Annotated in this window: 52 protein-coding genes, 1 other RNA gene and 1 riboswitch (1 of these 54 only partly in view); of the genes, 27 read left to right on the top strand and 26 right to left on the bottom strand. The window is 74.7% G+C overall.

The window, feature by feature from the left end; genetic code table 11:
- Window positions 1-1,794, bottom strand: partial view of an AfsR/SARP family transcriptional regulator gene (locus tag ACZ407_RS31935; protein ID WP_468134470.1) — the 5' portion only. Its footprint begins 1,515 nt before the window's first position; the window shows 1,794 of its 3,309 coding nt (coding positions 1-1,794); it begins with the start codon at window positions 1,792-1,794; its stop codon lies beyond the left edge, outside the window.
- Between the two features lie 56 nt (window positions 1,795-1,850).
- On the opposite strand from ACZ407_RS31935, the gene ACZ407_RS31930 reads away from it, so the two are divergent.
- Window positions 1,851-2,663, top strand: coding sequence for a site-2 protease family protein (locus tag ACZ407_RS31930; protein ID WP_468134468.1), 813 nt, complete (start codon window positions 1,851-1,853; stop codon window positions 2,661-2,663).
- On the opposite strand, the gene ACZ407_RS31925 is transcribed toward ACZ407_RS31930, so the two are convergent.
- The gene (locus ACZ407_RS31925) at window positions 2,650-2,847 is read right to left on the bottom strand and encodes a hypothetical protein (protein WP_468134466.1); all 198 of its coding nucleotides are present in this window, start codon (window positions 2,845-2,847) and stop codon (window positions 2,650-2,652) included. The two genes, ACZ407_RS31930 and ACZ407_RS31925, sit on opposite strands and share 14 nt — an antisense overlap.
- Window positions 2,848-2,986: 139 nt before the next feature.
- The gene (npdG, locus tag ACZ407_RS31920; RefSeq protein WP_468134464.1) at window positions 2,987-3,715 is read right to left on the bottom strand and encodes an NADPH-dependent F420 reductase; all 729 of its coding nucleotides are present in this window, start codon (window positions 3,713-3,715) and stop codon (window positions 2,987-2,989) included.
- A 96-nt stretch (window positions 3,716-3,811) separates the two neighbouring features.
- On the opposite strand from npdG, the gene ACZ407_RS31915 reads away from it, so the two are divergent.
- Window positions 3,812-4,414: a hypothetical protein gene (locus tag ACZ407_RS31915; protein WP_468134462.1), complete on the top strand. Its 603-nt coding sequence runs from the start codon at window positions 3,812-3,814 to the stop codon at window positions 4,412-4,414.
- 49 nt (window positions 4,415-4,463) lie between these two features.
- Here the strand turns inward: ACZ407_RS31915 and ACZ407_RS31910 are convergent, their stop codons facing one another.
- On the bottom strand, window positions 4,464-4,703 hold the full coding sequence (locus ACZ407_RS31910; protein WP_468134460.1) for a hypothetical protein: 240 nt from the start codon (window positions 4,701-4,703) through the stop codon (window positions 4,464-4,466).
- Between the two features lie 79 nt (window positions 4,704-4,782).
- Between ACZ407_RS31910 and map the strand changes: the two genes are divergently transcribed.
- Window positions 4,783-5,640, top strand: coding sequence for a type I methionyl aminopeptidase (gene map, locus ACZ407_RS31905; RefSeq protein WP_468134458.1), 858 nt, complete (start codon window positions 4,783-4,785; stop codon window positions 5,638-5,640).
- 209 nt (window positions 5,641-5,849) lie between these two features.
- On the top strand, window positions 5,850-6,500 hold the full coding sequence (locus tag ACZ407_RS31900; RefSeq protein ID WP_468134456.1) for a biliverdin-producing heme oxygenase: 651 nt from the start codon (window positions 5,850-5,852) through the stop codon (window positions 6,498-6,500).
- 53 nt (window positions 6,501-6,553) lie between these two features.
- Here ACZ407_RS31900 and ACZ407_RS31895 read toward each other — a convergent pair whose 3' ends face one another.
- Entirely contained in the window at window positions 6,554-7,270 is a 717-nt protein-coding gene (locus ACZ407_RS31895) for a PhzF family phenazine biosynthesis protein (RefSeq protein WP_468134454.1), read from the bottom strand.
- Window positions 7,271-7,550: 280 nt separating this feature from the next.
- Between ACZ407_RS31895 and efeO the strand changes: the two genes are divergently transcribed.
- From efeO to ACZ407_RS31875, 4 genes are read left to right on the top strand one after another with little or no spacing between them, the layout of a single operon-like run.
- Window positions 7,551-8,696 carry an iron uptake system protein EfeO gene (gene efeO, locus ACZ407_RS31890; RefSeq protein WP_468134452.1) on the top strand — a complete coding sequence of 382 codons (1,146 nt, stop codon included), beginning with the start codon at window positions 7,551-7,553 and terminating at the stop codon, window positions 8,694-8,696.
- 47 nt (window positions 8,697-8,743) lie between these two features.
- Window positions 8,744-10,057, top strand: a complete 1,314-nt coding sequence (gene efeB / locus ACZ407_RS31885; RefSeq protein WP_468134450.1) for an iron uptake transporter deferrochelatase/peroxidase subunit — start codon at window positions 8,744-8,746, stop codon at window positions 10,055-10,057.
- Window positions 10,058-10,078: 21 nt separating this feature from the next.
- Window positions 10,079-11,035, top strand: a complete 957-nt coding sequence (gene efeU / locus ACZ407_RS31880; protein WP_468134448.1) for an iron uptake transporter permease EfeU — start codon at window positions 10,079-10,081, stop codon at window positions 11,033-11,035.
- On the top strand, window positions 10,941-11,912 hold the full coding sequence (locus ACZ407_RS31875; RefSeq protein ID WP_468134521.1) for an SCO2278 family lipoprotein: 972 nt from the start codon (window positions 10,941-10,943) through the stop codon (window positions 11,910-11,912). Before efeU ends, ACZ407_RS31875 begins: the two co-directional genes overlap by 95 nt.
- A 25-nt stretch (window positions 11,913-11,937) precedes the next feature.
- Here the strand turns inward: ACZ407_RS31875 and ACZ407_RS31870 are convergent, their stop codons facing one another.
- From ACZ407_RS31870 to ACZ407_RS31860, 3 genes are all read right to left on the bottom strand, one after another.
- On the bottom strand, window positions 11,938-12,519 hold the full coding sequence (locus ACZ407_RS31870) for a GNAT family N-acetyltransferase (protein ID WP_468134446.1): 582 nt from the start codon (window positions 12,517-12,519) through the stop codon (window positions 11,938-11,940).
- Window positions 12,520-12,551: 32 nt separating this feature from the next.
- Window positions 12,552-13,412, bottom strand: a complete 861-nt coding sequence (locus tag ACZ407_RS31865) for a PhzF family phenazine biosynthesis protein (protein WP_468134444.1) — start codon at window positions 13,410-13,412, stop codon at window positions 12,552-12,554.
- A gap of 441 nt (window positions 13,413-13,853) precedes the next feature.
- The gene (locus ACZ407_RS31860; protein WP_468134442.1) at window positions 13,854-14,612 is read right to left on the bottom strand and encodes an SDR family oxidoreductase; all 759 of its coding nucleotides are present in this window, start codon (window positions 14,610-14,612) and stop codon (window positions 13,854-13,856) included.
- A 126-nt stretch (window positions 14,613-14,738) separates the two neighbouring features.
- Here ACZ407_RS31860 and ACZ407_RS31855 point away from each other — a divergent pair, with 126 nt between their 5' ends.
- Window positions 14,739-15,743: a small ribosomal subunit Rsm22 family protein gene (locus tag ACZ407_RS31855; RefSeq protein ID WP_468134440.1), complete on the top strand. Its 1,005-nt coding sequence runs from the start codon at window positions 14,739-14,741 to the stop codon at window positions 15,741-15,743.
- A 141-nt stretch (window positions 15,744-15,884) separates the two neighbouring features.
- On the opposite strand, the gene ddaH is transcribed toward ACZ407_RS31855, so the two are convergent.
- Window positions 15,885-16,700 carry a dimethylargininase gene (gene ddaH, locus ACZ407_RS31850; protein WP_468134438.1) on the bottom strand — a complete coding sequence of 272 codons (816 nt, stop codon included), beginning with the start codon at window positions 16,698-16,700 and terminating at the stop codon, window positions 15,885-15,887.
- Between the two features lie 156 nt (window positions 16,701-16,856).
- Here ddaH and ACZ407_RS31845 point away from each other — a divergent pair, with 156 nt between their 5' ends.
- Both ACZ407_RS31845 and ACZ407_RS31840 read left to right on the top strand, forming a co-directional pair.
- The gene (locus tag ACZ407_RS31845) at window positions 16,857-17,516 is read left to right on the top strand and encodes a TetR/AcrR family transcriptional regulator (protein ID WP_468134436.1); all 660 of its coding nucleotides are present in this window, start codon (window positions 16,857-16,859) and stop codon (window positions 17,514-17,516) included.
- Window positions 17,517-17,632: 116 nt separating this feature from the next.
- The gene (locus tag ACZ407_RS31840; protein ID WP_468134434.1) at window positions 17,633-18,382 is read left to right on the top strand and encodes a bifunctional DNA primase/polymerase; all 750 of its coding nucleotides are present in this window, start codon (window positions 17,633-17,635) and stop codon (window positions 18,380-18,382) included.
- Between the two features lie 56 nt (window positions 18,383-18,438).
- Here the strand turns inward: ACZ407_RS31840 and yaaA are convergent, their stop codons facing one another.
- The gene (gene yaaA / locus ACZ407_RS31835; RefSeq protein WP_468134432.1) at window positions 18,439-19,239 is read right to left on the bottom strand and encodes a peroxide stress protein YaaA; all 801 of its coding nucleotides are present in this window, start codon (window positions 19,237-19,239) and stop codon (window positions 18,439-18,441) included.
- Window positions 19,240-19,365: 126 nt separating this feature from the next.
- Here yaaA and ACZ407_RS31830 point away from each other — a divergent pair, with 126 nt between their 5' ends.
- The 3 genes from ACZ407_RS31830 (at window position 19,366) to rnpB (ending at window position 22,664) form a co-directional block, all read left to right on the top strand.
- Window positions 19,366-20,808, top strand: coding sequence for an RNB domain-containing ribonuclease (locus tag ACZ407_RS31830; protein WP_468134430.1), 1,443 nt, complete (start codon window positions 19,366-19,368; stop codon window positions 20,806-20,808).
- A gap of 147 nt (window positions 20,809-20,955) precedes the next feature.
- Entirely contained in the window at window positions 20,956-22,209 is a 1,254-nt protein-coding gene (locus ACZ407_RS31825; protein WP_468134428.1) for a serine hydrolase domain-containing protein, read from the top strand.
- Window positions 22,210-22,260: 51 nt separating this feature from the next.
- Window positions 22,261-22,664: RNase P RNA component class A (gene rnpB, locus ACZ407_RS31820), an RNA gene on the top strand.
- A 33-nt stretch (window positions 22,665-22,697) separates the two neighbouring features.
- Here rnpB and ACZ407_RS31815 read toward each other — a convergent pair.
- The 4 genes from ACZ407_RS31815 to ACZ407_RS31800 form a co-directional block, all read right to left on the bottom strand.
- Entirely contained in the window at window positions 22,698-23,243 is a 546-nt protein-coding gene (locus ACZ407_RS31815; RefSeq protein ID WP_468134426.1) for a hypothetical protein, read from the bottom strand.
- Window positions 23,244-23,417: 174 nt separating this feature from the next.
- A complete protein-coding gene (locus ACZ407_RS31810) occupies window positions 23,418-24,773 on the bottom strand; it encodes a bifunctional RNase H/acid phosphatase (protein WP_468134424.1) in 1,356 nt (451 codons plus the stop codon).
- Window positions 24,773-25,516, bottom strand: a complete 744-nt coding sequence (locus tag ACZ407_RS31805; RefSeq protein ID WP_468134519.1) for a zinc ribbon domain-containing protein — start codon at window positions 25,514-25,516, stop codon at window positions 24,773-24,775. The genes ACZ407_RS31810 and ACZ407_RS31805 overlap by 1 nt, the downstream gene beginning before the upstream one ends.
- Window positions 25,513-26,382, bottom strand: a complete 870-nt coding sequence (locus ACZ407_RS31800; RefSeq protein WP_468134422.1) for a Nif3-like dinuclear metal center hexameric protein — start codon at window positions 26,380-26,382, stop codon at window positions 25,513-25,515. The genes ACZ407_RS31805 and ACZ407_RS31800 overlap by 4 nt, the downstream gene beginning before the upstream one ends.
- Before the next feature lie 185 nt (window positions 26,383-26,567).
- On the opposite strand from ACZ407_RS31800, the gene ACZ407_RS31795 reads away from it, so the two are divergent.
- Window positions 26,568-27,659 (top strand): TolB-like translocation protein, encoded by a 1,092-nt coding sequence (locus ACZ407_RS31795; RefSeq protein WP_468134420.1) that lies wholly within the window; start codon window positions 26,568-26,570, stop codon window positions 27,657-27,659.
- Window positions 27,660-28,260: 601 nt separating this feature from the next.
- On the opposite strand, the gene ACZ407_RS31790 is transcribed toward ACZ407_RS31795, so the two are convergent.
- From ACZ407_RS31790 to ACZ407_RS31780, 3 genes are all read right to left on the bottom strand, one after another.
- Complete coding sequence (locus tag ACZ407_RS31790) at window positions 28,261-29,202, bottom strand: 3-oxoacyl-ACP reductase (protein ID WP_468134418.1); 942 nt, start codon at window positions 29,200-29,202, stop codon at window positions 28,261-28,263.
- A gap of 80 nt (window positions 29,203-29,282) precedes the next feature.
- Entirely contained in the window at window positions 29,283-30,359 is a 1,077-nt protein-coding gene (locus tag ACZ407_RS31785; protein WP_468134416.1) for a Zn-dependent alcohol dehydrogenase, read from the bottom strand.
- Between the two features lie 33 nt (window positions 30,360-30,392).
- Window positions 30,393-31,247, bottom strand: a complete 855-nt coding sequence (locus tag ACZ407_RS31780) for a MaoC/PaaZ C-terminal domain-containing protein (protein ID WP_468134414.1) — start codon at window positions 31,245-31,247, stop codon at window positions 30,393-30,395.
- Between the two features lie 250 nt (window positions 31,248-31,497).
- On the opposite strand from ACZ407_RS31780, the gene ACZ407_RS31775 reads away from it, so the two are divergent.
- Window positions 31,498-31,908, top strand: coding sequence for a response regulator (locus ACZ407_RS31775; RefSeq protein ID WP_468134412.1), 411 nt, complete (start codon window positions 31,498-31,500; stop codon window positions 31,906-31,908).
- 130 nt (window positions 31,909-32,038) lie between these two features.
- Here ACZ407_RS31775 and ACZ407_RS31770 read toward each other — a convergent pair whose 3' ends face one another.
- Both ACZ407_RS31770 and ACZ407_RS31765 read right to left on the bottom strand, forming a co-directional pair.
- Window positions 32,039-33,229 (bottom strand): lipid-transfer protein, encoded by a 1,191-nt coding sequence (locus tag ACZ407_RS31770; protein WP_468134410.1) that lies wholly within the window; start codon window positions 33,227-33,229, stop codon window positions 32,039-32,041.
- A gap of 12 nt (window positions 33,230-33,241) precedes the next feature.
- Window positions 33,242-35,407, bottom strand: a complete 2,166-nt coding sequence (locus ACZ407_RS31765; RefSeq protein ID WP_468134408.1) for an acyl-CoA dehydrogenase family protein — start codon at window positions 35,405-35,407, stop codon at window positions 33,242-33,244.
- A gap of 323 nt (window positions 35,408-35,730) precedes the next feature.
- On the opposite strand from ACZ407_RS31765, the gene ACZ407_RS31760 reads away from it, so the two are divergent.
- From ACZ407_RS31760 to ACZ407_RS31745, 4 genes are all read left to right on the top strand, one after another.
- Window positions 35,731-36,369: a class I SAM-dependent methyltransferase gene (locus ACZ407_RS31760; protein ID WP_468134407.1), complete on the top strand. Its 639-nt coding sequence runs from the start codon at window positions 35,731-35,733 to the stop codon at window positions 36,367-36,369.
- A 173-nt stretch (window positions 36,370-36,542) separates the two neighbouring features.
- Window positions 36,543-37,562, top strand: a complete 1,020-nt coding sequence (locus tag ACZ407_RS31755) for an N-acetylmuramoyl-L-alanine amidase (protein ID WP_468134406.1) — start codon at window positions 36,543-36,545, stop codon at window positions 37,560-37,562.
- A gap of 137 nt (window positions 37,563-37,699) precedes the next feature.
- Complete coding sequence (locus ACZ407_RS31750) at window positions 37,700-38,563, top strand: hypothetical protein (RefSeq protein WP_468134404.1); 864 nt, start codon at window positions 37,700-37,702, stop codon at window positions 38,561-38,563.
- A gap of 154 nt (window positions 38,564-38,717) precedes the next feature.
- A complete protein-coding gene (locus ACZ407_RS31745; protein WP_468134402.1) occupies window positions 38,718-39,728 on the top strand; it encodes an LLM class F420-dependent oxidoreductase in 1,011 nt (336 codons plus the stop codon).
- Between the two features lie 193 nt (window positions 39,729-39,921).
- Here ACZ407_RS31745 and ACZ407_RS31740 read toward each other — a convergent pair whose 3' ends face one another.
- The 4 genes from ACZ407_RS31740 to ACZ407_RS31725 form a co-directional block, all read right to left on the bottom strand.
- Window positions 39,922-40,413: a hypothetical protein gene (locus tag ACZ407_RS31740; protein ID WP_468134517.1), complete on the bottom strand. Its 492-nt coding sequence runs from the start codon at window positions 40,411-40,413 to the stop codon at window positions 39,922-39,924.
- Between the two features lie 327 nt (window positions 40,414-40,740).
- The gene (locus tag ACZ407_RS31735; protein WP_468134400.1) at window positions 40,741-41,835 is read right to left on the bottom strand and encodes a prenyltransferase/squalene oxidase repeat-containing protein; all 1,095 of its coding nucleotides are present in this window, start codon (window positions 41,833-41,835) and stop codon (window positions 40,741-40,743) included.
- Window positions 41,832-42,566, bottom strand: coding sequence for a class I SAM-dependent methyltransferase (locus tag ACZ407_RS31730; protein WP_468134398.1), 735 nt, complete (start codon window positions 42,564-42,566; stop codon window positions 41,832-41,834). The genes ACZ407_RS31735 and ACZ407_RS31730 overlap by 4 nt, the downstream gene beginning before the upstream one ends.
- 69 nt (window positions 42,567-42,635) lie before the next feature.
- On the bottom strand, window positions 42,636-43,976 hold the full coding sequence (locus tag ACZ407_RS31725) for a glycosyltransferase family 4 protein (protein WP_468134396.1): 1,341 nt from the start codon (window positions 43,974-43,976) through the stop codon (window positions 42,636-42,638).
- Window positions 43,977-44,182: 206 nt separating this feature from the next.
- Here ACZ407_RS31725 and ACZ407_RS31720 point away from each other — a divergent pair, with 206 nt between their 5' ends.
- Window positions 44,183-44,815: a TetR family transcriptional regulator gene (locus ACZ407_RS31720; RefSeq protein ID WP_468134394.1), complete on the top strand. Its 633-nt coding sequence runs from the start codon at window positions 44,183-44,185 to the stop codon at window positions 44,813-44,815.
- On the opposite strand, the gene ACZ407_RS31715 is transcribed toward ACZ407_RS31720, so the two are convergent.
- The 3 genes from ACZ407_RS31715 to ACZ407_RS31705 form a co-directional block, all read right to left on the bottom strand.
- Window positions 44,812-45,435, bottom strand: a complete 624-nt coding sequence (locus ACZ407_RS31715) for a hypothetical protein (protein ID WP_468134392.1) — start codon at window positions 45,433-45,435, stop codon at window positions 44,812-44,814. The genes ACZ407_RS31720 and ACZ407_RS31715 overlap by 4 nt on opposite strands.
- A gap of 135 nt (window positions 45,436-45,570) precedes the next feature.
- Window positions 45,571-45,804 (bottom strand): ferredoxin, encoded by a 234-nt coding sequence (locus ACZ407_RS31710; protein WP_468134390.1) that lies wholly within the window; start codon window positions 45,802-45,804, stop codon window positions 45,571-45,573.
- On the bottom strand, window positions 45,804-47,273 hold the full coding sequence (locus tag ACZ407_RS31705; protein WP_468134388.1) for an aldehyde dehydrogenase: 1,470 nt from the start codon (window positions 47,271-47,273) through the stop codon (window positions 45,804-45,806). Before ACZ407_RS31705 ends, ACZ407_RS31710 begins: the two co-directional genes overlap by 1 nt.
- Before the next feature lie 431 nt (window positions 47,274-47,704).
- On the opposite strand from ACZ407_RS31705, the gene ACZ407_RS31700 reads away from it, so the two are divergent.
- From ACZ407_RS31700 to ACZ407_RS31675, 6 genes are all read left to right on the top strand, one after another.
- The gene (locus ACZ407_RS31700) at window positions 47,705-48,754 is read left to right on the top strand and encodes an MBL fold metallo-hydrolase (protein ID WP_468134515.1); all 1,050 of its coding nucleotides are present in this window, start codon (window positions 47,705-47,707) and stop codon (window positions 48,752-48,754) included.
- 103 nt (window positions 48,755-48,857) lie between these two features.
- A riboswitch (cobalamin riboswitch) is annotated at window positions 48,858-48,928 on the top strand.
- 132 nt (window positions 48,929-49,060) lie between these two features.
- The gene (locus ACZ407_RS31695) at window positions 49,061-50,326 is read left to right on the top strand and encodes a prenyltransferase/squalene oxidase repeat-containing protein (RefSeq protein ID WP_468134386.1); all 1,266 of its coding nucleotides are present in this window, start codon (window positions 49,061-49,063) and stop codon (window positions 50,324-50,326) included.
- Complete coding sequence (locus tag ACZ407_RS31690; protein ID WP_468134384.1) at window positions 50,323-50,988, top strand: SCO2322 family protein; 666 nt, start codon at window positions 50,323-50,325, stop codon at window positions 50,986-50,988. The genes ACZ407_RS31695 and ACZ407_RS31690 overlap by 4 nt, the downstream gene beginning before the upstream one ends.
- A 92-nt stretch (window positions 50,989-51,080) precedes the next feature.
- A complete protein-coding gene (locus ACZ407_RS31685) occupies window positions 51,081-52,430 on the top strand; it encodes an energy-coupling factor transporter transmembrane component T (RefSeq protein WP_468134382.1) in 1,350 nt (449 codons plus the stop codon).
- Entirely contained in the window at window positions 52,427-54,454 is a 2,028-nt protein-coding gene (locus ACZ407_RS31680; RefSeq protein ID WP_468134380.1) for an ABC transporter ATP-binding protein, read from the top strand. Before ACZ407_RS31685 ends, ACZ407_RS31680 begins: the two co-directional genes overlap by 4 nt.
- Window positions 54,451-55,368 carry an ECF transporter S component gene (locus tag ACZ407_RS31675; RefSeq protein ID WP_468134378.1) on the top strand — a complete coding sequence of 306 codons (918 nt, stop codon included), beginning with the start codon at window positions 54,451-54,453 and terminating at the stop codon, window positions 55,366-55,368. Before ACZ407_RS31680 ends, ACZ407_RS31675 begins: the two co-directional genes overlap by 4 nt.
- The last annotated feature ends 234 nt before the right edge of the window (window positions 55,369-55,602 follow it).

Raw genomic sequence — 55,602 nt, 5'->3', positions numbered from 1 at the left:
GGCGTACTCGGCGACGGTCTCCAGCAGCCGGTAGCGCATGTCCCCCTCGGGCCCGGCGGCGGCCACGACCAGGGACTTGTCCACGAGCGAGCCGAGGGCCTCGGCCACGTCGAGCGGTTCGAGCAGGTCCCCGTCGGCGCAGACGGTCTCGGCGGCGGCCAGGTCGCAGCCGCCCGTGAACACCGACAGGCGGCGCAGCACGGCCCGTTCGGGCTGCTCCAGCAGCTCCCAGGACCAGTCGACTACGGCGCGCAGGGTCTGCTGGCGGGGCAGCACGGTGCGGCTGCCGCTGGTGAGCAGCCGGAACCGGTCGTCGAGCCGGTCGGCGATCTGCCGGGGGCTGAGAAGCCGCAGCCGGGCCGCGGCGAGTTCGATCGCGAGGGGCAGCCCGTCGAGGCGGCGGCAGATCTCGGCGGCGGCCCCGGGGTCCTCCTGCGGGTCGAACCCGGGCCGGGCGGCGGCCCCGCGCTCGGCGAGCAGCCGCAGGGCCATGGGGGCGGGCAGCGGCTCGACGGGGCGGAGCCTCTCCCCGGGCACGCCGAGCGGTTCCCGGCTGGTCGCGAGGATCCGCACGCCCGGGCAGCGGGCGAGGAGGTCCTCGGCGAGCCGGGCGGCGGCCAGCACGACGTGCTCGCAGTTGTCGAGCAGGAGCAGCATGCGGCGCCGGGCGCAGTACTCGGCGAGGCGCTGCACGGCGTCCTCTTCGGAGCGGTCGTTGAGGACGCGCAGCTCCTCGGAGACCGCGCCGCGCCGGGAGCTCTCGCGGGCGCCGAGGGCGGAGAGCACGGCCTCGGCCACGTCCTCGGGGTCCTCGACCGGGGCGAGTTCGGCGAGCCAGACCCCGTCGGGCCAGTGGCCGGCCGCGGCGGCGGCCTCGGCGGCCTCCTGGGACAGCCGGGTCTTGCCGGCCCCGCCGGGGCCGAGGAGGGTCACGAGCCGGAACCGGCCGAGGTCGGCGCCGATGGCCGCGATGTCCGCCTCGCGGCCGACGAAGGTGGTGAGCCGGGCCCGGAGGTTGCCCGGCGGGGGCCCGGCGGGGGCGGGGGCCGCCGGGGCGGGCGCGGGGGCCGCAGCGGCGGGGGCCAGCAGGCGGGCGTGCAGGGCGCGCAGTTCGGGCCCCGGGTCGGCGCCGAGCCGGCCGGCGAGCTCCTTGCGCACCGACTCGTACGCGTCGAGGGCCTCGGCGGGCCGGCCCGCGTCGCGCAGGGCGCGGATGCGCAGCACGTGCAGCGGCTCGTCGAGGGGGCGTTCGGCGCACAGGGCGGCCAGTTCGGGCAGCGCCTCCTCGGCCCGGCCCAGGTCCAGCGCGGCGGCCCACCGGCCGCGGCGGGCGTCCAGCCGTACGGCCTCCCAGCGGGCGGCCTCGGCGGTGCGGTCGGGCAGGTCGGCGAGGGCGGGGCCGCGCCACAGGGCCAGCGCCTCGCCGTAGCGCGCGGCGGCCTCGGCGGCGGCGCCCGCCTCCAGGGCGCGGGCGCCCTCGGCGGCGAGCCGCTCGAAGCGGAACAGGTCCACGTCCTCGCGGGCCGCCGCCAGCCGGTAGCCGCCGTCCACGGAGGCCACGGCCGCGTGCCCGAGGGCCCGGCGCAGCCGGCCCACGAGGGCCTGGAGGGCGGCCGGCGCATCGGCGGGCGGATCCCCCGCCCACACCTCGGCGACGAGCAGCCCGGCGGGGAGCGCCCGGCCGGGCCGGGCCGCGAGGGCGGTCAGCAGGGCGCGCAGCCGGGGCCCGCCCAGGGTCGCGGGGGTCCCGTCCTCGCGGACGGCTTGGGTGGTGCCGAGAATCGCGTAGCGCACCCGCCCATTGTCCCCGGGCCTCCGCGCGCCCCGGTGCGCACGGTAGGTTCGGCGCCATGGGTGGACAGACGGCCGGCCGCAACCGGCACGGCGACCGACGGGTGAGCCCCGTCTTCCTGGGGATCCTCGCGGTGATGGCGGTCACGGGTTGGGCGGTGTGGACCGGCTTCGCGTCGAGCACCGGCTTCGCCGTGTTCCTCTTCGTCACCTCGGCGTGGGTGGTCTCGCTGTGCCTGCACGAGTACGCGCACGCCCGCACGGCCCTGCACGGCGGGGACATCACGGTCGGCGCGAAGGGCTACCTGACGCTGAACCCGCTGAAGTACACGCACGCCCTGCTGAGCATCGTGCTGCCGGTGGTCTTCGTGATCATGGGCGGCATCGGCCTGCCGGGCGGCGCGGTGTTCATCGAGCGCGGCCGGATCCAGGGGCGCTGGAAGCACAGCCTGATCTCGGCGGCGGGCCCCCTGACGAACGTGCTGTTCGCGCTGGTGTGCACGGCCCCGTTCTGGCTGGGCGCGCTGGACGGGGTCCCGTTCGCCTTCCGCTTCGCCCTGGGCTTCCTGGCCCTCCTCCAGATCACGGCGGCGATCCTGAACTTCCTGCCGGTCCCGGGCCTGGACGGCTACGGGGTCGTCGAGCCGTGGCTGTCGTACCGGGTGCGCCGGCAGATCGAGCCGTACGCGCAGTTCGGGCTGCTCGGCGTGTTCGTCGTGCTGTTCATCCCGCAGGTGAACGAGGTGTTCTTCGACGCGGTCCACGCCCTGCTCCGCGGGCTCGGCGTGACGGACGCCGAGTCGTACTGCGGCCGCGACCTCTACCGCTTCTGGCAGGAGACCAACCCGTACTGCGAGGTCATCCTCCGTTGACCGGGCCGGCCGCGGCGGCCTTCTCCGCCTTGGCCTTGCGCAGGTAGAACCAGGCCATGTTCGAGGACACGCCCGCCATCAGGACCCAGACGATCCCGAGGAAGCTGCCGTTCACGAAGGCGACCACGGATGCGGCGACGGCGAGGGCGCAGACGGCGAGGGCGAACACGGCGAGGCGGGGCATGGGGGGAAGCTCCTAGCGGACGGACGGCACTGCCGCCGTCCAGTGTCCCCCATGCCCCGCAGTGCTCCCGTAAAGACCCCGGTGTGCGCCGGGGCCGGGAGCCCGCTTCCGGTCGGACGCCGGGGGCGGGCGGGGTGGGTCAGATGTCGGTGAGGCGGAGGCCGGCGTGGGCCTTGTAGCGGCGGTTGGCCGAGATGAGGTTGGCGACCAGGGACTCGACCTGGTGGGCGCCCCGCAGGCGGCCCGCGAAGACCCCGCGCATGCCGGGGATGCGGGCGGCGAGGGCCTGGACCAGGTCGGTGTCGGCGCGGGACTCGCCGAGCACCATCACGTCCGTGTCGATCTCCTCGATCGACTCGTCCTGGAGCAGGACCGCGGAGAGGTGGTGAAAGGCGGCGGTGACCCGGGAGTCCGGGAGCAGGGCGGCGGCCTGCTGGGCGGCGCTGCCCTCCTCGGGCTTGAGGGCGTACGCGCCCTGCTTGTCGAAGCCGAGCGGGTTGACGCAGTCGACGACGAGCTTGCCGGCGAGCTCGGTGCGCAGGGATGCGAGGGTCTTGGCGTGGCCGTCCCAGGGCACGGCGATGATCACGATGTCGCTGCGGCGGGCGCACTCGGCGTTGTCGGCGCCCTCGACGCCCAGGCCGAGCTCCTCGGCGGCGGACTGCGCGCGCTCCGCGGCGCGCGAGCCGATGATCACCTTCTGGCCGGCCCGGGCCAGCCGGTACGCGAGGCCGCGGCCCTGGTCGCCGGTGCCGCCGAGGACGCCGACGACGAGGCCGGAGACGTCGGGGAGGTCCCAGGGGTCCTTGGCCGGGGCCTTGGCCGCCGGCGGCCGGGGGGCGGTGTCCGCGCTGTCAGTGGAAGTCATGCGCCCGACCCTACTCGCGAGTCCGTCACTGCCGAACGGGTGAAGCCGCCACAAGCCTTCACCCCGTCCCGCCGGGTGGGGGCAGGATGCCCGTTCATGGATGCCGTACGGGTGGCGCTGCTGCGCGAGGTCCTGGCAGGTACGGAGTGGCCCGGGGCGGCCCGGCGGTTCGCGCACGGGCTGCGGGCCTCGGTGGCTCCGGCCGGCGGCGGGCTGCTGCTGGTCGGCACCGAGCGGTACGAGCCCTGGCACCTGGCGGCGCACCTGGTCGACGAGGCGGCCTGGTCGGGGCTGCCGGAGCTGGCGCCGACCCTGGTGCGGCACCGGGTGCGGCCCGGGGAGCCCCCGCACCTGTCGGTGGGGCTGGGGCGGCTGGAGGGGGCGCGGCGCGGGGAGACCCTGCTGGTGGTGGCGCCGGCGGCGCCCGGGGCGGGGCTGCTGGAGCGGGTGCACGACGCCCGGCGGGCCGGGGCGACCGTGCTGTCCCTGGACGGCGGGGACGCGGAGCTGGCGGGGCTGGCGCACGAGGCGCTGTCGGTGGAGCCCGGCGCGGGGCCGGACCTGGACACGGTGCAGCACCTGGTGAGTGCCGCGGCCGGGGAGAACAGCCTGCCGTTGCAGCGCAGCCCGCGCCGGTTCCGCGACCGGCTCTCGCGGCTGGCGGACCGGCTGACCGCGGCCCCGCCGAGCCGCTGGTAGGCGGCGGGGGCAGCACAACGGCTGCGGTGCGGCACGGCTACGGCTACGGCTACGGGGTCGCCGTGCCCTCGTCCTCCTCGCGGGACTTGTCGTTCCACTTGGGGTCGTTCTGCCACTCCAGGTTCCGCTCCTGGGCGGTCTCCATGGCGTGCGCGGCCTCCTCCGGGGTGCCGTACGGACCGAAGCGGTCCTTGGCCGGGCACTCCGGGCCCTCCTCCACCTTCTTGTGGACGAGGCAGTAGTACCACTCGCCGGGCTTGCCGACCTGGCGCTTCTTGAACAGGGCCATCAACCGCTCCTCTTTTCCCGTCCCGGTCCTCTTCCTCTGCCGCCATGCTGCCCGATCCCCGCTCGATACACTCGCATGCATGTCTGGCCAGTCGCTGCTCGTACCAGGGGAGCTCTCTCCCGCCCGTTCCGTCCCCGGCAACATCCGCCGCCCCGAGTACGTGGGCAAGCCCGCGCCCACTCCGTACACCGGGCCGGAGGTGCAGTCGGCCGAGACGATCGAGGCGATGCGCATCGCCGGCCGGATCGCCGCGCAGGCGATGGAGGAGGCCGCGAAGCTGATCGCACCCGGGGTGACCACCGACGAGCTGGACCGGGTGGCGCACGAGTACATGTGCGACCACGGCGCGTACCCCTCGACGCTCGGCTACCGCGGCTTCCCGAAGTCGCTGTGCGCCTCGGTCAACGAGGTCATCTGCCACGGCATCCCCGACTCGACCGTCCTGCGCGACGGCGACATCGTGAACCTGGACGTGACGGCGTACATCGGCGGGGTGCACGGCGACAACAACGCCACCTACCTGTGCGGTGACGTGGACGAGGAGTCCCGCCTGCTCGTCGAGCGCACCCGCGAGTCCCTGAACCGCGCGATCAAGGCGGTCAAGCCCGGGCGCCAGATCAACATCATCGGCCGCGTCATCGAGTCGTACGCCAAGCGCTTCGGCTACGGGGTGGTCCGGGACTTCACCGGCCACGGGATCAACTCGTCCTTCCACTCCGGGCTGATCATCCCGCACTACGACAGCCCGCACGCGACCACCGTCATCGAGCCCGGCATGACCTTCACGATCGAGCCGATGCTGACCCTGGGCACCCACGAGTACGACATGTGGGAGGACGGCTGGACCGTGGTCACCAAGGACCGCAAGCGGACCGCGCAGTTCGAGCACACCCTCGTGGTCACGCCCACCGGGGCGGAGATCCTGACCCTGCCGTGAGCCAGGCGCGGCCCCCGCAGGCCCGGCCCGCATCCGCGGATGCGGGCCGGCATGAAGCCGGTTTGAATGGACAGAGATACCGACAGGCCGTCGGGAACACATTGACTTAGGTAACCCTAAGCAGGAGGATCGGTCGGGGGCGGCGGCCCGGGTCGCCACCCCGTGCCCGGCTGCCCCCGTTTCCGTCCCACCGGCCCCGGAGGTCCGTCTTGGACGCCTTCTCCACCGTCATCCGCACCGCCTCGCACCAGCAGCACACCGAGGCGGAGACCTCCGCCTTCATGACGGACCTGCTCGGCGGCAGACTCGGCGTGGAGGCCTACGCCCGCTACACGGAGCAGCTTTGGTTCGTGTACCGGGCCCTGGAGGAGGCGGCCGACGCCCTGCGCACGGACCCGGTCGCGGGCCCGTTCATACGGCCCGAGCTGATGCGGGTGGCCGAGCTGGAGCGGGACCTCGCCCACCTGCGCGGGCCGGACTGGCGCGCCGGGGCCGCGGCCCTGCCGGCCACGCGGGCGTACGCGGACCGGGTCGCGGAGTGCGCGGCCGGCTGGCCCGGCGGATACATCGCCCACCACTACACCCGGTACCTGGGCGACCTCTCGGGCGGCCAGATCATCCGGGACAGGGCCGAGCGCACCTGGGGCTTCGCGCGCAAGGGCGACGGGGTGCGGTTCTACGTCTTCGAGGGCGTGGCCAACCCGGCCGCCTTCAAGCGGGTCTACCGCGAGCTGCTCGACGCGATCCCCGTGGACGACCTGGAGAAGCAGCGGATCGTCGACGAGTGCAAGCGCGCCTTCGACCACAACGGCGCGGTCTTCCGCGAGCTCGGCGAGCAGTTCCCGCTCAGCGCCGCCTGAGCCGCGCCGGCCCCGGCCCCGCAGCCCGGCCCCGCGGCCCGGCCCCGCGGGTCTCAGCGCGCCAGGCCCTCGGCGGTCGGCGCGAAGCGGACCCGGCCGCCGATCTCGATCGTGCCGTCGGGGCCGGGCGCCGTCAGGATCTGCGAGCCCGCCCCCTGGGTGATGTTCAGGGCGCGGCCCAGCTGCGCGGTCAGCAGCAGCGCCGCGGAGCCGGTGGCCTCGTCCTCGGTGATGCTCCCGGGACAGGCCCCGCCCGCGCACGTGCCGTCCGTACGGCCGCAGGTGTGCGGGCGGCGCGGGAACCCGCGGGCGCGGATCCGGCCCGCGGGCTCGTCCTCCCAGGCCCAGGCGTACAACCAGCCCTCGCCCGGCGGCGGTCCGGGCAGCGCGGCCACCTCGGCGGCGTCCGCGTACTGCTGCGTCCGCTTGCCCTCGACCCACTCCTCGCGGACCGTGATCCAGGTGAACTCGCCGTCGTCGCGGGCCCACACCTCGCCGACCGGCGGGTTCAGCTCCTCGACGTCCAGCAGCCAGGCGACGCCGACCAGCGGGTGCCCGGCGAAGCGCATGCGCAGCCCGGGGCTGTGGATGTCGACGACCCCGCGCTCGGGGTCGTCGACGAACACCGTCTCGCTGAAGCCGAGTTCGGCGGCGAGGGCCTGCCGCGAGGCTTCGTCGGGGCAGGTCCGTCCGTCGCGTACGACGCCCAGCGCATTGCCGTGCCGTCCGTCGCCCGCGCAGAACACCTTGAGCACGTCGAGATCGTTCACGCGGGCATTGAAGCACGCCACGGGCCGGGCGGTCACGAGTCGGGCACTCCCGGTCACGGCCTCCCGGGGCCGGATCCCCACCGCCCCTTGACCCTTCCTTTGCCTTCCCATGGGTTGGCCATGGAGGCGCTGTGACGGCCCCGTATCCGGGACTCGAAGGTGAGAGCTGAATCACTGGACGGGTGGGTATCGGTCAGGTAAGCCTCGGTTAAGTTAGGTCCGCCTCACCGGCAGCCCCGCCCCCGGGGCAGCCCTTTGCCCACCCCGCAGGAGCCCTCTGATGCGACCCGCCCGCTTCTCCGTCGTCACCGCTGCCGCCACCGCGGCCGCCCTGACCGCCCTCACCGGCTGCGCCGAGAAGAGCGACGCGAAGGGCGGCGACCACGCGGTGAAGGTGACCGCCACGGACACCGCGTGCGAGGTCTCGAAGAAGGAGTTCCCGGCCGGCCACGTCCAGCTGGACGTGGAGAACAAGGGCTCCAAGGTGACCGAGGTCTACGTCCTCTTCCCGGACGACCGCATCGTCACGGAGCGCGAGAACATCGGCCCCGGCACCAAGGCCACCATCACCGCCGAGATCAAGGCCGGCGACTACGAGATCGCCTGCAAGCCCGGCATGAAGGGCGACGGCATCCGCCAGGCCGTCAAGGCCACGGGCAAGGGCACGGCCGAGGCCAAGCGCAGCCCCGAGCTCGACGCGGCGGTCGCCGCCTACCGCAAGTACGTCCAGCAGCAGGCCGACGAGACCCTGCCGAAGGTCAAGGTCTTCACCGACGCCGTCCGGGCCGGCGACATCGAGGCCGCGAAGAAGGCGTACGCCGACTCCCGCATCGGCTGGGAGCGCACCGAGCCGGTCGCCGAGTCCTTCGGCGACATCGACCCGAAGGTCGACGTCCGCGAGGACGGCCTGGAGGCCGGCCAGGAGTGGACCGGCTGGCACAAGCTGGAGAAGGCCCTCTGGCAGGACAAGAAGATCGGCGACGCCGAGAAGAAGCTCGCCGCCACCCTGCTCACGGACCTGACCGACTGGCAGAAGCGGGTCGGCAAGGCCGAGATCACCCCCACCTCGATGGCCAACGGCGCCAAGGAGCTCCTCGACGAGGTCGCCTCCGGCAAGGTCACCGGCGAGGAAGAGCGCTACAGCCACACCGACCTGGTGGACTTCAAGGCCAACGTCGAGGGCGCCCAGAAGGCCTTCGAGCTGCTCAAGCCCGCCGCCGCCAAGAACGACGCGAAGCTGGTCGCGGAGCTGGACAAGCAGTTCGCCGCGATGAACACGCTGCTCGACAAGTACCGCGCCGACAAGAACACCTACGTGTTCCAGCCGTACGACAAGGTCGGCAAGGACCAGCGCAAGGAGCTCTCCGACGGCGTCAGCGCCCTCGGCGAGCCGCTGTCCAAGCTCGCCGCCGCGGTCGTCAAGTAACCCGCGCCGTACGCGGCCGCCGGCAGTCCGAAGAGGGGCGTATGCGCATGTCCGAGAAGCCTGAGAACACCGAGGTGCCCGAAGTGTCCGAGAACGTCGAAGCGGCCGCACCGGCCGGGACCGACAGCGGTCCGTCCCGCCGGGCCCTCCTGGGCTGGGGCGGTGCGGGCCTGGCGCTCGGCGCCGCCGCCGCGGGCGGTTCGGTGGCCGCGTTCACCGGCGGCTCCGACCAGGTGCCCGCCGCGCTGACCGGTGCCGCGGTGCCCTTCCACGGCGCGCACCAGGCCGGCATCGCCACCGCCGTCCAGGACCGGCTGCACTTCGCCTCGTTCGACGTGAAGACCAAGGACCGCGCGGAGCTGGCGGCCCTCCTGCAGGAGTGGACGCGGGCCGCCGAGCGGATGACCGCGGGCCTGCCGGTCGGCGAGGGCGCGGTCGGCGGCCTGCCGGAGGCCCCGCCGGACGACACCGGCGAGGCCCTGGGCCTCAAGCCCTCCCGGCTGACCCTGACCATCGGCTTCGGCGCCTCCCTGTTCGCGAAGGGGCGCTTCGGCCTGGAGGGCAGGCGGCCCGAGGCGCTGGTGGACCTGGAGCTGTTCCCCGGCGACAACCTGGACCCGAACCGCTCCGGCGGCGACATCTGCATCCAGGCCTGCGCGGACGACCCGCAGGTGGCCGTGCACGCCATCCGCCAGTTCGCCCGCATAGGCTTCGGCAAGGTCGTCATGCGCTGGTCGCAGCTCGGCTTCGGGAAGACCTCCTCGACCACCCCCGAGGAGCAGACCCCGCGCAACATGATGGGCTTCAAGGACGGGACCCGGAACATCTCGGGCACCGACACCGAGGCCCTGGACAAGCACGTGTGGGTGGCGGACAAGGACGTCTCCGGCCCCTCCGCGTGGATGGCCGGCGGCTCGTACCTGGTGGCGCGCCGGATCCGGATGAACATCGAGATCTGGGACCGCACCCCGCTCCAGGAGCAGGAGGACATCTTCGGCCGGGACAAGGCCGAGGGCGCCCCCGTGGGCAAGTCCAAGGAGCGCGACGAGCCCTTCCTGAAGGCCATGAAGCCCGAGGCGCACGTCCGCCTCGCGCACCCGGACAGCAACGACGGCGCGACCATCCTGCGCCGCGGCTACTCGTTCACCGACGGCACCGACGGCCTCGGCCGCCTGGACGCCGGCCTGTTCTTCCTCGCGTACCAGCGGGACGTCCGCAAGGGCTTCATCCCGATCCAGCGCCGGCTGGCCCGCCACGACGTCCTCAACGAGTACATCCAGCACGTGGGTTCGGCGCTCTTCGCCGTCCCGCCGGGCGTCCGCGGCAAGGACGACTGGTGGGGCAAGGCGCTGTTCGCGTAACGAGCACGGGAGGGAACCGGCGTGTTCAGCAACTATCTGATCGGCCTGCGCGAGGGGCTGGAGGCCAGCCTCGTCGTCTGCATCCTCGTCGCCTACCTGGTGAAGACGGGCAACAAGCACCGGCTGCTGCCGCTGTGGCTCGGCGTGGGCATCGCCTGCGCGGTCAGCCTCGGCTTCGGCGCGGCGCTGACCTTCGGCACCCAGGAGCTCACGTTCAAGGCGCAGGAGGCCATCGGCGGCACCCTGTCGATCGTCTCCGTGGGCCTGGTGACGTGGATGGTCTTCTGGATGAAGCGCACGGCGCGCCACCTGAAGGCCGAGCTGCACGGCAAGCTCGACGCGGCCCTGGCGATGGGCACGGGCGCGCTGGTCGCGACCGCCTTCCTGGCCGTCGGCCGGGAGGGCATCGAGACCTCCCTCTTCGTGTGGGGCTCGGTGCGGGCCGCGGGCAACGGCGCCGCGCCGCTGGCCGGCGCCCTGCTGGGCATCGCCTCCTCGATCGTGCTGGGCTGGCTGTTCTACCGCGGTGCGCTGCGGATCAACCTGGCGAAGTTCTTCACGTGGACCGGCGGCATGCTGGTCGTCGTGGCCGCGGGCGTGCTCGCGTACGGCGTCCACGACCTGCAGGAGGCGGACTTCGTCGGCGGCCTCACGCAGAAGGCCTTCGACATCAGCGCGACGATCCCGCCGGACAGCTGGTACGGGACCCTGCTGAAGGGGACGTTCAACTTCCAGCCCGATCCGACGGTGCTGCAGGTCGCGGTGTGGGCGCTCTACCTGGTCCCGGCGCTCGCCCTGTTCCTGGCCCCGGTAGGGTTCGGACGGTCGGTGGGGGCGAAGGAGCAGAAGAAGAGCCATGAGCAGGCTGAGGCGGTCGGCGGTCATGACGGCGGCACTGACGGTGCTGGCGGTGGCGGCGAGCGGGTGCACGACGGTGCGGGGCGAGCTGGCCTCGGTTCCGTCGGCGACCAGGGCTGAGGCCGCACAGACCCTCACGGCCTTCCTCGCCACCTACAACCGCGCCGAGCAGGCCTATGACGCGCAGCTGATCGACTCGGTGGTCGCCGGTCCCTACGGGGACCGGCGCAAGGCGAGCCTGCGGGCCGGCCGGGCGGCGAACCCGGGCGGGAACCCGGACTTCACCCCCTTGCGGCTCACCGACACGAAGTTCGTCATACCCAAGAAGGCGGGCTGGCCCCGCTGGTTCCTCGCGGACGCCGACAGCAACCGCGACGAGGGCACCGACAAGGCCGACCGGCGGGTGGCGCTCGTCTTCAGCAAGGAGGCGGCGGGCCGGCCCTGGAAGGTCACGTACGTGCTGAACCTGCCGGCCGGCACGGTGCCCGTCTTCAAGACGGACGAGGACGGCTGGGCCGAGCCGGCCGACCCGCAGGCGACCGACCTGGCGATCCCGCCCGGCGAGCTGAGCAAGCGGTACACGCAGTACCTGTCCGACGGGGTGCCGAACGGCTTCGCCCCGGGCACCCACACCACCGGGCGGCGGGCGGTGCGCGCCCGTGACGCGTACCGGCCCGGCTTCACCACGCAGTGGCTGGACCAGGCCGCGTCCACCGGTTCGTACGCCCCGGTGGGGCTGCGGACCGCGGACGGCGGGGCGCTGGTCTTCTTCGCCTCGCGCCAGTTCGAGCAGATGAAGCTGGACAAGTCGGTCAAGGACCCGAAGCTGCCGCTGACCCCTTCCGTGAAGGCGATCATGACGGGCACGGCCACGGACACCCTGATCCGGGAGATGGTCTCGGCCTCGGCCGTGACCGTCCCGCCGGCCTCGAAGCCGGACGCGCGGGTGACCTTCCTGAGCCGGACCCACGGGCTGATCGCGGCCAAGGGCCTGTGAGACCCGGGGCCGCGGTGCCCGGTGTTCACCAGAGGCGGTCGACGAGGCCGGGGTGGAGCACGATCCGGCTGTTCTCGAACCCCGCGCGGTGCGCCCGGGCCGTCCCGGAGAAGAACGCGGCCATGACCGCCTTGTCGAAGCCGGGCGCGTCGCTGGGGAACGGGTCCTCGGCGGTGCCCCCGACGAGGACCGAGCCGGGCAGGTACGTCCAGCCCGCCGCCTCGTAGAAGGGCCGCAGCTCCCGGTCGCAGGTGAACAGCCCCAGGTCCACGGCCGGGTCGGCGGCCAGCAGGGCCCGCGCCTCGGTCACCAGCCGCAGCCCGTGGCCGCGGCCGCGGACGGCCTTGCGGGTGACGACGGTGCTCAGGCCCGCGGCGCGGTGGGTGCGCCCGGCGTGCCGCAGCTCCTTGTGGAGCAGGTCGAGGGCGGCCAGCACGGTCCCCGCCCCGTCCACCAGCAGGACGGAGCGCGGGCGCAGCAGCGGGTCGTGGCTCAGGCCCGTGGAAGGCCCTCCGCCTGCGGGCGGCCAGGCCTCGTCCTGGAGGGCGAGGACCTGGCCGCGCAGCTCTTCCGGGGTGGCGGACTCGGGGAACGTCAGGATCTGCATCCGGTCAGTAAACACACCCGGCGGGGCCGGTTTCAGGCCGCGGGGATCTCCACGCCCTCGCCGGAGACCCGGATGCGGGGCTCGCCGGACCGCAGCTCCACGGTCAGGACCCCGGGGCGGCCCATGTCGGCGCCCTGGTGCAGGGTGAGCACGGAGTCCGCCGGGACCAGCCCGAGTTCGCGGGCGTACGCGCCGAAGGCGGCGGCCGCGGCGCCCGTTGCGGGGTCCTCGACCACCCCGCCGACGGGGAAGGGGTTGCGCACGTCGAACTCCGTCTCCCCGGTGCGGTGCACCAGCTGGACCGTGGTGAGGTCCAGGCGCAGCATCAGGGCCTCCAGCCGCCCGAAGTCGTACGCGAGGTCCGCCAGGCGCTGCCGGGTGGCCGCGCCGAGGACCAGGTGGCGGGCCCCGGCGAAGGCGATCCGCGGCGGGATGGCCGGGTCCAGGTCGGCGGCGGGCCAGTCCAGGGCGGCGAGCGCCTCCGCGAGATCGGCCCCGGCGATCTCCTCCACGCGGGGCGGCACGCTGGTCAGGGTGGCGCGCAGGCGGCCGTCCCGCTCGGTCACCTCCACGGGGACCTCGCCGGCGGGGGTGTGGAACAGCAGCTCGCCGGGGCCGGTGCGCTCGGCGAGCGCGACGGCTGCGGCGACGGTGGCGTGCCCGCAGAAGGGGACCTCGGCCTTGGGGCTGAAGTACCGGACGGTGTAGGCGCGGCCGGGGGTGGCGGCGGGGGTCAGGAACGCGGTCTCGCTGTAACCGAGCTCGGCGGCGATTCCCAGCATGCCGTCCTCGTCGAGCGTCCCCGCGTCGAGGACGACCCCGGCGGGGTTCCCCCCGTCCGGCTCCCCCGAAAACGCGGCGTACCGCAACACGTCAACTTCCCGAATCATCATGCCCCCGCAACCACAAAACCCCGCCCTTCCATTCCCACCACGGACCTCCGCCCCGAACCCGCTCCTCAAGCGCCGGAGGGGCTGGAAGTTGCCCCCTCGCCCGAGACCCCAACCGGCTCACGACGCCGACCGGGCAAACTCCAGCCCCGCCGGCGTTTGAGGCGCGGGTCCGGGCGGAGCCCGGTGCCCGGCGCCAGCCGGGTTGCCTTGGGCCCTGCCCCAGACCCCGCTCCTCAAGCGCCGGAGGGGCTGGAGTTGCCCCGGCTCGTGGGCATCCGCGGGCCGTCGTCTCGGGGCTCCGCCCCGAACCCCGCGCCTCAAACGCCGGCGAGGCTGGAAGTTGCCCCCTCGCCCGAGACCCCAACCGACTCACGCCGCCGACCGGGCAAACTCCAGCCCCGCCGGCGTTTGAGGCGCGGGCTCGGGCGGAGCCCGGTGGGGTCAGCCGCGGCCGATGTAGGGCATGGTGGTGGCCATGACCGTGGCGAACTGGACGTTCGCCTCCAGGGGGAGTTCCGCCATGTGCCGGACCGTACGGGCCACATCCGCCGCGTCCATCACCGGCTCGACCGCCAGCTCCCCGTTCGCCTGCAGGATCCCGCTCTGCATCCGCTCCGTCATGTCCGTCGCCGCGTTGCCGATGTCGATCTGACCGCAGGCGATCCGGTACGGGCGCCCGTCCAGGGACAGGGACTTGGTGAGGCCGGTCACGGCGTGCTTGGTGGCCGTGTACGCGATCGAGTGCGGCCGCGGCACGTGCGCGGAGATGGATCCGTTGTTGATGATCCGGCCGCCCTGCGGGTCCTGCTCCTTCATCAGCCGGAACGCCCCCTGCGCGCACAGGAACGCACCGGTCAGGTTGACGTCCACGACCCGCCGCCAGTCCTCGTACGCGAGCTCCTCCACCGGCACCCCGCCGGGCCCGAACGTGCCCGCGTTGTTGAAGAGCAGGTCCAGCCGCCCGTACCGCTCGCGCACGGCCGCGTAGAGCGCCGCGACCTCCTCCGGCGCGCTCACGTCGGCCGGTACGCACAGCACCTCCGCCCCGCCCGCCGCCTCCGCGGTCCGCTCCAAGGGCTCGGCCCGTCGTCCGGCCAGGGCCAGCGACCAGCCGGCGGCGGCGAGCTCCAGGGCGACGGAGCGGCCGATCCCGGAGCCCGCGCCGGTCACCACCGCGATCTTCTTCCCGGTTGCGTTCATGAGGCCGCACAGTACGTCAGCCGGGCCGCCGGGCCGGGGACGTTCCACCAGGTGAGAGCGGGCCCCGGGCCGGGCGCGGGCGGCGGCCCGTCCGGTCGACGGGACGGGCCGCCGTAAACTCTCCGGGTGAATCTCTCCGTCCCCACCGGCGACGCCCTGCGCGCCGCGCTCTCGGGCCTGCTCGACGGCCTCCCGCCTAAGCAGGCCGCGCAGGCCGTCGACCGGCTGATCGCCAACTACCGGGGGCGTACCCCGACCGACGCGCCCGTGCTGCGCGACCGTTCCGACGTGGCCGCGTACGCCGCGTACCGGATGCCGGCCACCTTCGAGGCCGTACGGGCCGCGCTGGCGGGTCTCGCGGACGCCCTGCCGGGCTGGTCCCCCGCCTCGCACGTGGACGTGGGCGGCGGCACCGGTGCGGCGACCTGGGCGGTGGACGCCACCTGGGAGGGGCCGCGGGAGACCGCCGTCCTCGACTGGGCCGAGCCCGCCCTCGCGCTGGGCCGGGAGCTGGCCGGGGCCTCCGGGTCCGAGGTGCTGCGCGGGGCGGTGTGGCGCAAGGCGGTCATCGGCAGCGGCCTGGCGCTGCCCGAGGCGGACCTCGTGACGGTCTCGTACGTGCTCGGCGAGCTGACCGGGGAGGCGCAGGAGGCGGTGGTCGCGGAGGCCGCCGCGAAGGCCGGCACGGTGGTGGTCATCGAGCCCGGCACCCCGGAGGGCTACCTGCGCGTCCGCGCCGCGCGGGACCGCCTGATCGCGGCCGGCCTGCGGATCGCGGCCCCCTGCCCGCACGACGGCACCTGCCCGATCCCGGTCGGGGAGGACTGGTGCCACTTCTCGGCCCGGGTCAGCCGCAGCTCCCTGCACCGCCAGGTCAAGGGCGGCACCCTGGCGTACGAGGACGAGAAGTTCAGCTACGTGGCGGCGACCCGGCTGCCGGCCGCCCCGGCGGGCGCCCGGATCACCCGCAGGCCCCAGATCCGCAAGGGCCTGGTCCTGCTGGACCTGTGCGGACCGGAGGCGGAGGGGCTGACCCGGGCCACCGTCACCAAGCGGCACGGCGCGCTGTACAAGGCGGCCCGGGACGCGGAGTGGGGCGACGCCTGGCCGCCGCCGCAGGACGCGGACTGAGGGGGTCTCCTCCGGCCCGCGCCCGGCGGCGCGCACCACGCGGGCCGCGGCGCACGGACTCCCCGCGCAGGCCCCGGCGTACGGGCTCCCCGTACGGGCTGCGCGCCGGACCGCCCCGTACGGCTACGGCTACGGCTACGGCTACGGCGCCGGGCGCAGCTCCTGCGTGCAGCACTTGACGCTGCCGCCGCCCTTGAGGAGCTCCCCGAGGTCCATGCCGATGGGCTCGAAGCCGCGGTCACGCAGCGGCCCGAAGAGGCCGACCGCCGCCTGCGGCAGCAGCACGTGCCGGCCGTCCGAGACCGCGTTCAGGCCGAGGGCCGCCGCGTCGGCCGCCGAGGCGATCAGCGCGTCGGGGAACAGGTGCCGGAGCACCGAGCGGCTGCCGGGCGAGAAGGCGTCCGGGTAGTACATGACCTCGTCGCCGTCGAGCACGCACAGGGCGGTGTCGAGGTGGTAGTACCGCGGGTCGACCAGGTCGAGCCCGATCACCGGGCGGCCGAAGAACTCCTGGGCCTCGTCGTGCGACAGCGGGCTGGAGCGGAAGCCCCGGCCGGCGAGCAGGTAGCGGGCCGTGACGGCGAAGTCCCCCTCGCCCTCGTTGACGTGCGAGGGCTCGTGGACCTCGGTGAAGCCGTTGCTGCGGAACCACTCCAGGTGCGCTTCGGCCTCGGCGGCCCGTTCCGCGTACGCGAACCGGGCGCCGAGCACCCGGCCGTCGACGACGGTCGCGCCGTTGGCGGCGAAGACCATGTCGGGCAGGCCGGGCCGGGCGTCGAGGATCTCGACGGTGTGCCCGAGCGAGCGGTAGCGGTCCCGCAGGTCCTCCCACTGGGTCTGGGCGAGCTGAAGGTCCACCGGCTTGGCCGGATCCATCCACGGGTTGATGGAGTAGCTGACCCTGAAGTGCGCGGGTGGGCACATCAGGTAGCGGCGGGGTGTTGCGTCTCGGTGCACGTAATGCTCCTCACGACACGGGCCAGGAAGACACACCGGGAGGGACGGGTGGTACTGGATACAGAATCGTCTCTCCTCGCGGCTCTGCTGTAGTGAACTGATCGGGTGGTTTGCCCGTCGAAGAGCTGTCCGAAGCCTTGCGCTAGGTTTTCCGCCATGTCCGACCCGATGTCCGGCCCGCCGGCCGACCGCGGGCCCGCCCGCTCCGGCGGCCCCGCCAAGGCCCCCGACGCCACCAGGCGCAGCGAGCGGTCCCGCCGCGCGATCCTCGACGCCGCCCTCGCCCTCGTCGGCGAGGTGGGCTACAACAAGCTGACCGTCGAGGCCATCGCCGCCCGCGCGGGGGTGGGCAAGCAGACCATCTACCGCTGGTGGCCCTCGAAGGCCGCCGTGCTGCTCGACGCCTCGCTCGCCCTGTCGGGGGCGGCCGGGGAGGAGGAGGGCGGCCGGCCCGCCTTCCCGGACACCGGGGACCTGTGTGCCGACCTGAAGCACGTCCTGCGGGCCACCGTGGACGAGCTGAGCGACCCCGCGTACGAGGCCCCGGCCCGCGCGCTGACGGCCGCCGGGGCCACCGATCCCGAGCTCGGCGCCCGGTTCACCGAGCAGCTGCTGATGCCCCAGCTCGCCCTGTACGAGGAGCGGCTGCGCACGGCGGCGGCCGCGGGCCAGATCTCCGCAGACACCGATGTGCGGCTGGTGGTGGAGATGCTGGTGGGCCCGCTGACCCACCGCTGGCTGCTGCGGACGGGCCCGCTGGGCCACGCGTACGCCGACGCCCTCGTGGAGCAGGTCCTCCGGAGCATCAGGACATGACTTTCGCCTCACATCCGGCTCTGCGGGCCCCCCGGTTGGGAAGTGCGGTCACCTGGGGCCCAGGATGGTGGGACGATGGATTGGTCTGCCGGGGCAACGGTGAGGTGAGGGGATTCATGGGGTCCGATTCCGGCCGCGACGAGCGCGGCGTGACGGGCAGGTTCGCCCAGTGGCTGCGGGGTTTCCGGGGGCCCGCCGCGGACGACCCCGGCCGTGAGCGCGAGGCGCTGCTGCGGGCCGTGGCCGCCGCCGGGCTGCCGCTCGCGCCGGCCGCGCATCCGGCCGGCTACCGGTGTTCGTGCGAACGGATCGGCTGTCCCACCCCGGCCCGCCACCCGCTGTCCTTCGCCTGGCAGACGCAGTCGACGACCGACCGCGCGCAGGTGGAGCGGTGGGCCCGCAACCAGCCTCAGGCCAACTTCATCACCGCCACCGGGATGGTCCACGACGTGCTGGACGTGCCGCTGGAGGCGGGCCGCAGTGCGCTGGAGCGGCTGCTGGCGGCCGGGGTCGAGGTCGGGCCGGTCGCCGAGTCCGGCGGGGCCGCAGGGGACGGCCGGATGCTGTTCTTCACCGCCACCCGCGGCACCCCCGAGGACGAGGACGAGTGGTGGCCGTGCGAGCTGGACTGCCACCCGGAGACGATGGACGAGCACCCGGGGCTGCGCTGGCACTGCCGCGGCAGCTACGTGCTGGTCCCGCCCGCCCGGCTGCCCGGCGACCTGGAGGTGTCCTGGCTGCGCGGCCCGGAGCACCCGCTGCCGGACCCGCTGACGCTGCTGGAGACGCTGACGGATGCGTGCGCGCGGCATGCGGAGGAGGCGGACCACGATCCGCACGCGGTGGCCTGGCCCCTGAGCCGCTGATCCTTCCGGAGGCTCCGCCTCGGACCCCCTCCGGGTGCGGAGGCCCCGCGAGGGCTTCAGTGGATCTCGGTCACGACCACGTCGAGGGACCACGCCTTGCCCGGCTTCTCGGGGGCTTCGCCCTCCACCGTGTAGCCGAGGTCCCGCAGGGCCGTACGCAGCTCGGCGGGGTCCGCGGGCGCAGCCCCGGAGACGAGCAGGTCGCGCACCAGCCGTCCCTTCGTCGCCTTGTTGAAGTGGCTCACGACCGACCGCTTCTCGACCCCGTCGACGATCTGGGAGTGCAGCACCCGCACGGTCGCCGTGCGCCCCGCGAGCTCCCCCTTCGGCCTCCAGGCCGAGGCGTACGCCGAGGAGCGCAGGTCCAGGACCAGGCCCTCGCCTGCGGCGGCCGGCATCACCTCGGCCATCGGGGCGCGCCAGTGGGCGCCCAGGGCGCCCAGCCCGGGCAGCTTCACCCCCATCGAGCAGCGGTACGAGGGGATCTCGTCGCCGATCCGCACCGCGCCCCACAGGCCGGAGAACACCAGGAGCGAGGCCTCGGCGCGAGCGCGGGCCGCCGGGTCCAGGCCGGCCAGGTCCAGGGCGTCGTACAGCACCCCGGTGTAGACCTCCCCGGCCGGGCGGGCCCCTGCGGTGCGCAGCTCGGCGTTCTTGGCGACCTCCCCGCGCAGGCCCTCGCTGAGGCCGAGGACCTCGCGGGCCTTCTCCTCGTCGGCCACGCACAGCTCGACCAGCTCGTCGAGGACGGCGGCGCGGGCCGGGGCCAGGCCCGGCAGGGAGAGCCCCTCGGGCTTGAGGGGGGCGCCGGGGCCGCCCGCGGCCTTTCCTTCGGACGGCGGCAGCAGCACGAGCACGGGGGGTCTCCTTCGGTACGGGCGGGCGAGGGGTGCGGCCCCCCGGAAAGCGTAGCTCCGCTGCGGACCGGCCCCGTCCGTCCGCTCGCCGTGCCGGTCCGGGCGCCCGCACCTACGCTCGGGTACATGCCTCGCCGTCAGATGCACATGACCGGCGCAGCGGCTGCCCCGCTGCAGGACGCCCTGCGCGCGCTGCGCGCGGAGCTGGACGTGCCCGCGGAGTTCCCGGCGCAGGTGCTGGAGGAGGCGCAGTGGGCCGCGCAGGACCCGCGGCTGCCGTCGGAGGACGCCACGCACATCCCCTTCTTCACCATCGACCCGCCCGCCTCGGTGGACCTGGACCAGGCCATGCACCTGGAGCGGCGGCCGGGCGGCGGGTACCGGGTGCACTACGCGATCGCGGACGTGGCCGCCTTCGTCGCGCCGGGCGGGGCGGTGGACGCGGAGGCCCACCGGCGGGTGACCACCCTGTACTTCCCCGACGGGAAGGTGCCGCTGCACCCGCCGGTGCTGTCGGAGGGCGCGGCCAGCCTGCTGCCGGACCACACGGCCCCGGCCCTGGTGTGGCGGCACGACCTGGACGGGGAGGGCCGGGTGCTGTCCACGGAGGTGCGGCGGGCGGTGGTGCGCAGCCGGGCCAAGCTGGACTACACGGGGGTGCAGCACGCCCTGGACGGCGGCGGGGCGGCGGAGCCGCTGGTGCTGCTGCGGGAGATCGGCCAGCTGCGGGAGGCGCTGGAGGTCGAGCGCGGGGGCGTCTCGCTGAACGTGCCGGAGCAGGAGATCACGGCCCAGGACGGCGGTTTCGCGCTGTCCTACCGGGCTCCGCTGGCCGCCGACGGCTGGAACGCGCAGATCTCCCTGATGACGGGCATGGCGGCGGCCGGTCTGATGCTGCAGTCGGGTACGGGGATCCTGCGGACCCTGCCGACGGCCCCGGACGGTGCGGTGGGCCGGCTGCGCCGGGCGGCGAAGGCCCTGGGCATCGACTGGCCGCACCACGTCCCGTACGCCGAGCTGGTGCGCTCCCTCGATCCGCGGCAGTCGAAGCACGCGGCCTTCCTCCAGGAGTGCACGGCCCTGCTGCGCGGGGCGGGCTACACCGTCTTCCGGGACGGGGCGGCCCCCGATCCCTCGGTGCACGCGGCGGTGGCGGCTCCGTACACGCACTGCACCGCCCCGCTGCGGCGGCTGGCGGACCGGTACGCGGGCGAGCTGTGCGTGGCGGTCTGTGCGGGGCAGGCCCCGCCGGAGTGGGTGCTGTCGGCGCTGGACGGGCTGCCGAGGGAGATGGCGGACGGCTCGCGGCTGGCCAACACGGTGGAGCGGGAGTGCGTGGACCTGCTGGAGGCGGCCCTGCTGAAGGACCGGGTGGGCGAGGTCTTCGACGCGACGGTGATCGACGTGAAGGAGCGCGAGCCGCGGGTGGGCACGGTGCACCTGGAGGAGCCCGCCGTGGTGGGCCGGGTGGAGTCCGCCGGGGGCCCGGTGCCGCTGGGCGAGCGCATCCGGGTCCGGCTGACGCAGGCCGACCCGGGCACGGCCAAGATCCTCTTCGTCCCGGCCTGAGCCAGGCCGCGCGGGGCCGGGCCCGGTCGGTCCGGGGCGGAGCCGGGCCTGCGCGGGCGGGCCGCCACGGCCCCACATGGGCGGCTCTGCCACGTTTTGCGGTGTGTTCGGATGAATGACCACTGATCATCCCGACATAGTGCGGGCATGACGCACACCCCCTCCCCCTCCCGCCGGCGCGGCCGCGCCCGCGGGGCCCTCCTCTGCGCCGCCCTGCTCGCCCTCACGGTCCAGACCGCCACCGCCACCGCCACCGCCACGGCCGCGCCCGGCCTCGCGCCCGCCGCCGGATCCGGCGGCAGGGGCGACTGCGTACGGACCGCACGGCCGCTCGGGGACCAGGCCCGCGAGGTGCTGGCCATCGCCCGCCGGGCCCAGCAGGAACTGCACCTGAAGTCCGTGGAACTGAAGGTCACGGTCGACGGGAAGGAGGTGCTGACCGACGCCCTCGGCGAGTCCATGACGAAGGTGCCGGCCGAGCCCGGCATGCACTTCCGGGCCGGATCGGTGGTCTTCTCGCACATCGGGACCCTCCTCCTCCAGCTGGCCGAGGAGAAGAGGCTCCGGCTCGACGACACCGTGGAGCGCTGGCTGCCGCGGCTGCCGAAGGCCGACAAGATCACCCTCCGGATGCTGGCCACCAACACCAGCGGGCTGCACGACTACGTCACCGACCCGGACTTCCTGGCCGAGCTGGAGGCGCATCCGTTCCGCCAGTGGACCCCGCAGGAGCTGCTGGCGTTCCCGTTCAGCCACTCGTTCTGGTACACCCCGGGCACCAACTGGAGCTACTCGCACGCCAACTACGTGCTCCTCAGCGCCGCGCTGGAGAAGATCACCGGCACCCGCATCGACCGGCTGCTGAAGGAGCGGGTCTGGGGCCCGCTGGGGCTGCGGAACACGCAGAACAACTTCACCCCGGACATCCCGTCCCCGGTCCTGCACGCCTTCACCGCCGACCGCGGCTTCTACGAGGAGTCGACGTTCTGGAACCCCTCGTGGACCACCGCCCCGGGCGCGGTCATCACCAGCCACATCTGCGACCTGGCCCGCTCCGCGGAGGGGGTGGGCCGCGGTGAGCTCCTCTCGGCCCGCTCGTACCGCACCCTGCTGGACCCGGGCACGGTCGGCCTCGGCCGCCCGACGGCGAAGTGCCCGGACACGGTCTGCATCCCGCAGACCGACGAGCAGCACTTCGGCCTGGGCGTCCTCGTGGTCAACGGCTGGGTGGTCCAGAACCCGTCGTTCTCGGGCTACGCGGCGCTCCAGGCGTACCTGCCGTCCGAGCGGCTGGCCATCGCGGTGTCCGCCACCAAGGAGGCGAACGCCCCGGAGGGCAACCAGGCCCAGGTGATCGGCCGCCGGATCGCGGCCGCACTCGCCCCGGACACCCCGCTGTAGTCCGCGGTCGGGCCTTGGTGCGGGCCCGGGTAGCATGGTCACCACGGCAGACGAGCCGGCCGGGCGGCCGCGTCGGGATCCGCGAGGGTCCCGCCGAGGAACGTCCGGGCTCCACAGGGCAGGGTGGTGGGTAACGCCCACCCGGGGTGACCCGCGGGACAGTGCCACAGAAAACAGACCGCCGGGGGCTTCGGCCCCCGGTAAGGGTGAAACGGTGGTGTAAGAGACCACCAGCGCCTGGGGTGACCCAGGCGGCTAGGTAAACCCCACCCGGAGCAAGGTCAAGAGGGGCCGGAGCGATCCGGCCCTGCGCGGACGATCGAGGGCTGCCCGCCCGAGTCCGCGGGTAGACCGCACGAGGCCGGTGGCAACACCGGCCCTAGATGGATGGCCGTCTCCCCGGCGACCGCGAGGTCTCCGGGTGACAGAACCCGGCGTACAGGCCGACTCGTCTGCCGCCTCACACCGGGTTCCGCCGCCTCTCGGGGCTAGCGGAGGCCGGACTGGGCGCGCGTGGTGAGCTTGCCGTTCTCGAAGAGGAACGTGGCCACGCCGAAGGTGCGGGACTGCTCGCAGTGGTACGTGGACTGCTTCAGGCCGCGGGCCTCGGCCTGGCCCACCCGCACACAGGTGCCCTTGCCGGCGATCTCGTGCATCTGCGCGACGGTCTTGCCGGCGGTGACCTTCCGGTACTTGGCCTTGGTCATGAGGCCGTTGGACTTGCCCCCGTCCAGGAAGACCTGGCTGCGGGCCTCCAGCTTGTCGTTGGTGAAGACGAAGTCGGCCAGGCTGTAGGGCTTGTCGCCCTTGCACTCGTAGCTCTTGACGCGCACCCCGCCGGCGCTGGTGTCATCGACCAGCTTGCAGGCACCGCGGCCGGCGGCGGCGTGCAGCGCGGCGACCGGGGAGCCGAGCTTGACCTTGTCGTACTCGGCCTTCGTGATGGTCGCGGTGGCGGCACTGGCGGTCGTCGCGGAGGCCAGGCCCAGAGCGGCGGCGAGGACGGGCACGGCGAGCGCGCGCATGCGGGACATGCGTTTCCCTTCGGCTGGGGTGGGTGTGGAGGCGACGTGAAGGCGTCGCGGACCCCGGCATGGTGCACATAATTTCGAACGGCCCGGAAGGGCGATTTCCGGCCACCCGCCCTGGCAGATCCGGCCGCGCACCGCGGTCTGCGGTGCGCGGCCGGATTCCGTTTCCCGACCCGCTCAGCGCAGGTGCGAGGTGTCGTTCAGCAGCCGCAGCGAGGCGTTGCCGTCCGCGTAGTAGGCCACCGCCGAGAGCGAGGCGGCCGACAGCTCCATCCGGAACAGCGACTCCGGAGGAGCCCCCAGCGCCAGTCGGACCAGGGTCTTGACCGGCGTCACGTGCGTGACGAGCAGCACCGTACGGCCCTGGTGGGCGGCGAGCAGCCGGTCCCGCGCCGAGGCGACCCGGCGGGCGACCGTCGCGAAGCTCTCGCCCCCTCCGGTCGGGGCGGCCTTGGGCGAGGCCAGCCAGGCGTCCAGGTCGGCCGGGTGGCGTTCGCGCACCTCGGCGAAGGTGAGCCCCTCCCAGGCGCCGAAGTCCGTTTCGCGCAGCCCCTCCTCAAGGGTGACCGGCAGGCCGAGCCGGTCGGCGACGGCCTGGGCGGTCTGGCGGCAGCGCCGCAGCGGGGAGCTGACCACCGCCTCGATCGTCCCGCGGGCGGCGAGTGCCCGGGCCACTGCCTCGGCCTGCCGCAGCCCGGCCGGGGACAGCTCGGGATCGGTGCCGCCGCTGCCGGAGAACCGCTTCTGCGGGGTCAGTGCCGTCTCCCCGTGCCGCAGGAGCACGAAGGTGGCGGGGGTGCCGAGATCCGGGCCCGACCAGCCGGACGAAGGGGCCGCCGGTACGGGCGCCTCGACCGCGGGACCCTCCTCGGGGTGCGCGGCAGGGCCGGCCGCCGCCTGCGCCGCCTCCGGGAACAGGGTGTCCTCGGCGTGCACTCCGCGCGCCGGGACCGGCGTGCGGGCGGCGGCGGGTACCGGCGTACGGGCGGCGGCCAGGGCAGCCCGGGCGGCCGCGGCACCCGCCGCCGCGTCGCCCACCGGACCGGCCGGGGGCGGGACCGCCAGGTTCCGGGCGGCACCGGTGTCCAGCGCGGCGGTGGAGGCCGAGGGCTCCCACTGGCGGCCCTGCCGGCCCGCGTCCATCGCCTCGTTGGCGAGCCGGTCCGCGTGCTTGTTCCGCTCGCGCGGGATCCACTCGTACGACACCTGCGCGCCGGGCAGGATCCGCGCGGCCTCGGCCGCGAGCGGCTTCATGTCGGGGTGCTTGATCTTCCAGCGGCCCGACATCTGCTCGACCACGAGCTTGGAGTCCATGCGGACCAGGACGACGGCTTCCGGCGAGAGCTCGGCCGCCGCCTTCAGGCCCGCGATGAGGCCCCGGTATTCGGCCACGTTGTTCGTCGCGACACCGATGTACTCGGCCCGTTCGGCCAGGGTCTCACCGGTCGCGGGGTCGATGACCACCGCTCCGTAGCCCGCGGGCCCCGGGTTGCCCCGGGACCCGCCGTCGGCCTCGACGACAAACCGCGGCATCAGATGCCCGAGTCGGCCGTACGGACGAGGATGCGGCCGCAGTTCTCGTGCCGGACCACCTGGTTCGGCGCGGCCGCCTTGACCTCGTTGACCTCGGCGATGTCCAGCTCGATCTGGCAGCCCAGGCAGCGGCGCTGGTAGAGCTTGGCGGCGCCGACGCCGGCCTGCTTCACGCGGATCTTCTCGTACAGCGCGACCAGGTCGGCCGGGATGGAGGCGACGACGAGCTCGCGGTCCTTGGAGACCTTGGCGGTCTCGGCGTCGATCTCGGCGGTCGCGGCGTCGCGGCGGGCGGTGGCGTCGTCCGTCTTCGCCTGGAGCGCGGAGACCCGCTCGGTCAGCTCGGCGACGCGCTCCTGCGCGGACTCGCGGCGCTCCATGACCTCCAGGACCACGTCCTCCAGGTCGCCCTGGCGCTTGGCGAGGGAGGCGATCTCCCGCTGGAGGTTCTCCAGGTCCTTCGGGGAGCTCACAGCACCGGAGTCCAGGCGCTGCTGGTCGCGGACCGCGCGCTGGCGCACCTGGTCCACGTCCTGCTCGGCCTTGGTCTGCTCGCGCTGGGTGTCGCTCTCCTCGGTCTGCGCGGCGACGAGCAGGTCGCGCTGCTGGCTGAGGTCCTTGTTCAGGGAGTCGAGCTCGGCGTGCTCGGGCAGCGACTTGCGCTTGTGGGCGAGCTGCGACAGCCGGACGTCCAGGGCCTGGAGGTCGAGAAGTCGGATCTGGTCGGCGGGCTCGGCGTTCAGTTGGGGGCTCCTGAGATAGAAGAAGGGGACATCGGGGAGGGTTCGGAGGGCGCGTGCGCCGTCCAGGGGTCGGTGACCGTGCGCGAGACGTGGGTGCGCAGGCCCCAGCCGTGGCGCTCGGACACGGCGTCGAGCTGGGCGGCGGCCTGCTCGCACCAGGGCCATTCGGTGGCCCAGTGGGCGGCGTCCACGAGGGCGAGCGGGCTGGTCTCGCGGGCCTCGGACACGGGGTGGTGGCGCAGGTCGGCGGTGAGGAAGGCGTCCACCCCGGCGGCGCGAACCTGCCCGAACAGGCTGTCGCCGCTGCCGCCGCTGACGGCGACCGTGCGCACCAGCGCGTCCGGGTCGCCGGCGACGCGGATGCCCTGGGCGGTGCGCGGCAGCCGGGCGGCGGCCCGGGCGGCGAACTCCCGCAGGGTCTCGGGGTGGTCGAGCACGCAGAGCCGCCCGAGGCCGCGGCGGCCCGAGGGGTCGCTCGGGTCGGGCACGAGGGGGCCGGTGATGCGCAGGTCGAGGGCGCCGGCGAGGGCGTCGGAGACGCCGGGGTCGGCGGTGTCGGCGTTGGTGTGCGCGACGTGCAGCGCGATGTCGTTCTTGATCAGGGTGTGCACGACCCGGCCCTTGAAGGTGGAGGCCGCGACGGTGGTGGTGCCGCGCAGGTAGAGCGGGTGGTGGGTGACCAGCAGGTCCGCACCCAGCTTCACCGCCTCGTCGGCGATCTCCTGGACCGGGTCCACGGCGAACAGGACCCGCGACACCTCGGCGTCGGGGTCTCCGCAGACGGTGCCGACGGCGTCCCACTCCTCGGCCCGGGCGGGGGGCCAGAGGGAGTCGAGCGCGGCGATGACTTCAGACAGACGGGGCACGGAGGCAAGGCTACCGTCCGTGGCGCCGTTGGCCTGTCCCGGCGGGCTCCGGGCGCGCGCAGCACAACCGCCTCCCTTCTCACACGCGAATCGCCGGGCGGCCACCCTTATGTGTGAAGCAAAGGGGCTGCTGTTGTTCGGCAGGAAGTGCGAAAACTAGCTTCCTCACCGGAGGTGACGCACCGATGACCGCCTGTGCCATCGAAGCCATCGAACCCGCCGTGACGGCCGCCCCCGCGATCGCGATCGCCGCCGACGGCTCGTACGCCGCCCGGCTCGCCGGAGCGGGCGAGGCCCGCTTCCCGGAGCGCTGGACCCTGGGCGGACCCGAGCCCTACGCGGTGCCGCTGCCGCTGGCGCAGCCCGAGGAGGCCGACAGCGAGGTCCTCCCGCTGGCCGACGGGCGGGTGCTGATCCACCGGCGGGTGGCCGAGCGGCACGCCTTCGCGCTGCTCTACCCCACGGGGGCGGCGGCCGGGCCGCGTACGGGCGAACTGCCGCTGGGCGGGTTCGAGGCGGCGGGCTACGAGCGGGTGTCCCTGCTGCCCCCGGTGCCCGACGGGCAGGGGGCGTACGCGCTGGCCGTACGGGCGGAGACCGCCGAGGTGTGGCGGCTGACCTGCGCGGGCACCGGGCCGCGGCGGCTCGCGGTGGTGCCGGGCCGCTGCTCGGGCGGGGTGTGGCTGGACCGCGGGGGACGGCTGCTGGCGCTGGACCGCGAGCAGGGCGGCCGCACCAAGGCGGTGGCCGTGGACCTGGGGGGCGGCGGGGAGGTCTCCCCCCTCCTCCAGATCGCCGAGGCCAGCAACGACCGGCTGCTGCTGGCCGACCCCGACAGCGGGCTGCTGCTGATCCGCTCGGACGCGCCGGGGGAACCGCGGCTGGGCTGGGGGGTGCTGGGGAGCTCCCGGCCGGTGCGGTTCCCGGAGTGCCTGAAGGGCGAGGGGGCGGGGGCGGTGCCGTTCGCGGTGCAGCCGGGGCAGATCCTGATGCCCGAGAACTGCGCGGTGGCCCTGCGGCTGGCCGACGGCCAGCTGGGGCTGTGGCGGCCGGCCGACCGCTGGCTGTTCCGGCTGCCGGCGCCGGGGGGCTGGCTGGGCGGGGGGCTGTGGACCGGGGAGGGCGTGCTGCGGCTGCCGTACGCGACGGCGGAGGTGCCGTGCGGGGTGGTCCACCTGACGGTCCCGCAGGCACCGCCGGTACGGGTCGCCCCGCAGCCCGTACCGGCTGCGGCGCGGCCGGTGCCGCTGCAACAGGCGCCCCTCACGAAGCGCTGACGCGGCGCGCCGCCTCTCTCGCCCTCTCCTCCCCTCCCCCCTCTGCGACACGATGCGGCGCAAACCCTTTGGCCACTGTCAGTGGGCACCCCGATACTTCTGACGGCCCGTCGCGTGTGATGGGATGACGGGCCGGGGGATCCGTCGCGTCATGGGAGGCGCGGGCGGAGCGAGAGAACGATTCGGAGTGACTTCCCACATGTCTGATGTGACCAGCGAGACGATCGAGGCGGCGGGGGCGGCAGGGGGCCGGCACCGGGGTGGGGCCGCGGCGTCCGAAGACCAGACGGTGCCCGCGCGGGGGCGGCACCGGCGCCCGGCCGACCCCCAGGAAGACCAGGCCGCAGCCTGACCCGCTCCCGGAACGGGCCCCGGGGCCCTGACCCTGCGGTCCCTTCCCGGGCCCGGCCCGTGCCCCGCGCCTCAAACGCCGGCGAGGCTGAAAACGCCTCGGGGCTCCGCCCCCGCACCCCCGGTCCTCAAACGCCGGACGGGCCGGATTCCGCCCCCGGCCCGTCCGTCACCTGCGGTGCGAAGCCGAGCCCCGCCGGCGATCGAGGCGCGGGGTGCGGGGGCGGAGCAGCCGGGAACGGCGGTGGGGTCATGCGTGGCGGAGGCCCAAGACCTCGGGGGCGGCGAAGGTCTCGGCCGCCGGGCGCCCCGCGAAGTGTGCGCTGAGCACGCCGTCCAGCTCCTCGTACGAGAAGACCTCCTTCGCCGTGTCGAACTTGGCCGCCACCTTCGGCCGCTCCATGACCACGACGATCCCGCCGTGCACCACGAACAGCTGCCCGTTCGCCCGCGCAGCGGCCGGCGAGGCCAGGTAGCCGACCAGCGGGGCCACGTGCTCGGGGGCGAGCGGGTCGAGCGCGCCCTCCTCCGGCACCTGGAAGCCCGCGAACACGTCCTCCGTCATCCGCGTCCGCGCCCGCGGACAGATCGCATTGGCGGTGACCCCGTACTTCGCGAGGGCGAGCGCCGTGGACGTCGTCAGCCCGACGATGCCGCCCTTGGCCGCCGCATAGTTCGGCTGCCCCGCCGAACCGCCGAGGAAGGCCTCGGAGGACGTGTTCACGATCCGCCCGTACACCGGTCCGCCCGCCGCCTTCGACCGCTCGCGCCAGTGCGCCGCCGCGAAACGCGTGGTGTTGAAGTGGCCCTTGAGGTGGACGCGGATCACCGAGTCCCACTCCTCCTCCGACATGGAGAAGACCATCCGGTCCCGCAGGATGCCCGCGTTGTTGACGAGGACGTCCAGCTTCCCGAAGCTGCTCACGGCCAGGTCCACCAGGGCGCGCGCCTGCGCGAAGTCGGCCACGTCCCCGAGGTGCGCCACGGCCCGGCCGCCGGCCGCGCGGATCTCCGCGGCCACCTCCTCCGCCGGGGCGGCGGAGGCCTCGCCGGTCCCGTCGCGGCCCGGCTGCCCGAAGTCGTTGACGACCACGCTGGCGCCGAGCCGGGCGAGTTCGAGCGCCTCGGCGCGCCCGAGCCCGCGGCCCGCGCCCGTCACGACGGCGGACAGCCCCTCAAGTGGCAGTGACATCAAGGTCCCTCTCGGTTTCGGATCGAGAACTCGGGTCGGGTCGCGTCAGCCCGGGTCGGCCGGCCGAGCCGGCGTGCAGGTCAGAGTGCGATGCAGGTGCGCAGCGCCGTGCCCGTGCGCATCTGGTCGAGGGCGTCGTTGATCTCGGCGAGCTGCACCCGGTGGGTGATCAGGCCCTCCAGGTCGATGCGCCCGGCCCGCCACAGAGCGATGGCCCGCTCGTACGACCGGATCACGTCCCCGCCGCCGTACAGGGAGGGCAGGATCCTCTTCTCGTCGAAGAAGAGCGAGAACATGTTGACCGCGAAGTTGTCGTCCAGCGCCCCCGCCCCCACCACGCACAGGGTGCCGCCGCGCCGGGTCATCTCGTACGCGGTCTGCGCGGTCTGGGACTTGCCGACCACCTCGAAGACGTAGTCGAAGCCCTCGCCGGAGGTGATCCGCTGCTTGGCGTCGGCGAACCCCTCCGGGGAGACCGCCTCGGTGGCCCCGAAGCGCAGGGCCGCCTCCCGCCGCGAGGGCACCGGGTCCACGGCGACGATCTGCGCCGCGCCCTGCACCCGGGCGCCCTGGATGGTGGAGATCCCGACCCCGCCGCAGCCGATGACGGCGACCGAGGAGCCGGCCTCCACCTTCGCGGTGTTGATCGCGGCGCCGAGGCCCGTGGTGACCCCGCAGCCGATCAGGGCGGCGATGTCGAAGGGCACGTCGTCCGGGATGGGCACCGCGCAGCCCGCCGCGACCACGACCTCCTCGGCGAAGGTGCCGGTCCCGGCGAAGCCGAAGACCTCGCCGCCCGCGCGCCGGAAGTTCGGGGTGCCCGCGTTGACGAATCCGGCCAGGCACAGGTGGCCCTGGCCGCGCTTGCAGGAGGGGCACTGCCCGCAGGCGGGCAGCCAGCAGACCAGGACTCGGTCGCCCTGGCCGATCCCGGTGACCCCGTCGCCCACGTCGAGGATCTCGCCCGCGCCCTCGTGGCCGGGGACGAAGGGGGCCGGCTGGGGCAGCACGCCGTTCATCGCGGACAGGTCGGAGTGGCACAGGCCGGTGGCCCGGATGCGGATCCTCACCTTGCCGGGGCCGAAGCCGACCGCCTCGATGTCGTCGACGACCTCCAGCTTGTCCTGGCCGATCTCGCTCTGCAGTGCTGCGCGCACGGTGCGGCTCCTCTCGAACTGCTGCGGTTGGGGTTACGCGTACGCCACGACGGTGTCGGCGAGGACCGGCGCGTCGTCCCGTTCGACGGCGGTCACCGAGACCCGGACGCGGCCCTCGGACTCCCACATCCGCATGCGCAGCGTTTCGCCCGGGAAGACGATCCCGGCGAAGCGCGTGCCGTACGAGCGGACGCGGGAGACGTCACCGCCGAGGACGGTGTCCACCACGGCCTTGAGGGTCATGCCGTACGAGCAGAGGCCGTGCAGGATGGGCCGGTCGAAGCCGGCGAGCTTGGCGAACTCGGGGTCGGCGTGCAGGGGGTTCCAGTCCCCGGAGAGGCGGTAGAGCAGGGCCTGCTCCTCGCGGATGGTCCGCTCCACGGTCCGGTCCGGGGCGCGGCCCGGCTCCTCGGTGCGGGCGGAGGGCCCGCGCTCCCCGCCGAAGCCGCCCTCACCGCGGACGAAGATCTGCGCGTCGCTGGTCCACAGGGGGCCGTCGGCGTCCGCGACCTCGGAGCGGAGCACGATCACGGCGGCCTTGCCCTTGTCCCAGACCGCGGCGACCTTGGAGTGCGAGACGGCCTCGCCCTTGACGGGGATGGGCCGGTGCAGCTCGATGGTGTGGCCGCCGTGCAGCACGGCGGCGAGGTCGACCTCGATGCCGGGGGCACCGAGCCCGCCCAGCATGGCCATGCCGGCGCCGGCGACGGTGGCGAAGCTGGGCAGGACGTGGAGCTTGGACTCCAGGGTGTAGCGCAGCTCGTCGGGGTCGGTGGCGGGGCGGCCGGCGCCGAGCCCGAGGTGGTAGAGCTGGATGTCCTTGTGGTCCCAGCGGATCTCGCTCCGGCGGGGTTCGGCGGCGAGCGCCCTGGCGGCATCGATCGGCATGAGGATGCTGCTCCTTGATCTTGGAAGACCTCGGTGCGGCCGTCCGCACCGTCGGCCGCACCGAGGTCGTTTCGGGGCCGGTTCCAGAGCGGTCCGTCCTGGAGTGGTTCTAGAACGCGTTCTAGGGACCGGGTGAGGGAATGTATAACGCACGCCCCGGTACTTGGGAAGAGTCCTGACCGCGCGTCAGATGGGCTGCCGGCAGGGCGTGTTCCGACGGCTGCGGGCCGGTGGCGGCTATCTTCTGGACATGGACGAGATGCCCCGCGACCACCGTCCCGCCAGGTCACTGCGGGTCCTGCTGGCTCCGGCGGACCCGGCGCTGGCGGTGCTGCTCGGGCTGGAGCCGGACATGGAGGTCGTGGCCCAGGTCGGCGCCGGGGAGGACCTGGCGGGGGCGGCGGTGCTGGCGTGTCCGGACGTGGCGCTGGTGGAGGAGGTGGAGGCGGTGCCGGTGGTGCGGGGGGAGGTGCCGGAGTGTCGGGTGCTGGTGCGGGTCTCGTCTGCGCGGAGTGGGGCGGCGGGGGGTGCGCTTGCCGCGGGGGCGGCCGGGGTCGTCCTCCGGGACGGGCCCGTCCCGGACCTTGCTGCGGCCATCCGCCGCGCGCTCACGGGCGAAACGGTGACCGACCCGACCCTCACCGACCCTGCGTCCCCCTGACCGCGTCCCCGACCCTGCGGGGCCTTCCCGACGGCAGGGGCTCCGCCCCCGCACCCCCGCGCCTCAAACGCCGGACGGGCCGGAGTTGCCCCCGGCCCGGACGTCGGCGACGGGCTGGACACTGCGGGGGTCAGGCGCGGCGCAGGAGCGTGACCACGGCCGCGCCGCCGAGGCCGATGTTGTGTGCCAGGCCGACCGCCGCCCCCGGCACCTGCCGCACCCCCGCCTCCCCCCGCACCTGCCACACCAGCTCCGCCACCTGCGCCAGCCCCGTCGCCCCCAGCGGATGCCCCTTCGAGATCAGGCCCCCCGACGGGTTCACCACCCACCGCCCGCCGTACGTCGTCGCGCCGGACTCCACCAACTCCCCCGACTTCCCGTCCCCGCACATGCCGAGCGCCTCGTACGTCAGCAGCTCGTTGACGGAGAAGCAGTCGTGGAGCTCGATCACGTCCACGTCCTCGATCCCGAGGCCGGAGCGCTCGTAGACCTGCCGGGCCGCCGCCGCGGTCATCGGCTTGCCGACCACGTCGATGCACGAGCCGGAGGCGAAGGACTCGGCGGTGTCCGTGGTCATGGCCTGGGCGGCGATCTCCACCGCCCGCCCGTGCAGACCGTGCGCGACGAGGAAGCGTTCGGAGACGACCAGCGCCGCCGCCGCACCGTCCGAGGTCGGCGAGCACTGGAGCTTGGTCAGCGGGCGGTGGATCTCCTTCGCCGCGAGGATCTCCTCGACCGTGTACACCTCGCGGAACTGCGCGTTCGGGTTGTCCGCCGAGTGCCGGTGGTTCTTGGCGGCCACGGCCGCGAGCTGCGCCTCGGTGGTCCCGTACCGGTCCATGTGCTCGCGGGCCGCGTTGCCGAAGATCTGGGCGGTGGGCGGGGTCATGTCGAATCCGTGGCCGGCGGCCATGATCCCGTAGTGCCGGGCCACCGGCGACGTCTTGAAGTCGCCCCCGTCGGTGCCCCCGCCCAGCGCCCCCCGCTTCATCTTCTCGAAGCCGAGGGCGAGCACGCAGTCGGCCGTACCGCCCTCGACGAGCTGCCGGGCCATCATGAGGGCGGTGGACCCGGTGGCGCAGTTGTTGTTGACGTTGTAGACGGGCACCCCGGTCAGACCGAGTTCGTACGCGGCCCGCTGCCCGGCCGTGGAGGCCTGGAAGCAGTAGCCCACGGGCACCTGCTGCACCAGGTCGTAGCCGATCCCGGCGTCCGCGAGAGCCGCGGTCCCGGCCTCCCGGGCCATGTCCCAGTACTGCCGGTCCCGCGACTCCGGCTTCTCGAACTTCGTCATGCCGACGCCCACGATGTACGACTTCACGATGTACGACTCCTAGTCCCTGGGGAGGCCGAGGATCCGCTCGGCCACGACGTTCAGCTGGACCTGGGTGGTGCCGCCCGCGATGGTCAGGCAGCGGGACATGAGCATCCCGTGCACGGCCCGCTCCCCCGCCCCCTCGCACACCGCGCCCGCCGGTCCCAGCAGTTCGAGCACGAGCTCGGCGGTCCGCTGCTGGTGCGGGGTCTGGACGAGCTTGCGGACCGAGGCCCCGGCCCCGGGCTCCAGCCCCGACACCTGCTGGAGGGTGGTGCGCATCCCGATGCAGGCCAGTGCGTGCGCCTCGGCGGCGAGGGCCCCGATCCGGGCCCGGTGGGCCCCGTCCAGGGCGCCGGCCCGGGCGATCAGCGCTTCGAGTCCGGTGCCGAAGGTCATCTGGTCGGCCATGTGGACGCGTTCGTTGCCGAGGGTGTTGCGGGCCACCTGCCAGCCGCCGCCCACCTCGCCCACCACTGCGTCGGCGGGCAGCAGCACGTCGTCGAAGAAGACCTCGTTGAAGAGGGAGTCCCCGGTGATCTCCTTGAGCGGCCGGATGGTGATGCCGGGGCTGTTCTTCATGTCCACGATGAAGTACGTGAGCCCGCGGTGCCGGGGGGCGGCGGGGTCGGTGCGGGCGAGCAGGATCCCGAAGTCCGCGGTGTGCGCGGAGCTCGTCCACACCTTCTGCCCGTTGACCTTCCAGCGGCCGTCGGGCAGCCGCTCGGCGCGGGTGCGCAGCGAGGCGAGGTCGGAGCCGGCCTCGGGCTCGGAGAACAGCTGGCACCACAGCAGGTCCCCGCGCAGGGTCGGCCCGAGGTGGCGGTCCTGCTGGGCCGGGGTGCCGTAGGCGAGGAGGGAGGGGACGACCCAGGTGGCGATGCCGAGGTCGGCGACCTTGACCCCGGCGGCCCGGAACTCCTGCTGGACGGCGAGCTGCTGTACGGGGCCGGCGCCCAGCCCGTACGGGGGCGGCAGGTGCGGGGCGGCGTAGCCGGTGGGGGCGAGGACCCGGCGGGCGGCGGCCGGATCGAGCCCGGCGGCCCCGGCGGCGGCCGCGCGGGCCCCTTCCCGGTGGGCGGCCGCGGACTCGGGCAGCTCCAGGTGCAGTTCGCGGCGCGCGCCGGCGGCGGCGAGCCGGACGGCGCGGGTGCGGTGCCCGTCGCCGGGCCCGAGGAGCTGCCGGGCGACGAGGGCCCGGCGCAGCCGGATGTGCGCGTCGTGCTCCCAGGTGAAGCCGATGCCGCCGAGGATCTGGATGCAGTCCTTGGCACAGGAGTACGCGGAGTCCAGCGCGGTGCCCGCGGCGAGGGCGGCGACCAGGCCGCGGACCTCGGCGGGCTCGGCGGCGGCCCGGTCGGCGGCCACGGCGGCGTCCCAGGCCAGGGCCCGGCCCTGCTCGACGCGGACCAGCATGTCGGCGCACAGGTGCTTGACCCCCTGGAACTGCCCGATGGGGCGGCCGAACTGCACGCGGACCTTGGCGTGGCCGGCGGCCGTGTCCAGGGCCCAGGCGGCGGTGCCGCAGGCGTCGGCGGCGAAGAGGGTGCAGGCCAGGTCGCGTACGAGCGCGGGATCCAGCGGCAGCAGGCGGTCCGCGGGCACCCGGGCGCCGTGCGCGGTGACCTCGGCGGTGGGCCGGGTGGGGTCGGCGCTGTCGTGGGTGCGGATGCGGAGGGCGGCGGCGTCCACCGCGAACCAGAGGGTGCCCTGTGCCGCCTCGGCCGCCAGCACCACGAGGTCGGCCTCGCCGGCGCCGAGCACGGGCGGGGCCGCGCCGTCGAGCAGGTGGCAGCCGCCCTCGACCGCCACGGCGGTCAGGCTCCCGGGGCCCAGGGCCACGGCCCCGATCCGGCTGCCGTCGGCGAGGGCGGCCGCGAGGGGGGCGGCCCCGGCCCGGTCCAGCACGGCGGCGGCCAGCGCGTTCGGGAGGAACGGGCCGGGCAGCGCGGCCCGCGCGGCCTCCTCGGCCACGACGGCGAGGTCGAGCAGGGTGCCGCCGTCCTCCAGGTGCGGGGCAAGCAGGCCCTGCGCGGCGGCGGCGTCCCAGTACCCGGGCCGCACCCCGGCCGCGGGCGGGCCGTCCAGCACCTTCCGCACCGCCTCGGGCGGCACGGCCCGCGCCAGCCAGCTCCGCACGACGGCGGCCAACTCCCGCTGCTCCGCTGTGATTCCGATGCCCATACGGTTCCCCGCCCGTCCTCGTGCGCATCCGGTGCCCGGTCGCGGGCCAGAGTAGAACACGTTCCATTCTGACGGAAGGTCAGGTCCGGGACGGGCGGGCGAGGGGGCCGGTGCGGGGGTGGCGGGGGCGGGGGCGGGACCCGGCGTGGTGGATTACCCGGCGGTAGGGCAGCATGAGGGCCCATCGTGGGCCGGCGGCGCGACGGGCCGTACGGCACGTCCGCGGCGCGGCACCGCCGCCGGCACCGGGCGGCACCACGCCCTGCACCGCACACCACCCCACTGCACTGCACCGCACTGCACCGAACCTGCCGGGAGGCACCATGGCACCCAAGCCGGAGATCCTCGCCGCCTTCGAGGCGGCCAAGGGGTTCATGCCGCTCCGGGAGGGCCTGGCCCTGTACGAGGCCGCCACGGCGGCGGCCGCCCTCGGCCTCCCGCTGCTGGAGGTCGGCACGTACTGCGGCCGCTCCACCCTCCTGCTCGCCGACGCCGCCCGCGAGGCGGGGCTGGTCGCGATCACGGTGGACCACCACCGCGGCAGCGAGGAGCAGCAGCCGGGCTGGGAGTACCACGACCCGACCGTCGTGGACCCCGAGGTGGGCCTCATGGACACCCTCCCGACCTTCCGGCGCACCCTGCACAAGGCCGGCCTGGAGGAGCACGTGCTCGCGCTCGTCGGCCGCTCCCCGCAGGCGGCGGCCGTCTGGGGCGGGCCGCTGGGCTTCGTCTTCATCGACGGGGGCCACACGGACGAGCACGCCACGGCGGACTACGAGGGGTGGGTCCCGCACCTGGCCGAGGGCGGGATCCTGGTGATCCACGACGTGTTCCCGGATCCGGCGGACGGGGGGCAGGCGCCGTACCGGATCTACTGCCGGGCGGTGGCGTCGGGCGCGTTCACGGAGGTCTCGGTGACGGACTCGCTGCGCGTGCTGCGACGCACGGGGCCGGGCCTGTAACACCCCCCGGGGGCCCCGCCCCCCGAACGCCGGACGGGCCGGATTTCGCCGCCCCCGCCTCGAACCTGCGGCTCTCCAGCCCGGTCGGCGATTGAGGCGCGGGGGTGGTGGTGGACATGCCGCGGGCGGGGTAACGGGGGGCGGGGCGGGGCGCGCGGCACTAGCATCGCGACGTGCCGTACGACGACAGCCCTCCGCTCCCGGAATCCGCAGACTCCATCCCCCCCGGCCCCCAGCCCTGGCTCCTCCGCCGCTCCACGCTCACCGTCGCCCTGGCCGCCCTCGCCCCGGTCTGCCTGGCCGGCTGGGTCCTGACCCAGGTGTTCGGCGGCAGCGCCGAGCCCGCGGCGGCCGGGCCGGGGCCGCAGGTGCCCCCGCCGGTGCCGGCCGCGCAGTCCCCCCGCCCCGCGCACTCGGGCGACGCCAAGGCCAGCCGCGCTCCGGCGACGAGCCCGGCCCCCCGCACCCCCGCCACCGGCACCGGCACCGGCACCCCCACCGGCACCGGCAAAGGCACCGGCCCCCTCGCCGGCCGCACCGTCGTGGTGGACCCCGGCCACAACCCCGCCAACTTCCAGCACTCCCGCGAGATCAACCGGCTCGTGGACATCGGCACCGGCCGCAAGGAGTGCGACACCACCGGTACGACGACCAACGCCGGGTACAAGGAGGCGGACTTCAGCCTCGACGTGTCCCGCCGCCTGCGCACGATCCTCGAACGACAGGGCGCCCGCGTGGTGCTGACGCACGAGGCGGAGCGCGCGTTCGGCCCGTGCATCGACGAGCGGGCCCGGATCGGCAACGAGGCGGCCGCCGACGCCGTGGTCTCCGTGCACGCGGACGGCTCCTCCGCGGGCAACCGCGGCTTCCACGTGATCCTCCCGGCCAAGGTCAAGGGCGGGGCGGCGGACACCGCCGCGATCGTCGGCCCGTCCCGCGAGCTCGGCGAGCGCATCGCGGGCAACTTCCTGCGCACGACGGAACTCGCCCCCTCCAACTACGTGGGCGGCGGCTCCGGTGTGGTCGTGCGCGACGACCTCGGCGGCCTCAACCTCTCGAAGCGCCCCAAGGTGTTCATCGAATGCGGCAACATGCGTGACGCCAAGGACGCTGCCCTGCTGACGGATCCGCAGTGGCGGCAGAAGGCGGCGCAGGGCATCGCGGACGGCATCGTCGGCTTCCTGGGCGGGTAGTCGTGGACGGGGGCCGGGTGCCCCCGCCCGACCCTGCGCCGGGAGGATCCGTACGATGGTCCCCGCCTCGCTCCGCCCCTGGCAGCGGCCGCGGCACCACGAGACGACGAGACGACGAGACCGAGAAGGACATCCAAGTGAACATCCGCTCCCTCACGAGAGGCGACGGCGTGGTGATCGGAGCAGCGGCGTTGCTGTTCATCGCCTCGTTCCTCGACTTCTACTCCGTCGACGGCCTCGACATGCCGAGTGCCTGGGACACCGACTTCTCCGGCCTGGCCCTCCCGACGATCTTCCTGCTCGGGTTCATCGGCACGGGCCTGCTCCTCGCCTCGCGCTTCCAGCCGGAGTCCCGCCAGCTCCTGGGCCTGCCCATGGCCTCCTGGGGCGCGGTGCTGCTCGTGGCCGCCGCCTGGGCCTCGCTGTGGTCGCTGATCCTGACCCCGGACCGCGCGAGCCTGGGCGCGGGGGCCATCCTCGCCTTCCTGGCCACGTTCGCCCTGGCCGGCGTGACGCTGTTCGGTTCGAAGGTCCCCGCCCTCAAGGGCGCCCTGCTGTCGGCCCCGGCCCCCGCGGCGGTCCCGTACGGCGGCCAGCCCGGCCAGCAGCAGCCCGGCGGCTACGGCTACCCCGGCCAGCAGCAGCCCTTCGGCGGCCCGCAGGCGGGCGCCGGGGGTCCCGGCGGCCTGTACGGCGGACAGCCGGAGCAGGCGCAGCAGCCGCACGCCGCGGGCGGGCAGCAGCACGACCCGGCGGCCGGCCGGCACGACGCCGGTCCGCAGGCGGGTGGCCCGGCGGCGGCGTTCGAGGCCTTCTGGTTCGCGGTTCCCGCCGCCCGGCCGCTGTTCGCGGAGGACGGCTCCGGCGCGCAGATCGCCGAACTGGCCCCCGGCACCTGGTACCTCGCGGTGGACCAGCGCGGCCCGTCCGCCCTGGTCGCGCAGACCCAGGACGGCCGCCGCGGCGTCCTCCAGGACACCTCGGACATCCAGCGCGGCTGACGCGCCCCGGCCGGGACGCCCCGGCCCGCACCAGCGGCCCCCCGCCCTTCCGGGCTGGGGGCCGTTGCCCTACAGTCCCCTGACTGACCGTCAGATGACGGTCGCCCGCGACGGACCTGCACGGCTCGTGCACCGGCTGCAACGGAGGGGACCCATGCGCCTGGGACTCGCGCTCGGCTACTGGGGCCGCGGCCCCCAACCGGCCCATCTCGACCTGGCCGCCGAGGCCGAGCGGCTCGGCTACGACTCGGTGTGGACCGCCGAAGCCTGGGGCTCGGACGCCTTCACCGCCCTGACCTGGATCGCCGCCCACACCTCGCGGATCCGGCTGGGCACCGCCATCGCGCAGATGGCCGCCCGTACCCCGACCGCCACCGCGATGCAGGCGCTCACCCTCGACCACCTCTCCGGCGGCCGGATGATGCTGGGCCTGGGCCTGTCCGGGCCGCAGGTGGTGGAGGGCTGGTACGGCCGCCCGTTCCCCGCCAGCCCGCTGACCGCGACCCGCGAGTACGTGGACGTGGTCCGCCAGGTCCTGCGCCGCGAGGGGCCGGTCGCCCTCGACGGCCGCTTCCACTCCCACCCGTACCGGGGGCCGGACGGCACCGGCCTCGGCAAGCCGCTCAAGTCGATCACGCATCCGCTGCGGGCGGACCTGCCGGTGCTGCTGGGCGCCGAGGGCCCGAAGAACATCGCGCAGACCACCCGGATCGCCGACGGCTGGCTCCCGCTGTACTGGTCGCCCGTCCGCCCGGAGGTCTACAAGGACGCGCTCGCGCAGGTGCCGGACGGGTTCGTGATCGCGCCGATGGCCCGGGCCCGGGTCTGCGAGGACGTCGCGGAGGGGCTGCTCCCGGTCAAGGCCATGCTCGGGTTCTACATCGGCGGCATGGGGCACGCGGCCCGCAACTTCCACGCCGATCTGATGGGCCGGATGGGGTACGAGGAGGAGGCCCGCCGGATCCAGGAGCTGTTCCTCGCGGGCCGCAAGGAGGAGGCGGTGCTCGCCGTCCCCGACGCCTTCGCGGACGAGATCTCCCTGGTGGGCCCGCGGGAGCGGATCGCGGAGCGGCTGGAGCTGTGGCGCTCGGGTCCGGTGACGGACCTCCTGGTCACGGCCCCGGACCTGCACACGCTGCGGGTCCTGGCCGAGCTGAACTCCTGAACCGGACGGCCCGCAGCCGCCGGACCCCGTGCGGGGTCCGGCGGCCGGGGGCCGGGCGGGGGTGGCGGCGGGCCGGACCAGCCGTGCCGGGAGCGGGGCCATGTCCTCCGCGGCGCAGGCCGGCGGCGGCTTCCGCCGCGCGCCCGGGCCCCTGCCGGGCCCGGTCCCCCGCCGGGCCCGGTCCGCCGACCCGTCAGCCGCCGGCCAGCTGGCCCGCGCTGGGCACCTTGTCCACGACCTCCGCGCCCGCGCTCCTGCCCGCGTCCTTCACCCCCTTGATGACGTTCTCGAACGAGGAGACGTCCGCGTCCCCGGCCTCGCCCTTGCGCAGCTTCGTCCCGAGGCCCTTCAGCGACTCGATGCCCGCGCTCAGCGGGGCCACCGCCTTCGACAGCAGCGGGTCGCCCTTGGCGTTGTTGACGGCCGCCTTCAGCCGGTTGTACGCGAAGGCCCCGGCGAGGCCCGCCTTGATGAGGGCGAAGGTGCGGCCCTTGGCGCCCTTCTTGAACTTGCCCGCCCGGTACGGCTTGACGATCCACTGGTACGTCGCCCCCGCCGCGAGCCCCGCATTGGCCACGAAGCGGGTCTTGGCGAGGCGCTGCCGCTCGACGGTGGCAGTGGGCGAGGGCTCGGCCTCCAGGGCGGCCAGGGCCTCGGCCTGCCACCCGGCCTGCGCCGCCTGCATCTGCACGGCCAGGGCCTGCTCCGCGTACCCCGCGGGGGTGAGGGACAGCGGGACCGCTCCGGCCTGGCCCCGGGGCGCCGCCGTGCTCGCGCCGCCGGCGCCGCCGCACCCGGTGGCTCCGGCGAGCAGCGCGGTGGACAGGGCCAGGGCGGTCAGGACGCGGCGGAATCGGACGGCTGTGGGTATGGACGGTCTGGACACGGTGTTCCTCCGGGGGAGTGAGGTGTCCCCCGCAGGTTCACCCGCGTGCCCGGACCCCGCCACTCGGGCCACCCGATCGGGCGGTCCCGGTGGCGCGGGCCCGGGCCGGGCCGCATCATGCCGCCGTCACTCCGCGGTGCCGGTGCAGCAGTCCGGGTCGAGCCCCGAGGGGAGCCCGGTGCCGCCGAAGACCGCCGTGGTGGCCTCGTCCCCGCCGAGGGCGGCGACCGCCAGGAGCAGGGAGCCGGCCGTCCACGTGGTCTGCTCCACGGGCCACACCGCGCGGTCCTCGTAGACGTATCCGGTCCAGTACATGCCGCCTTCGGCCCGCAGGTGGCCGATGGCGCGCAGGATCTCCAGGGCCCGGTCCGACTCGCCCATCGCCCACAGGGTGAGGGCCAGTTCGCAGCTCTCGCCGCCGGTGACCCACGGGTTGGGCAGGACGCAGCGCACGCCGAGGCCCGGGACCACGAACTCGTCCCAGCGGGCCTCGATCCGCGCCTTGGCCCCGGCTCCGGTCAGCGCCCCGCCGAGGACCGGGTAGTACCAGTCCATGGAGTAGCGGTCCTTGTCGAGGAACCGCTCGGGGTGCCGGCGTATCGCGTGGGCGAGGGAGCCGGCCGCGAGCTCCCAGTCGGGCTGGGGCTCCTCCCGGTGCTCGGCGATGGCCAGGGCGCAGCGCAGCGCCTGGTGGACGGAGGAGGAGCCGGTGAGCAGGGCGTCGGTGACGGGGGTGCCGTCGGCCTCGCGCTTCCAGCCGATCTGGCCGCCGGGCTGCTGGAGGCCGAGGACGAACTCGACGGCCGCGTAGACCACCGGCCACATGCGGTCGAGGAAGGTGTCGTCCCCGGTCGCCAGGTAGTGGTGCCAGACGCCGACGGCGACGTAGGCGGTGAAGTTGCTCTCCTTGCCGCCGTCCTGGGGGGTGGCGGTGTCCACGCCCTCGGGCCGGTCGGCGTAGGCCGCGTACCAGGAGCCGTCGGCGTTCTGGTGCCGGGCCAGCCAGGTGTACGCGCGCTCGGCGGCGGCGTGCTCGCCGGCGGCGTCCAGGGCCATGGCGGCCTCGGTGTGGTCCCACGGGTCCAGGTGGTGTCCGCGGAACCACGGTATGGCGCCGTCCTCGCGCTGCACGGCGAGGATGCCGGCGACGGTCTCCGCCGCCTGCTCCGCCGTCAGCACCCCGGGCAGGACCAGGTGTTCCGTACGCCCGGGCGTGCTCACTGCGCCGCGCCGACGGGGAGGTGGGGCTTGGTCGCGTACGCCACGAAGCTCTTGCCGATGACGGGGTTGAGGGCCTGCTCGGCGAGGCGGGTGGCGAGGGGCTTCTTCATGATGTCCCAGACCAGGAGCTTGTGGTACGCGCGGACCGGGAGGGCCTTGTCGTTGTCCACGCCGAAGGCGCACTTGAGCCACCAGTACGGGGAGTGCAGCCCGTGCGCGTGGTGGGTGCCGTACGGCTTGAGCCCGGCCTGCTCCATCTTGCCGAGGAGCTCGTCGGCCTTGTAGATGCGGATGTGGCCGCCCTCGACCTCGTGGTACGCGTCGGAGAGCGCCCAGCAGATCTTCTCGGGGCCGTAGCGCGGGACGGTGATGGCGATGCGGCCGCCGGGCTTGAGGACGCGCACCATCTCGGCGAGCACGCCCTTGTCGTCCGGGATGTGCTCCATGACCTCGGAGATGATGACGACGTCGAAGGACTCGTCGGGGAAGGGCAGGGCGAGCGCATCGCCCTCCATGGCGGTGGCGGTGGCGCCGGCGGGCGCCTCCCCGGCCTCCTTCATGGCGGCGAACCACTTGGCGACCTCGCGGATCTCCTCGCCGTTGCGGTCGAGCGCGACCACCTGGGCGCCGCGCCGGTAGCACTCGAAGGCGTGCCGGCCGGCGCCGCAGCCCAGATCGAGTACGCGGTCGCCTGCGGCGAGCGGGAACCGGGAGAAATCGACGGTCAGCACGAGGGCCTGCCTTCGCGGTCGAGGGTGTGGAGGTGGTGCGTCATCGCGGGGTGGTCCTGGAGCCTCGGTTCAGCGGGCGGTGCGGGCGCGGCCGCCGGCGCGGGCGATGGCGGCGCGGTAGTGGGCGACGGTGCCCTCGGCGGCCTTGGCCCAGGTGAAGTTCTCCAGCACCCGGCGGCGCCCGGCGTCGCCGAGCCGGCTGCGCAGTTCCCCGTCGCCGAGCAGCCGGCCGAGGGCCGCGGCGAGGGCCCCGGCGTCGCCCGGGGGCACGGCGAGGCAGGTCTGCCCGTCGGGGCCGGCCACCTCGGGGATGGCCCCGCCGGTGGTGGCGACGAGGGCGGTGCCGGTGGCCATGGCCTCGGCCGCGGGCAGCGAGAAGCCCTCGTAGAGGGAGGGCACGCAGGCGATCTGGGCGCTGCGGACGAGGTCGACGAGTTCGGCGTCGGTGATGCCCTTGACGAACCGGACCGCGTCCTGGAGGCCGTACGTCTCGATGGCCTTGGCGACCGGGCCGCTCTCGGCGCGCTTGCCGACGACGACGAGGTGGGCGCCGGGGTGCTCGGTGCGGAGCTTGGCGAGGGCCTCGATCAGGTACACGAGCCCCTTGAGGGGGACGTCGGCGCTGGAGGTGGTGACGATCCGGCCGGGCACCTCGGCGACGGCCGGGTCCGGGGACCAGAGGGCGGTGTCGGCGCCGATGTGCACGACGTGGATGCGGTCGCGGTCGACGCCGAGGTGGTCGGAGATCTCCTGGCGGGAGGAGCCGGAGACGGTGAGGACGGAGGGCAGCCGGCGGGCGACCCGGCCCTGCATGCGCGTGAAGGCGTACCAGCGGCGCACGGAGGCGCGGCGCTTGCGGTCCTCGGCGGCGTCGAGCTCCAGCTGCCGGTCCACGGTGATCGGGTGGTGGATCGTGGTGACCAGGGGGGCGCCGAGGTCGGCGAGGAGGCCGTAGCCCAGGGTCTGGTTGTCGTGGACGACGTCGAACTCGCCGCGGCGGGCGGCCAGGTGGCGGCGGGCGCGGAGCGAGAAGGTGAGCGGCTCCGGGAAGCCGCCGGTCCACATGGTGGCGACCTCCAGCGCGTCGATCCAGTCCCGGTACTCGCCGCGCTTGGGCGTCCGGAACGGGTCGGGCTGGCGGTACAGGTCCAGGCTGGGGAGTTCGGTGAGGGAGAGGCCGCCGCCGGGGACCCCGTCGGTGACCTCGTCGAGGACGGCGTAGGGCTGCGCGCCGATCACTTCGACGGTGTGGCCGAGGCGGGCCAGCTCCCGGGAGAGGTGCCGGACGTAGACGCCCTGGCCGCCGCAGAACGGGTTCCCTTTGTACGTGAGGAGTGCGATGCGCAACGGGCGGTCGCCGTCAGTGGCGGAACCCGCGAAAGGGCTCTCCACCATGGCCTCAGCGGTCACTCCCGGCCCCCTTCTCACTGCACTTTCGGCGGAGCGTAACCGCTCGGATAATCTAGAACAAGTTTCAGACTTGATCCGTCGAAGAGCATTGAATCTACCGGCCGGAAACCACACCGTAAGAGGCGGAGCAGGTGATTCGCGCCACCACCGGCGCTGCTGCCATGCTGAGCCACCGGAGCTCACGGAAAAGCGAAGAGATGGGACACATGACAGGGGAAGCCAAGGCCGTCACCCCCGCCTCTCCGCCCCTGACCGAACGGCAGGAGGCGCGCCGGCGGCGGATCCTGCACGCGAGTGCGCAGCTGGCGAGCCGGGGCGGCTTCGACGCCGTGCAGATGCGGGAGGTCGCGGAGTCGTCCAGCGTGGCCCTGGGCACGCTGTACCGCTACTTCCCGTCGAAGGTGCACCTGCTGGTGGCGACGATGCAGGACCAGCTCCAGCACATGCACACGACGCTGCGCAAGCGCCCCCCGGCCGGGGACGACCCCTCGGAGCGGGTGGCCGAGACGCTGATGCGCGCCTTCCGCGCGCTCCAGCGGGAACCCCATCTGGCGGACGCCATGGTGCGTGCGCTGACCTTCGCGGACCGCAGCGTCAGCCCGGAGGTGGACACCGTCTCCCGGCTGACCACGGCGATCATCCTGGACGCGATGGGCCTGGACGGACCGCCGACCGCCGAGCAGCTGTCGGCGGTCCGGGTCATCGAGCACACCTGGCACTCGGCGCTGATCACCTGGCTGTCGGGGCGGGCCTCGATCGCCCAGGTCAAGATCGACATCGAGACGGTGTGCCGGCTGATCGAACTGACAGCCCCGGAAACGTCCGGATCGCAGCGCTAGGAGGGCGGTTCCTCCAGCAGGAGGGCCTGCTCCTCGGGCGTGAAGGCGCGCATGCAGGCGTTCTCGGTGGCGTTGAAGGACAGCATCGTCATGGACCGGAGGCTGTGGAGGCGGGCGTACATGGTCCAGCCCCGCTTGGTGAGCACCACCTGCACGGACGTGCTCTTGGCGTCCGGCTTCTGCTCGCTGCGGCCCTCGTCCTGCCAGCCCCGCCCGGCGAGTTCGGCGAGGGTCTTCTCGTACGCCTTGGCCGGGTCCGCCACCTCGTGCTCGCGGACGCCCAGGCCGGACCAGGTCCACAGGGCGGTGCAGGACGCCGCCCGGTGCTCCAGCTTCTCCTTGGCGCTCGCCGAGGCGGGGGCGGAGGCGGGCAACTCGCCGCGCGGGCGCCCACTGTCGGGCAGCCCGGCGGCCTTCGTGGCGGCGTTGACGTCCTCCTGCGCGGCCTTGCGGGAGAAGGAGCCGCCCGCCGCGGCGTCCGGCCCGTCGAGCTCGCGCTCCGCGCTCGGCGCCGCCGTGGCCGCCCCGCCCGCCTTGGCGTCGGACCCGCCGCCGGCCCCGCAGCCGGCCAGCAGCAGAACCGCCCCGGCGGCCAGCGCCGCCCACTTCGTCCCGTACATGTGCGTCCACCCCTTGCGAACCCCCGGAACAGGTCCGCCCGGGGTGTCGCAGGAGTGTGCCACACGGGTTCGGGCGCGAGTGCGGGCCGGGGCGCGGGCCGGGTGGCCGCGACGAGCGCCCGGCCGGGCCCGGGGTCATTCCTCGGGCGGGAAGACCGGTTCCCCCGAGTCGCGCAGGGTGATCAGGATGGCCTCCACCGGGCAGCCCTCCGCGGCCGCCAGCACCGGTTCGCTCGCGTCCGTGTCCGCCGCCACCGGGTGGGACTGGCGGGCCGAGTCCAGGGTGAAGCCCTGCGGGGCGTGCGTCACGCACATGCCCGAGCCGATGCACACCCCCCGGTCCACCTCGACGTGCCAGCGGTCCCCCATCAGGCACCCGCCCCGGGCTCGTAGCCGGCCGGCAGGTGGATCATCTTGTGCTCCAGGTACTCGCCGAGTCCCTCGGGGCCGAACTCGCGGCCCAGACCGCTGTTCTTGTAGCCGCCGAAGGGGCCCATCATGTCGAGGCTGAAGGTGTTGACGTTGTACGTGCCCGTCCGCACGCGCCGGGCGAAGTCGATGCCGTGCTCCACGTCCGCGGTCCACACGCTGCCGCTGAGCCCGTAGTCCGAGTCGTTCGCGATCCTCGCGGCCTCCTCCTCGGTGCCGTACGGCAGGAGGCAGACGACCGGACCGAAGATCTCCTCGCGGGCGATCCGCATGGAGTTGTCCACGTCGCCGAAGAGGGTGGGCTCCACGTACCAGCCGCGCTCCTGCGCGCGCGGCACCCCGCCGCCGGTGAGGACCTTGGCGCCCTCCTCCTGCCCGATGCGGATGTAGTCGAGCGAGCGCTGCTGCTGCCGCTGCGCGACGAGCGGGCCGACCTGGGTGGCCGGGTCGAGCGGGTCGCCGACCACGAGCGCGCCGGCGGCGGCCGCGAGGGCCTCGGCCACCTCGTCGTAGCGGCTGCGCGGGGCGAGGATGCGGGTCTGGGCCACGCAGGCCTGGCCGTTGTTCATCCAGGCCGACTGGACGAGGCCCGGGACGGTGGTGGCGAGGTCCGCGTCGGGCAGCACGACGGCCGCCGACTTGCCGCCCAGCTCCAGGGTCACCCGGGTGAGGTTGCGGGCGGCGACCTCCATGACCCGCTTGCCGGCCGCGACGGAACCGGTGAACGCGACCTTGTCCACGCCGGGGTGGCCCACCAGGTACTCGCTGACCTCGCGGTCGGCGGGGAGCACGGAGAGCACCCCCTCGGGGACCCCGGCCTCGGCGGCGATCTCCGCCAGCAGGTAGGAGTCGAGCGGGGACTCCGGCGAGGGCTTGAGGATCACCGAGCAGCCGGCGAGCAGTGCCGGGCCGAGCTTGGCGGCGGCGACGAACTGCGGGACGTTCCACGGCACCACGGCCGCGACCACCCCGACCGGCTCGCGGCGCACCAGGATCGGCCCCAGCACGCCCTGCCGGTGCTCCTCGTACGTGAACTCGCGGGCGACGGTGACGGCCGCGTCGTAGACCATCATCGGGCCGAGGGCCTGGGCCAGGACGCTCCAGGAGTAGGGCGAGCCGTTCTGGGAGCTGATCGAGCGGGCGATCTCCTCGTGCCGCACGGCGATCGCGTCCTTGATCCGGGTGACCACCGCGATCCGCTCGTCGAGGCCCATCCGGGGCCAGGGCCCGTGCTCGAAGGCCTGCCGGGCGGCGGCGACGGCCCGGTCCACGTCCTCCCGCGAGGCGTGCGGGACCCGCCCGATGACCTGCTCCGTGTGCGGCGAGACGACGTCGATGGTCCCCGCCCCCAGCGGGTCGGCCCACTGCCCGCCGATGAACAGCTTTCCGTGTTCCACGAGCTCGGTCATGGCTGATGCCTCCTGCGGCCCGGCGCTTCCTGACGCTGTTTCGGAACTGCGTTTCGGAACTGATACCAGTTCTAGTTCCAGGAGTCCACGGGCAGGACGGAAGGGGGCGGAAGATCCGCTGACTGGCCGGGAAGCCGCGTAAATGGTCGACTTGGGCTACGACTGGAACGAGTTCTCGTTACTGTGGGCCAGTACCTCAGCCAGGACAGGGGGCCACCATGCCGGACGCACCACAGGGGTCGGAGAGAGCGCAGCGGCCGCGGGGGCCGGAGGGACCGCGGGGGGTCGAGGCCGGGGGGCGCGGGTCCGGGGACGACGGGCGCGGGCCGGGGGACGACGGGCGCGGGTCCGGGGACGACGGGCGCGGGCCGGGGGACGCCCCGGGTGGGCCCGAAAACGCCCGGCAGCCGCAGCCGCAGGAGGCCGGGCCGCTGCCCGTGCGGGTGCTGGACCACGGTGGCGGGGTGCACTCCGTCAGCGTGCCGATCCCCGACAACCCGCTCGGGCACACCCTCGTCCACGTCCTCGACACCGGCCGCGGCCCGGTGCTGGTCGACACCGGCTGGGACGACCCCGAGTCCTGGGACACGCTGGTCGCGGGCCTCGGCACGCTGGGGATCGCGCCCGGGGACGTGCACGGCGTGGTGATCACCCACCACCACCCCGACCACCACGGCCTGTCCGGCCGGGTCCGGGAGGAGTCCGGGGCCTGGATCGCCATGCACGCGGCCGACACCGCCGTGGTCCGGCGGACCCGCGAGGCCGAGCCCGCCGTCTGGCTCGACTACCTCGGGGACAAGCTCGCCGCCGCCGGCGCCCCCGAAGAGCACCTGGCCCCGCTGCGCGCCGCCCGGCAGGCCGGCCGCATGCGGACCCTGCCCGGCCTGCGCGCCGCCCTGCCCGACCGGGAGATCGAACCGGGCGAACTGCTGCCGCTCGCCGGGCGGCGGCTGCGGGCGGTCTGGACTCCGGGACACACCCCCGGGCACGTCTGCCTGCACCTGGAGGAGGAGCACCCCGCGCAGCTCCCCGGCAACGGCCGCCTGTTCTCCGGCGACCACCTGCTGCCCGGCATCTCCCCGCACATCGGCCTGTACGAGGCCCCCGACGAGCACGGGGTCACCCAGGTCACCGACCCGCTGGGCGACTACCTGGACTCCCTGGAGCGCATCGGCCGGCTGGCCCCCGCGGAAGTCCTCCCCGCCCACCAGCACGCCTTCACCGACGCCCCCGCCCGGGTCCGCGCCCTCCTCGCCCACCACGAGGAGCGCCTCGAAGGGCTCTGGCGGCTGCTGCACGAGCCCCTCACCCCCTGGGGCCTGGCGGAGCGCATGGAGTGGAACCGCCCCTGGGACCGGATCCCGTACGGCTCCCGGAACATCGCCGTCTCGGAGGCCGAAGCCCATCTCCGCCGCCTGGTCAAACAGGGCCGCGCCGAACCGGTCCCGGGCACGGACCCCGTCCGCTACCGGGCGCTGTGACGGGCGAAACCAGGCCCCGCGGGCTTGCGAGGCGCGGGGGTCCGGAGGCAGAGCCCCCGAAAACGGGCCGGTACAGTGGCCCGGTCGTCAACACTCCGCAACGGGGAAAGCCGGTGCAAACCCGGCGCTGACCCGCAGCCGTGAGCCGCCCCCGGGCGGCAAGCCGGAATGCCCGGCGCGGACGTGCACGGCTCGTGCCGCCGGCCCACCCGGTCCCGGTGGCCGGCACCGTCGAGGAATACGGAGCCGGAGCCCGGTGCCCCCGCGTGCCCGCTCCGCTCCCCGCACGAGAGGCACCCGCCCGCCATGACCGTCCGACGCAGCGCCGCCGCGCTCGCCGCATCCGCCGTGCTCTGCCTGGCCGCCGCCCCCGCCGCGTTCGCCGCTCCCGTCCCCCCGGTGATCCCCTCCGGCCTGTACGGCAAGACCGACCCGACGTACGACGGCGTGTGGCGCCAGTCGCTGGCCTTCCTGGCCCAGGACACCGTCGGCCTGGTCCCCGACGGCCAGGCCGTGGACTGGCTCACCGGCCAGCAGTGCGCCAACGGCTCGTTCACCCCGTTCCGCGCCGACGCCTCGAAGCCGTGCGACGCCAAGAGCACGGCCGACTCCAACGCCACGGCCGCCGCCGTCCAGGCCCTCGCCGCGCTCGGCGGCCACGAGAGCGCCGTGAAGAAGGCCACCGACTGGCTGAAGTCGGTGCAGAACGAGGACGGCGGCTGGGCCTACAGCCCCGGCCCGGGCGCCGCGAGCGACGCCAACTCCACCGCCATCGTCGCCGGCGCCCTCGCCGCGGCCGGCGAGAAGCCGGAGTCGGTCCGGTCCAAGAAGGACAAGACCGCCTACGACGCCCTGACCGTGCTCCAGCTGGCCTGCGAGCAGAAGGGCGTGTCCACCGCCGCCGACATGGGCGCCTTCGCCTACCAGCCCGACAAGCAGGGCAAGCTGGCCGCCAATGCGGACGCGACCGCCGCGGCCGCGCTGGGCGTGCTCGGCAAGGGCCTGGTCGTCGAGCCCCCGAAGGCCGACGTGCCGATCCGGTCGAAGCCCCTCGCCTGCAAGCGCGGTCCGAAGGACGCGGCCCAGTCCGCCATGGGCGCCGCCGACTACCTGAGCACGGTCATGGCGAAGACCGGCGACCACCTGATGTCCGCGATGCCGGGCGCCACCGACCAGCCCGACCACGGCAACACCGCCGACGCCGTCCTCGCGCTCGCCGCGGGCGGCCACAAGGCGGCGGCCGCGAAGCCGCTGGCCTGGCTGGAGAAGAACTCCGCCGCCTGGCTGAAGACGGCCGGCCCGGCCGGGTACGCCCAGCTGATCCTGGCCGCCCACGCCGGCGGGGCCGACCCGCGCGCCTTCGGCGGCACCGACCTGGTGGCACAGCTGGGCGCGCAGGGTCCCGAGGCCGTCCCGGCCGCCGACCGGGCGGGCAAGGCGGGCGACGCCGAGGACACCAAGGAGGAGTCCTCCGGCAACGGGAGCATCTGGTGGATCGTCGGCGCGGGCGCCGTGGCCGGCATGGGCATCGGCATCCTGCTGAGCGGCCGCCGGAAGCGGCAGCAGCCGTGACCCGGCTGCGCCGCGCGGCCCTGCTGCTCCTGGCGGGGGTCCTGCTGACCCTGCCGGCGGCGGGGCCCGCCTCGGCGGCCGGCTACCGGTACTGGTCCTTCTGGGAGGGCGCGGCCGGCGCCTGGAGGTACGCCACCCAGGGCCCGGCCCTGGCCCGGCCCGCCGACGGGGACGCCATCGGCTTCCGGTTCGCGGTCAGCGCGGACTCCTCGGACGCGTCGAAGCCCCGGGCGGCGGCGGACTTCGCGAGGATCTGCGCTGCCGTCCCGGAGCAGCCGGACCGCAAGCGGGTGGCCGTGGTCATCGACTTCGGCGAGCCCCGGGACGCCCCGGCGGGCGAGACCCCGCCGCGGCCGGCCCCCCGCACCGCCTGCGCCTCGGTCCCCGGGGCGGCCACGGCGGCCGACGCCCTCGCCTCGGTCGCCAAGCCGCTCCGCTACAACAGTGCGGCCCTGCTGTGCGCGATCTCGGGCTACCCGCGCCAGGGCTGCGGCGAGCAGGTGGCCGCGGAGCAGCCCGCCGGAGCGGGTCCGTCCGACCGCCCGGCGGCCGCCGACCCCTCCGACGGCGGCCCGTCGCTGGCCCTCCCGGCCGGCCTCGCCGCCCTCGCGGCCCTCGCCGCGGCCGCCGTATGGCAGTCCCGCCGCCGCCGCACGCGATGACCCGGCCCCGTCCGCCCGCCCCGGGCCGAGACCGCCGCCCGGCCACCGGCGCCCCCGGCCCCGGCTCGGCGCCCGCGTCCGACTCCGTGTCCGTGTCCGTGTCCGTCTCCGGCACCGTCTCCGGCGCCAAGGGTGGCCGGGCGGGTCGGGGTGCCGGTGCCGGTGCCGGTGGCCGGGATGCCGCCGTCCGCGGCCGGGCTGCCGGGTCCCGCCGGGGCGCCCCCGGCAGCCGGGGCGGCGCCGACACTCCGGGCGACGGCGGCAGCCAGGGCGGCGGCCGCCTCGCCCGCTGGGTCGCGCCCGAGGCGAGCCGGAGCAATGCGCTGCACGCCGGTGCCTGGTGGCTGTGGGCGCTCGGGCTGGCCACGGCCGCGTCCCGGACCACCAATCCGCTCCTCCTCGGCCTGATCGTCGGCGTGGCCGGGTACGTGGTCGCCGCGCGCCGGACCGACGCGCCGTGGGCCCGCTCGTACGGCGCCTTCGTCAGGCTGGGGCTGTTCGTCCTCGGGCTGCGGCTCCTCTTCTCCGTCCTGCTCGGCTCCCCCGTCCCCGGCACCCACCTCCTCGTCACCCTGCCCGAGGTCCCGCTGCCCGCCTGGGCGCAGGGCATCCGCCTCGGCGGCCGGGTGACCGCCGAGCAGCTCGTCTTCGCCCTCTACGACGGGGTCCGGCTCGCCACGCTCCTCATCTGCGTCGGCGCCGCGAACTCCCTCGCCAACCCGGCCCGGCTGCTCAAGTCCCTGCCGGCCGCCCTGTACGAGGCCGGGGTGGCGGTGGTCGTCGCGATGACCTTCGCGCCGAACATGGTCGCGGACGTGGTCCGGCTCCGGAACGCGCGCCGGCTGCGCGGCCGTCCGACCGGCGGGGTGAAGGCCGTCCTCCAGATCGGCCTGCCCGTCCTCGAAGGCGCCCTCGAACGCTCCGTCGCGATGGCCGCCTCGATGGACGCCCGCGGCTACGGCCGGACCGCGCAGGTCCCACCCGCCGTCCGGCACACCACCAACGCGCTCACCCTCGGCGGCCTGCTCGGCATGTGCGCCGGCACGTACGGGCTGCTCGCCGCCGAGGGCGCCCGCTACGGGCTGCCGGTCCTCCTCGGCGGGCTGGTCCTGGCCCTGGCCGGGCTGCGGCTGGGCGGCCGCCGCAGCATCCGCAGCCGGTACCGGCCCGACCGGTGGGGGCTGCGGTCCTGGCTGGTGGCCGGGTCCGGGGCGGCCGCGGCGGCCGTGCTGATCCGGGCGGCCGGCACCGACCCTGCGGGCCTGCACCCCGGGGTGGTCCCGCTGGTCGCCCCCGGGCTGCCGCTCTGGCCGGCCGCGGCCGTCCTCGCCGGCCTGCTCCCCGCCTTCGTCGCCCCCGTACCGGCGGCCGCCGCACGCCCCGCGGCCCCGGCCCGGCGGCCGCACCGCCCGCAGTACGCCCCACCGGAGGAAAGCAAGTGATCCGCTTCGAGCAGGTGTCGGTCACCTACGACGGTGCGGACGCGCCCGCCCTCCGGGACGTGGACCTCACCCTCCCCGAAGGGGAGCTGGTCCTGCTGGTGGGGCCGTCCGGGGTCGGCAAGTCCACCCTCCTCGGCGCGGTCTCCGGGCTGGTCCCGCACTTCACGGGCGGCACCCTCCGGGGCCGGGTGACCGTGGCGGGCCGGGACACCCGTACCCACATGCCGCGCGAGCTCGCGGACGTGGTCGGCACGGTCGGCCAGGACCCGCTCGCCCATTTCGTGACCGACACGGTCGAGGACGAGCTCGCGTACGGCATGGAGTCGCTGGGGCTGGCCCCGGCCGTCATGCGCCGCCGGGTCGAGGAGACCCTCGACCTGCTGGGCCTGGGCGAACTCCGCGACCGGCCGCTGGCGAGCCTGTCCGGAGGCCAGCAGCAGCGGGTCGCGATCGGCTCGGTGCTGACCCCGCACCCGCAGGTGCTGGTCCTCGACGAGCCCACGTCGGCCCTGGACCCGGCGGCCGCGGAGGAGGTCCTGGCGGTCCTCCAGCGCCTGGTCCACGACCTGGGCACCACCGTCCTCATGGCCGAACACCGCCTGGAACGCGTCGTCCAGTACGCCGACCGGGTCCTCCTCCTCCCCGGCCCCGGCGCCACCCCCCTCCTCGGCCCGCCCGCCGAGATCATGGCCGTCTCCCCGGTCCACCCCCCGGTCGTCTCCCTGGGCCGCCTCGCCGGCTGGACCCCCCTCCCCCTGTCCATCCGCGACGCCCGCCGCCAGGCCACCCCCTTGCGCACCCTCCTGAGCAACACCCCGACCAAGCCGAAGACCCGCGACCAGCCACCCGCACCCCCAGAAGCACCCTCGGCGCAAAACCCGAACGCGACCGAAGAGCCGACCGCGGCGACCCGCCACACTCCAGCCCCGCCGGCGATTGAGGTGCAGGGGCCCGGGAGCAGCGCCCCCGAAGGGCCCGGCCCCCGACCCCGCCGCACCCTCGGAGAGCCGAACGCGGCGACCGGCCACACTCAAGCCCCGCCGGCGATTGAGGCGCGGGGGTCCGGGGGCAGCGCCCCCGAAGGGCCCCGCCCCCGACCCCGCCGCACCCTCTTCGACCGCCTCCGCAGGCCCCGCCCCACACCCCCGCCAGCCCCCGCAGGCCCCGCAGGCTCGTGCGCAAACCCGGAACCCGTAGCCCGTACGGAAAACCTCACCGTCCGCCGCGCCAGAGCGGAAACCCTCCGCGGCATCACCCTCACCGTGCGCGCCGGCGAAACCCTCGCCCTCATGGGCCGCAACGGCGCCGGCAAGTCCACCCTGCTCGGCACCCTCGCCGGCATGACCGAGCCCGCCACCGGCTCCGTCCGGGTCGGCGGGCTGGTCCCGCACCGGACCCCGCCCGCGGACATGGTCCGCCGCGTGGGCCTCGTACCGCAGGAGCCCCGCGACCTCCTGTACGCCGACACCGTCGCGGCCGAATGCGAGGCGGCGGACGCCGACGCGGGAGCCGCGCCCGGCACCTGCCGGGAGCTGGTGTCCGCGCTGCTGCCCGGCGTACCGGACGACACGCATCCGCGGGACCTCTCCGAGGGACAGCGGCTGGCCCTCGCCCTCGCCCTGGTCCTCACCGGCCGGCCGGGCCTGCTCCTCCTGGACGAGCCGACCCGCGGTCTCGACTACGCCGCCAAGGAGCGGCTGATCGGGATCCTGCGCGGCCTGGCCGCCGCCGGCCACGCCATCGTGCTGGCCACCCACGACGTGGAGCTCGCCGCCGAGCTGGCGCACCGGGTGGTGATCCTCGCGGGCGGCGAGGTGGTCGCGGACGGGCCCACCGCGGAGGTCGTGGTCTCCTCCCCCGCCTTCGCCCCGCAGGTCGCCAAGGTCCTGGCCCCCGGCCACTGGCTCACGGTCCCCCAGGTGGCCGCGGCCCTGGGCGCCCTGCCGGCGCCCGGCGAAACCCCGGCCGGCACCACCGCACCCGCCTCACCCGCCTCACCCACCACCCCGGGGGCCTCCACATGACCGGCCCCTCCCACCCCACACGCCGCACCCCCGGCACCCGCGGCACCCCCGGCACCCGCCGCACCCGCCCCATCCGCATCGGCCCCCGCGCCGCCGCCGCGCTGGTCCTGGTCACCCTGATCGGGATCGCCGCCTTCGGATGGCCCCTGCTCGCCGACCGGCAGTCCGGGCTCGCGCACTCCCAGGACGCCCCCTGGCTGTTCGCCGCCCTGCTCCCGCTGCTGGTGGGGGTGGTGGTGGCGACCATCGCGGACGACGGCATGGACGCCAAGGCGGTGGCGATGCTCGGGGTGCTGGCGGCCGTGGGCGCCGCGCTGCGCCCGCTGGGCGCGGGCACGGCCGGCCTGGAGCCCATGTTCTTCCTGCTGGTGCTGAGCGGCCGCGTACTCGGCCCCGGCTTCGGCTTCGTGCTCGGCGCCGTCACGATGTTCGCCTCCGCCCTGCTCACGGGCGGGGTCGGCCCGTGGATGCCGTTCCAGATGCTCGCGATGGGCTGGTTCGCCCTGGGCGCGGGCCTGCTGCCGGGGGCGGACCGGCTCCGCGGCCGGGCGGAGCTCGCGATGCTGTCGGCGTACGGATTCGCGGGCTCCTTCGCCTACGGGACGGTGATGAACCTCCAGGGCTGGGTCCTGCTCCAGGGCATGGGGGAAGGGGTGTCCTTCCATCCGGGCGAGCCCGTCCCGCAGAACCTGGTCCGCTTCCTCGCCTACTGCCTGGCCACGTCCGTGGGCTGGGACCTGGGCCGGGCCGTGCTGACGGTGGTCCTGACGGCGACCCTCGGCGCGACGGTGCTGCGGGCCCTGCGCCGGGCCACGAGGAAAGCGGGGTTCGATGCCCCGGTTTCCTTCGATTCGGGGGCCGGAAGTGGCCCGGGGAACACCCCTGAAAGGGGTACGGGCGGTCACGCGGGGTGAGATCGGGGCCGTGATCCGGTGAGGCGGGCCACAGGACCTACGTCACAAACGAAGCGGGATAGTAGTCCTGCGGAGGGCCCCGGCGGCCCCTTGCACGCGCTCCGGCCTGGGCGGACGGGCCCGCGGCCCGGCCGGGGCGGGGGGCCCGTGCTGCGAGGCGGGCTAGTACCGGGGGGTCGTTGCCAGGCGGGCGGGGGCCTGGCTAACTGGTGTTGTCGCCGAGGCGGCCCGGGT

Source organism: Streptomyces sp. NPDC030809 (assembly GCF_055572195.1).
Note: the sequence above shows the minus strand (reverse complement) of the source record. Positions and strands in the feature narration are given on the sequence as shown.

Excerpts from the sequence above, each read along its gene's own strand:
- ACZ407_RS31715 (WP_468134392.1), bottom strand. The coding sequence starts at position 45,435 with ATGTACGGGACGAAGTGGGCGGCGCTGGCCGCCGGGGCGGTTCTGCTG.
- efeO (WP_468134452.1), top strand. The coding sequence starts at position 7,551 with ATGCGACCCGCCCGCTTCTCCGTCGTCACCGCTGCCGCCACCGCGGCC.
- ACZ407_RS31870 (WP_468134446.1), bottom strand. The coding sequence starts at position 12,519 with ATGCAGATCCTGACGTTCCCCGAGTCCGCCACCCCGGAAGAGCTGCGC.
- ACZ407_RS31745 (WP_468134402.1), top strand. The coding sequence starts at position 38,718 with ATGCGCCTGGGACTCGCGCTCGGCTACTGGGGCCGCGGCCCCCAACCG.
- ACZ407_RS31705 (WP_468134388.1), bottom strand. The coding sequence starts at position 47,273 with ATGACCGAGCTCGTGGAACACGGAAAGCTGTTCATCGGCGGGCAGTGG.
- ACZ407_RS31675 (WP_468134378.1), top strand. The coding sequence starts at position 54,451 with ATGACCGGCCCCTCCCACCCCACACGCCGCACCCCCGGCACCCGCGGC.
- ACZ407_RS31825 (WP_468134428.1), top strand. The coding sequence starts at position 20,956 with ATGACGCACACCCCCTCCCCCTCCCGCCGGCGCGGCCGCGCCCGCGGG.
- ACZ407_RS31865 (WP_468134444.1), bottom strand. The coding sequence starts at position 13,412 with ATGATGATTCGGGAAGTTGACGTGTTGCGGTACGCCGCGTTTTCGGGG.
- ACZ407_RS31860 (WP_468134442.1), bottom strand. The coding sequence starts at position 14,612 with ATGAACGCAACCGGGAAGAAGATCGCGGTGGTGACCGGCGCGGGCTCC.
- ACZ407_RS31830 (WP_468134430.1), top strand. The coding sequence starts at position 19,366 with ATGCCTCGCCGTCAGATGCACATGACCGGCGCAGCGGCTGCCCCGCTG.
- ACZ407_RS31695 (WP_468134386.1), top strand. The coding sequence starts at position 49,061 with ATGACCGTCCGACGCAGCGCCGCCGCGCTCGCCGCATCCGCCGTGCTC.
- ACZ407_RS31710 (WP_468134390.1), bottom strand. The coding sequence starts at position 45,804 with ATGGGGGACCGCTGGCACGTCGAGGTGGACCGGGGGGTGTGCATCGGC.
- ACZ407_RS31875 (WP_468134521.1), top strand. The coding sequence starts at position 10,941 with ATGACGGCGGCACTGACGGTGCTGGCGGTGGCGGCGAGCGGGTGCACG.
- ACZ407_RS31930 (WP_468134468.1), top strand. The coding sequence starts at position 1,851 with ATGGGTGGACAGACGGCCGGCCGCAACCGGCACGGCGACCGACGGGTG.
- ACZ407_RS31815 (WP_468134426.1), bottom strand. The coding sequence starts at position 23,243 with ATGTCCCGCATGCGCGCGCTCGCCGTGCCCGTCCTCGCCGCCGCTCTG.
- map (WP_468134458.1), top strand. The coding sequence starts at position 4,783 with ATGTCTGGCCAGTCGCTGCTCGTACCAGGGGAGCTCTCTCCCGCCCGT.
- ACZ407_RS31765 (WP_468134408.1), bottom strand. The coding sequence starts at position 35,407 with ATGGGCATCGGAATCACAGCGGAGCAGCGGGAGTTGGCCGCCGTCGTG.
- ACZ407_RS31790 (WP_468134418.1), bottom strand. The coding sequence starts at position 29,202 with ATGTCACTGCCACTTGAGGGGCTGTCCGCCGTCGTGACGGGCGCGGGC.
- ACZ407_RS31760 (WP_468134407.1), top strand. The coding sequence starts at position 35,731 with ATGGCACCCAAGCCGGAGATCCTCGCCGCCTTCGAGGCGGCCAAGGGG.
- efeB (WP_468134450.1), top strand. The coding sequence starts at position 8,744 with ATGTCCGAGAAGCCTGAGAACACCGAGGTGCCCGAAGTGTCCGAGAAC.
- npdG (WP_468134464.1), bottom strand. The coding sequence starts at position 3,715 with ATGACTTCCACTGACAGCGCGGACACCGCCCCCCGGCCGCCGGCGGCC.
- ACZ407_RS31810 (WP_468134424.1), bottom strand. The coding sequence starts at position 24,773 with ATGCCGCGGTTTGTCGTCGAGGCCGACGGCGGGTCCCGGGGCAACCCG.
- ACZ407_RS31910 (WP_468134460.1), bottom strand. The coding sequence starts at position 4,703 with ATGGCCCTGTTCAAGAAGCGCCAGGTCGGCAAGCCCGGCGAGTGGTAC.
- ACZ407_RS31775 (WP_468134412.1), top strand. The coding sequence starts at position 31,498 with ATGGACGAGATGCCCCGCGACCACCGTCCCGCCAGGTCACTGCGGGTC.
- ACZ407_RS31740 (WP_468134517.1), bottom strand. The coding sequence starts at position 40,413 with ATGCAGGCGGCGCAGGCCGGGTGGCAGGCCGAGGCCCTGGCCGCCCTG.
- ACZ407_RS31840 (WP_468134434.1), top strand. The coding sequence starts at position 17,633 with ATGGGGTCCGATTCCGGCCGCGACGAGCGCGGCGTGACGGGCAGGTTC.
- ACZ407_RS31915 (WP_468134462.1), top strand. The coding sequence starts at position 3,812 with ATGGATGCCGTACGGGTGGCGCTGCTGCGCGAGGTCCTGGCAGGTACG.
- ACZ407_RS31795 (WP_468134420.1), top strand. The coding sequence starts at position 26,568 with ATGACCGCCTGTGCCATCGAAGCCATCGAACCCGCCGTGACGGCCGCC.
- ACZ407_RS31925 (WP_468134466.1), bottom strand. The coding sequence starts at position 2,847 with ATGCCCCGCCTCGCCGTGTTCGCCCTCGCCGTCTGCGCCCTCGCCGTC.
- ACZ407_RS31845 (WP_468134436.1), top strand. The coding sequence starts at position 16,857 with ATGTCCGACCCGATGTCCGGCCCGCCGGCCGACCGCGGGCCCGCCCGC.
- ACZ407_RS31720 (WP_468134394.1), top strand. The coding sequence starts at position 44,183 with ATGACAGGGGAAGCCAAGGCCGTCACCCCCGCCTCTCCGCCCCTGACC.
- ACZ407_RS31780 (WP_468134414.1), bottom strand. The coding sequence starts at position 31,247 with ATGCCGATCGATGCCGCCAGGGCGCTCGCCGCCGAACCCCGCCGGAGC.